This window comes from Streptomyces sp. NRRL B-24085 (assembly GCF_001282115.1).
In the GTDB taxonomy this organism is placed as follows: Bacteria; Actinomycetota; Actinomycetes; order Streptomycetales; family Streptomycetaceae; genus Streptomyces.
The window spans coordinates 1-57671 of sequence record NZ_LJBR01000015.1; the positions used below are offsets into that span (position 1 = coordinate 1).

Consider the following 57671-nt stretch of genomic DNA (forward strand, 5'->3'; position numbering starts at 1 on the left):
GTCCATGCCTCACGCCCACCCAACGACGGTGCCCACCCAGGAGAAACGTGACCTTCGGGCCCCTGAAGGGGCGCGGGGAACCGCGCGGCAAGCCCCCACGCACCCGCGGCCGCCCGACGGCAGGCCCGCCCTCCCCGTACCGCGCATCGCACACGGAGACGTGAGCGCGAGGCAAGCTCTGGGCAGAACAGAGGGGAGAACGACGTGAGGGGGTGCCGCGGCCGGGACGCCGTGCGCCCTTTTCCACCTCGTTCCACGAGCCGTGGGAGGCCGACCGGTGTCCAGCGCAGCCGAGCAGGAGGCGGTGACGGAAGCCGCCGAGGAGCGCCCCGCCGCGCTGGTGAACGGGGCGCCCCGGGGGATGCCGGCCGTGCCGGTGCGGCCCGGCGCGCCGACGCCGCTGGGCGCTCGGTTCCGGGTCGGCCCGGACGGGGTCGCGGGGACCAACTTCGCGCTGTGGGCGGGCGGTGCCGAGGCCGTCGAGCTGTGTCTGTTCGACGCGGACGGCAGGGAGACCCGGGCCCGGCTCACCGAGCTCACGCACGAGATCTGGCACGGCTTCGTGCCCGGGGTGATGCCCGGCCAGCGCTACGGCTTCCGGGTGCACGGCCGCTGGGACCCGTGGACCGGCGGCCGCTGGAACCCGGCGAAGCTGCTCCTCGACCCGTACGCCCGCGCGGTGGACGGCGACTTCAGCCTGCCGCCCGAGGTGTACGGCCATGTCCGCGACTGGCCCCAGCAGCAGGTCGCGGACACCGTGCGCGACGACCGCGACTCGGCGCCCCACGTCCCCAAGGGCGTGGTCGTCCATGACGACGACGACTGGGCGGAGGACCGGCGCCCGAAGACGCCGTGGGCGGACTCGGTCATCTACGAGGTGCACGTACGGGGGTTCACGGCGCTGCACCCCGGCATCCCCGAGCACCTGCGCGGGACGTACGCCGGTCTCGCCCACCCCGCCGCGGTCGAGCACCTCGTCAAGCTGGGCGTCACCGCCGTCGAGCTGCTCCCCGTCCACCAGTTCGCCCACGAGGACCACCTGCTGCGCCGCGGCCTGAAGAACTACTGGGGCTACAACTCCATCGGCTACTTCGCGCCGCACGCGGCCTACGCGGCCTCCGGGACGACGGGTCAGCAGGTCGGCGAGTTCAAGCGGATGGTGCGCGCGCTGCACGCCGCGGGGATCGAGGTGATCCTCGACGTGGTCTACAACCACACCGCGGAGGCGGGAGAGCTGGGGCCCACCCTGTCCCTCAAGGGCATCGACAACCGCGGGTACTACCGCTTGCAGTCCGACGCCCGGCGGTACGCGGACTACACGGGCTGCGGCAACACCCTGCACGTGGTGCAGCCGCACGTCCTGCGGCTCATCACCGACTCCCTGCGCTACTGGGTGACGGAGATGGGCGTGGACGGCTTCCGCTTCGACCTGGCGGCCGCGCTGGCCCGTTCCATGCACGACGTCGACATGCTGTCCCCGTTCCTCGCGGTCATCGCGCAGGACCCGGTGCTGCGGCGCGTGAAGCTGATCGCCGAGCCGTGGGACGTGGGCTCCGGGGGCTACCAGGTGGGCGCCTTCCCGCCCCTGTGGACGGAGTGGAACGACCGCTACCGCAACGCCGTGCGCGACTTCTGGCGGGGCGCGCTGCCGGACGTACGGGACCTCGGCTACCGCCTGTCCGGCTCCAGCGACCTGTACGCGTGGGGCGGCCGGCGGCCGTACGCCTCGGTCAACTTCATCACCGCGCACGACGGCTTCACCCTGCGCGACCTGGTGTCGTACGAGAGGAAGCACAACGAGGCGAACGGCGAGGGCAACCGGGACGGCACGGACGACAACCGGGCCTGGAACTGCGGGGTGGAGGGCGAGACGGACGACGAGCGCGTACGGGCGCTCAGGCGGCGGCAACTGCGGAACCTGCTGACCACGCTGCTGCTGTCGACGGGCGTGCCGATGCTGGTCGCGGGGGACGAACTGGGCCGCACCCAGCGCGGCAACAACAACGCATACTGCCAGGACAACGAGATGAGCTGGCTGGACTGGGGGCTGCTGGAGGACCCCGGCTGGAAGGGGCTGTTCGACCTGACCGCCCGGCTCATCGCGCTGCGCCACCGCCACCCGGTGCTGCGCCGGCGCGCCTTCTTCTCCGGCCGCGCGCACTCCGCGGACGGCCTGCGCGACCTGGCCTGGTTCACGTCCCGCGGCACGGAGATGACGGAACGGGACTGGTACGCGCCGGCCGCCACGCTCGGCATGTATCTGTCGGGGCGGGACATCCCCGGCCGCGACGAACGCGGGGCGCCGATCGTCGACGACAGCTTCCTCGCCGTCCTGCACGCCGGTGACCGCCCGGCGGACTTCCTGCTGCCGGGACCGCCGTGGGCGGAGCGCTACGAGGTGGTCGTCGACACGTCCGGGGAGGAACAGGCCGGGGCGCCGGGGGTGGTCCACCGGGCGGGGGTCCCGATCACGGTGCCGGCGCGGTCGGTGCTGCTGCTGCGGGTGGCCGGCTGAGTCCTGCCGCGCTCAGCCGAGGATGCCGCGCCGGTACGCGGTCGCGACCGCCGCCGCGCGGTCCTTGACGCCCAGCTTGGCGTACAGGTGGGTGAGATGGGTCTTCACGGTCGCCTCGCTGATGAAGAGCTCGCGGGCGATCTCGCGGTTGGAGGTGCCCCTGGCGACCAGGGCGAGCACCTCGCGCTCACGGGCCGAGAGGGGTTCGTTGCCGGGGGCGCCGGGGGCGCGGACCGCGGAGACCAGGCGGGAGGCGACGGCCGGGGAGAGGACCGTACGGCCCTGCGCCGCGGCCCGCACGGCCGTGAACAGCTCGTCGCGCGGGGCGTCCTTGAGGAGGTAGCCGGTCGCTCCGGCCTCGATGGCCGGCAGGGTGTCGGAGTCGGTGTCGTACGTCGTCAGGACGAGGACCTTCGCGCGGGTGCGGGCGCGGGTCAGCGCGCGGATGGCGTCCACCCCGCCCCCGCCCGGCATCCGCAGGTCCATCAGGATCACGTCGGGGTCGAGCGCGGCGGCCCGTTCGACGGCCTCGACGCCGTCGGCCGCCTCGCCGAGGACGGCGAACCCGGGCGCGGACTCGAACATGCCGCGCAGACCGTCCCGTACGACGGGATGGTCGTCGACGATCAGCAGCGTGATGTCAGCGGTCATGGCGGACCAACGGTACGCGAGCCGACAGCGCGGTGCCGTGGCCCGGTTCGGACTCGACGGTGAGGGAGCCCGCGACGCGTTCGGCACGGGCCCGCATGCCGTCGAGGCCGAAGCCGCCGGTACGGGTGCGGGCGGGGACGGCGAGGGGGTCGAAGCCGACGCCGTCGTCGCGGATGTCGAGGATGACCTCGTCGCCGAGGAAGGTCAGGGTGACGCCGAGACGGCCGGCCCGGGCGTGCCGGGAGGCGTTGGAGAGGGCCTCCTGGGCGATGCGCAGGAGGGTGGCCGCGATCTCCTCGTGGAGCTGCTGCGCGGTGCCGGTGGCGGTGAACTCGGCGCGTACACCGGTGCGTTCGCCCCAGTCGGTGACCGTCTGCTTCAGGGCCTCGGGCAGGCCCGCGTCGGCCAGCGCGACCGGGGCCAGGTTGTGCACCGAACGGCGTGCCTCGCCCAGGCTGTGCCGGGCCAGGTCCATGGCCCGGTGGACGTGCTCGCGGGCCTGGTTCTCGTCGGGCGTGTTGGCGACGACCTGGAGCTGGGCGATGATCCCGGTCAGGCCCTGGGCGAGGGTGTCGTGGATCTCGGCGGCGAGCCGCCGGCGCTCGTCCGCGACGCCCGCTTCCCTTGCCTGGACCAGGAGTTGGGCGTGCAGGGCGGCGTTCTCGTCGAGCGCCTGCTGGAGGGCCTCGATGGTCGAGGCGCGGTCGCGTGAACGCTGCTCCTCCTGCTCGGTGATGTGGGCGACGACCGACTGGAGGCCGAAGTTGGCGGCCAGGAGCGCGGCGAAGCCGAGCCACTGGGCGGTGCTCTGGGGCATCAGTCCGCCGGCCTGCGCACCCGCGACGGTGACCGCGCTGGCGAACAGTCCGAGCCGCCGCCACCGGCCCGGGATCAGTTCGTCGGCGTCCATGTAGCCGCTCGCGGCGTAGAACGCGAAGAACGGGTTGAGCCAGGTCAGGACGAAGGCGATCGCCCAGCGCACGGAGTAGTAGGCGGTCCCGGCCCGGGAGGGGCTGCGGCCGCGGTGGGGGCGCCGGTGCCGGGTGCCGTGCCACCACGACTGGAGCAGGACCGCGGCGCCGACCAGGGCCGCGACGAGATACCAGTCGACGGGTCCGTCCATGATGCCCGCGGAGACGACCGCGAGGACGAGTCCGGTGCCGAGCAGTCCGTAGGGCCCCCAGATGTGCAGCCGCTCCCAGTACCTGTCGATCCTGGCGTCCGACGCGTTCATCTCCCCAGTCTGCACGGCGATTTCCTCACTCCCAGCGGAACCAGCGCGACGCCGCGGCGGTGAGCAGCAGCGTCCAGACGACGAGGACGCCCAGGTGGGTCCAGCCCGGCCAGTCGCCGGCCGCGGCCCGGTTGAGTGCCTCGGCGGCGGCGCCGAACGGCGTGCACCCGACGATCCGGGCCAGCACGTGCGGCATGGTCTGCACCGGCGCCCACACGCCCGCGCAGAACATCGCCGGGAAGAACACGGCGGACCCGATCGCGCCGGCGATCTTCGTGGTCCGGGACAGCGCCGAGACCACGGCACCCAGCGCGAGGGCGGCCGACACGGCGAGGAGCAGGGCGAGCAGGTATCCGAGGGGCTGTTCGGGCAGTCGTACGGCGAAGGCGAGGCGGCCGACGAGGAGGGCGAGCAGCGCGGACGCGAGGGCGGCACCGCCGTACACGGCCATCTGCGCGGTGAGCAGGGCGGCCGGGCGGACCGGGGTGGTGGCCATGCGGCGCAGGATGCCGCGTTCGCGGTAGCCGGTGAGGGTCTGCGGCATGGACTGGAGGCCGCCGACGGTCAGGCCGAGCAGCACGGCCACCGGGACGTAGACGTCGACGGTCCGCAGGCCCCCGAGGTCGGGGTCGTGGTTCCGGAAGGACGGGATCGAGCCGAGGATGACCAGGAGCAGGGTGGGGAACAGCAGGATCCAGAAGAGGGCGCCGGGTTCGCGGCGGAAGAGCCGGACCTCGGTCCGCAGTATCGCGGTGTTCATGCCGTGGCCTCCTGGCTGTCGGTCCGGGTGAGGTCCAGGAACGCGTCGTCGAGGGTGGCGTCGACGACGCGGAGCTGGTGGGCGGTGACGTGCCGGCGGGCGAGCAGGGTGATGACGGCGTTCACCGTCTCGTCGGTGCCGGAGAGGGTGAGACGGCCCTCCCGGTCCTCGATGGCGGCGAGCGCGGGCAGGGCGTTCAGCTCGTGCGCGTCGAGCGGGGCGGACGGGGTGAAGCTGATGACGGTGGCACCCGCCGAGCGCCGGATGAGCCCGGCCGGGGTGTCCAGGGCGGCGACCCGGCCCGCGTCGATGACGGCGATCCGGTCGCAGAGCCGCTGCGCCTCCTCCATGAAGTGGGTGACGAGCAGGACGGTCACCCCGCCCGCGCGGACGTCCTCGATGAGCTCCCAGGTGTCGCGGCGGGCCCGCGGGTCGAGGCCGGTTGTCAGCTCGTCCAGGACGACGATCCGCGGGTTGCCGACGAGGGCGAGCGCGATGAACAGGCGCTGCTTCTGGCCGCCGGACAGCCTGCCGAAGCGGGTGGTGAGCTGCTGGGTGAGCCCCAGGCGCTCGGCGAGCGGCCGCCAGTCGAGGGGCCGCTCGTAGAACGTCGAGTACAGCTCCAGCGCCTCGCGGACGGTGAGCTTGGCCTGGAGTTCGCTCTCCTGGAGCTGGGCGCCGAGGACCCGGGCCACGCGCGCGTGGTCGGCGACGGGGTCGAGGCCGGTGACCCGGACGCAGCCCGCGTCGGGGGCCCTGAGGCCCTCGACGCACTCGACGGTGGTGGTCTTCCCGGCGCCGTTCGGGCCGAGGATGCCGAAGATCTCGCCCTCCTCGACGGCGAAGGACACCCCGTCGACGACGGTCCGGCCGCCGTAGGACTTGCGCAGTTCGCTGACTTCGATGACGGACATGGCTTCAGCGTCCCGGGCCGGGCCCCGCCGCCGCATCGCCCGTCGCGCTCGACCCGGCATCGGCCGATCGGTTGATGCGGGGGTACGACCCCCTCGGCGCTTCCCGTACGGCCCCTCGAACACGCAGGTCGTAGGTCCGGCGACCGACGCGGGTCCGGCCAAAACTAGGTGGGCGTTGTCAGTGCCGGTCCGTAGGCTCGCTGCTGATGCCCACGACACGTGCAACCACCAAGGACCGATCGGCCGTGCGGACGCTGCTGCGTCTGTGGCCGTACGTGCGACCCGCCCGCGCGCGGCTGTTCACCGCCGCGTTCGTGGCGGTCCTCGCCTCCTGCACGGGTCTGGTGATCCCGCTCGTGCTGAAGTGGATGGTGGACGGACCGGTCGCCGACGGGGACACGGCGGGCGTGTGGCTCGGGGCGCTGTACCTGCTGCTGCTCGGGTTCACCGAGGCCCTGCTGTTCGGGCTGCGGCGGTGGCTGGTGGCGCGGCCGCTCTCCCATGTGGAGGCGGAGATGCGGGCGGGCCTGTACCGGCACCTCCAGCGGCTCCCGGTGGCCTTCCACGACCGCTGGGCGTCCGGCCAACTGCTGTCCCGGGCCACCACGGACCTCATGCTGCTGCGCATGTTCCTCGCCTTCCCGCTGACCTTCCTGCTGGTCAACGGCGTGACGATTCTCGTCGGTGTGATCATCATGCTGCTCCAGGACTGGACGCTCGGCCTGGTCATCCTGGGTCCCGCGATCCCCGTCGTCGTCACCTGCGTGATCTTCGAGAAGCGGTACGCCCACGTGGCCCGGCTCGCCCAGGACCAGGTCGGCGACCTCACGACGGTCGTCGAGGAGAGCGTCCTCGGCATCCGCATCATCAAGGGCTTCGGCCGGCACCGCTCGCAGGCCAGGGCGTTCCGTGAACTCTCGGGCACCCTGCGCGGCACGGAACTGCACAAGGCCCGCCTCCTGGCCACGATCTGGGCCGTCATCGTGACGCTGCCGGAGGTGGCCATCGGAGCTGCGCTGGTGCTGGGCTGTGTGCAGGTGGCCGACGGGGAGTTGTCGGCGGGGACGCTGGTGGCGTTCCTCTCCACCGCCCTGGCGCTGAGGTGGCCGGTGGACTCGATCGGCTTCCTGCTGGCGATGAGCCAGGAGGCGGCGACGGCGACGGAGCGCTATTTCGAGGCGATGGACGAGGTACCGGAACAGGAGACCCGTGCGAGCGGCGCGGCAGCCTCCCGGCGGTCCGCGGACGGCCTGCGGTTCCACGACGTCCGGTTCCGCTACCCCGACGCCCCCGAGGACTCCCCGCCCGTCCTCGACCTGATCAACCTCCACATCCGCCCGGGCGAGTCCATGGCCCTGGTCGGCGCGACGGGCAGCGGCAAGACCACCCTCACCGCCCTCGTCCCCCGCCTCCACGAGCTCACCTCCGGCCGCATCACCCTGGACGGCGAGGACATCACCGCCATGTCCCGGGAGGAACTGCGCGCCAAGGTGGCCATGGCCTTCGAGGACCCCACCCTCTTCTCCACCAGCGTCGGCGACAACGTCCTGATGGGGGCGGACGAACGGGAACTGGACCGCGCCCTGTCCGTGGCCCAGGCGGACTTCGTGCACGCCCTCCCCCAGGGCACCGAGACCCAGGTCGGCGAGCAGGGCCTCAGCCTCTCCGGCGGCCAGCGCCAGCGCCTCGCCCTCGCCCGGGCCGTCGTCGGCAAGCCCCGGTTCCTCGTCCTGGACGACCCGCTGTCCGCCCTGGACGTCCACACCGAGGCCGCGGTGGAGGCCGCGCTGCGGGACGTGCTCGCCGACACCACCGCCCTGATCGTCGCGCACCGCCCCTCCACCGTGCAGCTCGCCGACCGGGTCGCCCTGCTGTCGAACGGCCGCATCACGGCGGTCGGCACCCACCACGAACTCCTGCGCACCAACGCGGAGTACGCCCACCTGATGTCCGGGGCCGGGGATGCCGGAGAAGGGTCCGTGGATTCCGAAGAGAGGTCCGGAGGACGGTCCGGGGATTCCCGGGAAACGGAGGACGCCCGATGACGGCCCCCACGACGTCCGCGCCCCCCGCGGACGAGGAACCCGGCCTGCCGGCGGCGAAGGACTCCGACGTCGCCTTCGACCAGGACCGGCTCCCCGCTCCCCCGAACTCCACGGCCCTGCTGCTGCGTTCCCTGCTCGCCCCGATGAAGGGCAGGGTCGCCGTCACGACCCTCCTGCTGCTGCTCCAGCAGGCGGCCGTACAGGCGGGCCCGCTGCTCGTGGCGTACGCGATCGACCGGGCCGTGCCCGCCTTCCGCGACCACGACAACGGCCCGCTGATCGCGGTCGGCGCCGGCTATCTGCTGTGCGCGCTGGCCTCCGGCGGGCTCCAGTACGCCTTCATCCGGGCCTCCGCGCGCGTCAACCAGGACGTGCTGCTCGACCTGCGCGGCCGGATCTTCCGCCACGCGCAGGCGCTGAGCATCGACTTCCACGAGCGCTACACCTCGGGCCGGCTGATCTCCCGTTCCACGACGGACGTGGAGTCGCTGCGCGAACTGCTCGACGAGGGCCTCCAGGAGCTCGTCACCGTCATCCTGTCATTCCTCTACATCTCCGCCCTGCTGCTCTGGCTGGACCTCGGGCTCGGCGCCGTCGCGGTGGCCTCCTTCGTGCCGCTGTACCTGCTCGTGCGGGTCTACCGGCGGCGCGCGGGCCGGGTGTACCGGAAGCGGTCGACCGCGATCGCCGCGGTGATCGTGAAGTTCGTGGAGACGATGAACGGCATCCGGCCGGTGCGCGCGTTCCGCCGCGAGGCCGCCAACGACGCCGACTTCGCCGTGCTGAACAAGCGGCACGAGCGGGTCAACGGCGACGCGCTCCTGGAGATGGCCCGCTATGTCGTCGGGTCCCGGCTGGTCGCCAACGCGGCCGTCGCGGGGATCGTGCTGTGGGGCGCCTACCGGGTGGCGCAGGACTCGCTGGAGCTGGGCGTGCTGGCCGCCGCGGTGCTGTACCTGCGGCGGCTGTACGACCCGATCGACCGGCTCGGGATGTTCCTGAACTCCTACCAGTCGGCGGCGGCCTCCCTGGAGAAGATCGCGGGCCTGCTCGCCCAGACCCCGACCGTGCCGGAGCCGTCGGCTCCCCGGCAGCTCCCGGTGCTCGAGTCCCCGGACCGTCCCGGCCGCGAGGTCGTCTTCGAGGGCGTGTCGTTCGGCTACCGCACCGGCGGCGAGGTGCTCCCCCGTTTCGACCTCGTCCTGCCCGCCGGGCAGACGGTCGCGGTGGTCGGCTCGACCGGCGCCGGCAAGTCGACCCTGGCCAAGCTGCTGGCCCGTTTCTACGACCCCTCCGCCGGCCGGGTCCTGCTCGACGGTGTCGACCTGCGCGACCTCGCGATGCCCGAACTGCGGCGCGGGGTGGTCATGGTGACGCAGGAGGCGTTCCTGTTCTCGGGCACGGTCGCCGAGAACATCGCGATCGGCCGCCCGGACGCCGGCCGCGAGGAGATCGAGCGGGCCGCGAAGGCGATCGGGGCGCACGACTTCATCAGCGCGCTGCCCGACGGCTACGACACGGACGTACGCAAGCGGGGCGGCCGCATCTCGGCGGGTCAGCGTCAACTCGTGGCGTTCGCACGGGCGTTGCTCGCCGATCCGTCGGTGCTGATCCTGGACGAGGCGACCAGTTCGCTCGACGTCCCGGGTGAGCGGGCCGTGCAGCGGGCGATGGACACGGTCCTCAAGGGCCGTACGGCGGTGGTGATCGCGCACCGGCTGTCGACCGTGGAGATCGCCGACCGGGTCCTGGTCATGGAGCACGGCAGGATCGTCGAGGACGGCACACCGGCCGAACTGACCGCGGGCACGGGCCGGTTCGCGGATCTGCACCGGGCCTGGCGGGACAGTCTGGCGTGAGCGGACCCATCGGTGATCGGGGGCACAGGTGATCGACGCGTACGAGGACCCCGGCACGCCCGACGTCCGGGGCGGCTGGCGTTATCTGTGGTGGCTGGTGCGCTGCCAGCCGGGGCGGTCCGCGGCCGGGGCGCTGCTGGGCAGTACCTGGATGGTGCTGCTGGCGGCGACGCCGTACCTGATGGCGAAGGCGATCGACGAGGGTCTGGAGCCGGGCGACTGGCCGGCGCTGGCGGGCTGGAGCTGCGCGCTGTTCGCGGTCGGTTCGTTCAACGCCTGGCTGAGCATCATGCGGCACCGCACGATGACCCGGGTGCGGATGGACGCCAACTTCCGCACGGTCAAGGTGGTCGTCGGGCAGGCGGTCCGGCTCGGCGCCGCGCTCTCGCGCCGGACCGGGGCCGGTGAGGTCGTCACGATCGGCGTGGGCGACGTGCAGACGATCGCCGGCGCCCTGACCGTGGTCGGCCCGGGGGTGGGCGCCTGCGTCGCCTATCTGACGGTCGCCGCCGTGCTGGTCTCGGTCTCCCCGGTCCTCGCGGCCGTGGTCCTGCTCGGCATCCCGGCCATCGTCGTCCTCGTGGGCCCGTTCCTGTCCCGCCTCCAGGGCGCCGAGACGGAGTACCGCGACCGGCAGGGCGTCCTCACCGCCCGTATCGCCGACCTGGCGGGCGGCCTGCGCGTCCTCAACGGCCTCGGCGGCAAGTCCCTGGTCGCCGACGCCTTCCAGCGGGACTCCCAGCGCCTGCGGTCCCAGGGCTACCGGGTCGGCGCGGTCACGAGCTGGGTGCAGGCCCTCGGCGTCGGCCTGCCCACCCTGTTCCTCGCCGTGGTCACCTGGCTCGCGGCCCGGCTGGCCGCCCGGGGGGACATCACCGTGGGCGAGCTGGTGGCGGTGTACGGCTATGTCGCGGTCCTGGTCGGCCCGGTGGCGTTCTGGGTGGAGTGCGGGTACCAGCTGAGCCGGGGCGTGGTCGCGGCCCGGCGGGTCGTACGGTTCCTGCGCCTGGAGCCGCTGGAGGACCGGGGCACCCGGGACGCCCCGGCGGAACCCTCGGTCCTGCACGACCCGGAGTCGGGGGTGAGCATCCTGCCGGGCCAGCTGACGGCACTGGCCGCGGCACACCCCACGGACACGGCCGCGGTCCTGGACCGTCTGGCCCGCTACACCCCGTCGCGGGCGACCTGGGCCGGGGTCCCCGTGGACGAGATCAGGCTGCCCCAGGTCAGGGAGCACATCCTGCTGGCGGACCACGAGGCGGACCTGTTCGCGGGAAGCCTGCGCGAGGTGGTGGCGCCCCACAAGGGGAACTGCGCGGCCGGTCACAGCGCACTCGCGGCCGCCCTGCACGCGGCCGTGGCGGACGACATCGTGCAGGGCCTCCCCGACGGTCTCGACTCACCCGTCGACGCCCAGGCCCGCAACCTCTCCGGCGGCCAGCGCCAGCGCGTCCGGCTGGTCAGGGCCCTCCTCGCCGACCCGGAGGTCCTCCTGGCCGTGGAACCCACCTCCGCCCTGGACGCCCACACGGAAGCCCTCGTGGCCGAACGCCTCAAGCGCGCCCGTGACGGCCGCACCACAGCCGTCACCACCACCTCCCCTCTCGTCCTGGACCAGGCCGACACGGTCCTCTACCTGGTCGACGGCAAGCTCGCCGCGACCGGCACCCACCAGCAACTCCTCGGCACGGAACCGGGATACCGCGCCCTGGTCGCGCGAGACGTGGAGGTCGTGAAGTGAGCAGGGGTCACCTCCCCGTCGCCGATCAGGTCACCGTACGGCGGGCCGCCGGCCGGCTGGTCCGCAAGGACGCCCGCGCCTTCACCGCCGTCCTCGCCCTGAACTCCGCCGCCGCCCTCACCGGCCTCGCCGGGCCCTGGCTGCTGGGCCGGATCATCGACGAGGTACGTGCCGGCGCGGGCGTGTCCGCGGTGGACCGGCTCGCCGCCGTCCTCGTGGTGTGCGCGACCGGCCAGCTCCTCCTGGCCCGCTGGGCCCGCTATGTCGGCCACCGCTTCGGCGAGCGCACCCTGGCCCGCGTCCGCGAGGAGTTCGTGGACCGCACGCTCGCCCTGCCCGCCTCGGTCGTGGAACGCGCCGGCACCGGTGACCTCACCGCCCGGGGTACCGCCGACGTGGCCACCGTCGGCACCACGCTCCGCGACGCGGGCCCCGAACTGCTCATCAACTCCGTGCAGTTCCTGTTCCTGCTCGCCGCGGTGTTCGTGCTGGACCCGCTGCTCGGCGCGGTCGGCGTGTTCGGCCTGCTGCCCATCTGGTTCGTGCTGCGCTGGTACCTGCGCCGGGCGCGGGACGGTTACCTGGCCGAGGGCGAGGCCACCTCCGACGTCGCCGAGATCCTCGCGGCCACCGCGTCCGGGGCCCGCACGGTCGAGGCGCTGCGGCTTCAGGAGCGGCGCGTGCGGGCGAGCCGGGAGGCCCTCGACACGGCCCGCCGCACCCGTCTGTACACGCTCCACCTGCGCAGTGTGTTCTTCCCGGTGGTGGAGGTGGCGTACATCCTGCCGGTGGCCGGCGTGCTGCTGGTCGGCGGCGCCCTGCACGCGCGGGGCGTGCTGAGCCTGGGTTCGGTCGTGGCGGCCGCCCTGTATCTCCAGCAGTTGGTCACCCCGCTCGACCAGATCCTCGTGCGGGTCGAGCAACTCCAGTCCAGCGGGGCCTCGTTCGCCCGGGTGGAGGGCCTCGCCGCGGCCCCGCGGGCCGACTCCACGGACTCGCCCACCCCGGCCGGCGACCGTATCGACGTCACCGGTGTGCGCTACTCCTACGGCCGCGGCGGGGAGGTCCTGCACGGCGTCGACCTGACCGTGCGCCCCGGCGAACGGCTCGCGGTGGTCGGTCCGTCGGGCGCGGGGAAGACCACGCTCAGCAGACTGCTCGCCGGTGTCGACGCGCCCACGTCGGGCTCGGTGACCGTCGGGGGCGTACCCGTGGTCGGCCTGGGTCCCGAGCAGCTGCGCCGCCAGGTCGTCCTGGTCACCCAGGAGCACCATGTCTTCCTGGGCACGGTCCGCGACAACCTCCTCATCGCCGAACCCGGCGCCGGGGACAAGGAGTTGTGGGCCGCCCTGGCCGCTGTCGGGGCCGACGGGTGGGTGCGGGAGCTGCCCGAGGGGCTCGACACCCCGCTCGGCGAGGACGGTTGCCGTACGGACGGCTCGCAGGCGCAGCAGCTCGCCCTGGCCCGGGTGGTGCTGGCGGATCCGCACACGCTGATCCTCGACGAGGCGACCGCGCTGCTCGATCCCACGACCGCCCGGCACACCGAGCGCGCCCTGGGCGCCGTACTCGAAGGACGCACGGTCATCGCGATCGCGCACCGGCTGCACACCGCGCACGACGCCGACCGGGTGGCGGTGATGGAGAACGGCCTGCTCACCGAACTCGGCACGCACGAGGAGCTGGTGGCGGCGGGCGGGGCGTACGCGGCGCTGTGGGGGTCGTGGCACGGGGACCGGCCGCCGGTGCCCGGGCAAGGTGGCTCGTCCGCATAGCGAACATGAACTCCCGGACAACGAACGATTTCCGGCCAAGTTTCTGACGCGCTCCTGACAGTACGGGCTTTCCGGTGCCACTCTTCCCACGGCCGCCGCACAGCAACCTCACAGATCCCTCGCTGTGTTCCGATCCGCGGCCACCTGCACCTCGTTCCGCGTACCGCCCGGACGGTCGACCCACCGTCCGGTCTCCCCTGGCCGCGTGATCCGCGGCCGCGCAGAAGGAGTCAGTGTTGAGAGACCGTTCCTCCCACAGACGCACCCCCCACACCCTGCCCCGCAAGGCCGCCGCCGTGGCCCTTGTCGGCGTCTCGGCCCTGATCGCCGCGGCCGTCCAGTCGGGCGCCGCCACCGCAGCCCCGGAGAAGGCACCGTCGGCCGCGAGCAAGGTGATCCCGGGCGCCGAGTCCCTCAAGCTCAGCCCCGCCCAGCGCGCCGAGCTGATACGCCAGGCGAACGCCACGAAGGCGGACACCGCCAAGGACCTCGGCCTCGGCAGCAAGGAGCAGCTGGTCGTCCGTGACGTCGTCAAGGACGGCGACGGCACGCTGCACACCCGCTACGAGCGCACCTACGACGGCCTGCCCGTCCTCGGCGGCGACCTCGTCGTGGAGACCACGAAGTCGGGGGCGACCGAGGGGGTCGTCAAGGCGACGAACAAGACCATCAAGGTCGCCTCCGTGACCCCGAAGGTGACCGCCGCCAAGGCCACCGCGCAGGCGCTGAAGGCCGCGCAGGCCGCCGGCGCCGAGAAGGCCGACACCAACCGCGCCCCGCGCAAGGTGATCTGGGCCGGCAACGGCACCCCGACCCTGGCGTACGAGACGGTCGTCGGCGGTCTCCAGGAGGACGGCACGCCGAACGAGCTGCACGTGATCACGGACGCGGCGACCGGGGCGAAGCTCTACGAGTACCAGGCCATCGAGACCGGCACCGGCAACACCATGTACAGCGGAACGGTCACCCTCGGCACCACCCAGTCCGGGTCGACGTACAACCTGACCGACGGGGCGCGCGGCGGCCACAAGACGTACAACCTCAACCGCGGCACCTCCGGCACGGGCACCCTCTTCTCGGGCCCCGACGACGTGTGGGGCAACGGCAGCGCCTCCAACGCGGAGACGGCCGGCGCGGACGCGCACTACGGTGCCGCGCTCACCTGGGACTACTACAAGAACGTGCAGGGGCGTTCGGGCATCCGCGGTGACGGGGTCGGGGCGTACTCCCGGGTCCACTACGGCAACAACTACGTCAACGCGTTCTGGTCGGACAGCTGCTTCTGCATGACGTACGGCGACGGCTCGGGCAACACCCACCCGCTGACGTCGATCGACGTGGCCGGTCACGAGATGACCCACGGCGTCACGTCGAACACCGCGGGGCTCAACTACTCGGGCGAGTCCGGCGGTCTGAACGAGGCGACCTCCGACATCTTCGGCACGGCCGTCGAGTTCTACGCCAACAACTCCTCCGACGTCGGTGACTACCTCATCGGCGAGGAGATCGACATCAACGGCGACGGCACCCCGCTGCGCTACATGGACAAGCCCAGCAAGGACGGCGCGTCCAAGGACAGTTGGTACTCGGGGATCGGTTCGGTGGACGTCCACTACTCGTCCGGCCCGGCGAACCACTTCTTCTACCTCCTGTCGGAGGGCAGCGGCACCAAGACCATCAACGGTGTCACCTACAACTCCTCGACGTCGGACGGCCTTCCGGTCACCGGCATCGGCCGGGACAAGGCGGAGAAGATCTGGTTCCGCGCACTGACCACGAAGTTCACGTCGACGACGAACTACGCGGCGGCCCGCACCGGCACCCTCGCGGCGGCCGGTGAGCTGTACGGCACCACGAGCGCCGAGTACACGGCCGTGGCGAACGCCTGGGCGGGCGTGGCGGTCGGCTCGCGTCCCGGCGGCGGCGGTGGCGGCACCTCGTTCGAGTCGACCACCGACGTATCGATTCCGGACAACGGGGCGGCGGTCAACTCGCCGATCACCGTGTCGGGGCGTACGGGCAACGCGCCCTCGAACCTCGCGGTGTCGGTCGACATCGTGCACACCTACATCGGTGACCTCCGGGTGCAGCTGATCGCCCCCGACGGCACGGCGTACACGCTGAAGGCGTACGGGACCGGCGGCAGCACCGACAACCTCAACACCACGTACACGGTGAACGCCTCCTCCGAGGTCGCCAACGGGACCTGGCAGTTGCGGGTCCAGGACAACGCGGCCCAGGACACCGGTTACATCAACAGCTGGAAGCTGACCTTCCCGTAGGTCGCTCCGGCCCGGACAGGGCGCCGTCCCGGTGGTTCGACTCCCCGGGGCGGCGCCCTCTTTTTGCCATCCCATGACTGACGGGTTGTTGGGGCTTTGCCCAGCTCAAGTCGCTTTACATTGCTGCAATGTTCACCTGTTGGTCGACTTTCGGCCAACATCACATCGGGGTCATGACATGTACGCGCCTTGATGCCACGCTTCCTCACAACCGCCGCACAACTTCACTGCCACCCCGGAAGGCACCCCACGCCCTCCGGGCTCCCCCACGAAGGAGCTTGTGTGACCCCCCTCTACGCGCGTCACAAGCGCACCACCCTGGCCATCGCCACCGCCGTCGCGGCCGGGGCCCTGCTCACCACCGGTCTGACCACCGGAAGTGCCGCCGCCGTGACCCCGGCCGAAGGCACCGGCACGGCAACCCTCGCGGGTGCCCCGGTCCAGCTCTCCGCGGCCGCGCGCACGTCCCTCATCAAGGAGCAGCAGGCCGACGCCGGGACCACGGCCCGGGAGATAGGCCTCGGCGCCAAGGAGAAGCTGGTCGTCAAGGACGTCGTCAGAGACGCCGACGGCACGGTCCACACCCGTTACGAGCGCACCTACGAGGGCCTGCCCGTCCTCGGCGGCGACCTGGTCGTCCACGAGTCGAAGTCCGGTACGACCGAGGGCGTCTCCAAGGCGACGGCCAAGACCATCAAGGTCGCCTCCCTGACCCCGAAGGTCACCGTCGCCAAGGCGGAGACCCAGGCGCTGAGCGCTGCCAAGGCCGCGGGTTCCGACAAGACCGCCGCCGACGGCGCCCGCAAGGTCGTCTGGGCCGCCTCCGGCAGCCCTGTCCTCGCCTACGAGACGATCGTCGGCGGCTTCCAGGACGACGGCACGCCGAGCCGGCTCCACGTCATCACCGACGCGGCCACCGGCAAGAAGCTCTACGAGTACCAGGACATCGAGAACGCGACCGGCACCGGCAAGAGCCTGTACTCGGGCACGGTCAGCCTGGAGACGACCCTGTCGGGCTCGACGTACCAGCTGACCGACGGCACCCGCGGCGGCCACAAGACGTACAACAAGGCGCACGGCACCAGCTCCTCCGCGGGCACCCTGTTCACGGACGCCGACAACGTCTGGGGCACCGGCGCGGCCTCCAGCTCCACCACCGACCAGACGGCGGCCGTCGACGCCGCCTACGGCGCGGCGGAGACCTGGGACTTCTACAAGTCCACCTTCGGCCGCAGCGGCATCAAGAACAACGGTGTCGCGGCCTACTCCCGGGTCCACTACGGCAACCAGTACGTCAACGCGTTCTGGGACGACAGCTGCTTCTGCATGACGTACGGCGACGGCGAGGGCAACGTCAACCCGCTGACCTCGCTGGACGTGGCCGGCCACGAGATGAGCCACGGCGTCACCTCGAACACGGCGGGCCTGAACTACTCCGGCGAGTCCGGCGGCCTCAACGAGGCGACCTCGGACATCTTCGGCACGGGCGTGGAGTTCTACGCCGCCAACTCCAACGACGTCGGTGACTACCTCATCGGCGAGGAGATCGACATCAACGGCGACGGCACCCCGCTGCGCTACATGGACAAGCCCAGCAAGGACGGCGGCTCGGCCGACTACTGGTCCTCCTCCGTCGGCAGCAAGGACGTCCACTACTCGTCCGGCGTCGCGAACCACTTCTTCTACCTCCTCGCGGAGGGCAGCGGCGCCAAGACGATCAACGGCGTGTCCTACAACTCGCCCACGTCCAACGGCTCCACGGTCACCGGCATCGGCCGCGCCAAGGCGCTGCAGATCTGGTACAAGGCGCTGACGACGTACTTCACGTCGACGACCAACTACAAGGCGGCCCGCACGGGCACGCTCTCGGCGGCGTCGGCCCTGTACGGCTCCACCAGCACCGAGTACAAGGCGGTGGCGGCGGCCTGGTCCGCGGTCAACGTGAGCTAGTCACGAGTGGCTGAACGGGCGGTACCCGGGACGAAGGCATTCCCGGGTACCGCCCTACTCTTGGGTCCCATGTCCTTCACGTACGACGACGTCGGCGCCACCCGGCGGAGCGGCTTCTGCCCGCCCGGCTTCCACCCCCTGCACGTCCGCACGCGCATAGGCGAGGGCCACGACGTCTTCCGGAAGGCCTCCGAGGCGGTCCTGACCTGGGAGATGCACCGCGCCCTGGGCGTCGGCATAGACGCCACCGCGGACCGCGCGGCCCCCGACGTGGACGTCACGGTCACCCTGGCCGGCGTCATCAAGGCTCCGTGCCGAGTCGTCTGGACGGTCGAGGAACACCGCCGCGCGGGCTGGGCCTACGGCACCCTGACCGGCCACCCCGAATGCGGCGAGGAGTCCTTCGTCGTCGACCGCACGGGCGACGGCACGGTATGGCTGACGGTCTCCGCCTTCAGCAAGGGCGCGAAGTGGTACTCCCGGGCGGGGGGTGCGGCGACCCGGGGACTCCAGCACGCCTACGCACGGCGGTGCGGGTCCGTCCTGCGCAGGCTGTGCGGCGGAGAGGACGCGGGCTGAGCGCAGCGGCCCGGCCCGCGCCCCGCACCGCTCACCGCATCAGCACCCCCGCCCCCTCCACCACGTCCTCCGACGGCACCGTCACCATTCCCAGTTCCGTGGCCGAGGCCAGGAGGCGGTGGGAGGGGAGGATGCGGACCGTGTAGCCGAAGGGGCCCGTGCGGTCCAGGGACAGGGGGCCCTCGTACACCCAGCGGCCCTCCTGGTCCGGGCCGCCCACCGGCTTCAGCGGGACCGTCGCCGCGTCCGCGATGCGGTCCTCCTCGTCCACGCGGCCGGAGACCGCCTGGACCTCCACGTCGTCGGGGCCGAGGTCGCCGAGGCCGACACGGACCCGCAGGCCCAGTGTGGTGCCGAGTTCGGCCGTGGTCGTCGCGGCCGTGGTCTCCACGTGGTCGACCGTCACGCCCTGCCACTGCGCCCGCACCCTGGCCTTCCACTCCGCCAGCTCGCGCGCCGCGTCCGGGCCCATCGCGCGGTGGGCGTGCGCCGCGGGGGCGTAGAGGCGTTCCACGTACTCCCGGACCATGCGGCCGGCCAGGACCTTCGGGCCCAGCAGGGTGAGCGTCTGGCGGACCATCTCGATCCAGCGGTCGGGCAGGCCGCCCTGGCCCCGCTCGTAGAAGCGCGGGGTCACCCGCTGTTCCAGGAGGTCGTAGAGGGCGTCGGCCTCTATGTCGTCGCGGCGGTCGGGGTCGGTGCCCACGCCGTCGGCGCTCGGGATCGCCCAGCCGAAGTCGGGCTGGAACCACTCGTCCCACCAGCCGTCGAGGACGGAGAGGTTCAGGCAGCCGTTCAGCGCCGCCTTCATCCCCGAGGTACCGCACGCCTCCAGGGGGCGCAGCGGGTTGTTGAGCCAGATGTCGCAGCCCGGGTACAGCTTCTGCGCCATCGCCATGCCGTAGTCGGGCAGGAAGACGATCCGGTGGCGGACCCGCGGGTCGTCGGCGAACCGCACCAGCTCCTGGACCAGCCGCTTGCCGCCGTCGTCCGCCGGGTGCGCCTTGCCCGCGACCACGATCTGGATCGGCCGTTCGGGGTGCAGCAGCAGGTCCATCAGCCGGTCGCGGTCGCGGAGCATGAGGGTGAGCCGCTTGTACGACGGGACGCGGCGGGCGAATCCGATGGTGAGGACGTCGGGGTCCAGCACCCCGTCGATCCAGCCCAACTCCGCGGTACCGGCACCCCGTTGCCGCCAGGAGGCGCGCAGCCGGTCCCGCACCTCCAGCACCAGCTGCTCGCGCAGTGAGCGGCGCAGATCCCAGATGTCCTGGTCGGGGATGTCCCCCACGGCGTCCCAGCGGTCCGAGCCGCCGACGGTCAGCGCGTCCTCGGTGCGCTGGGCGCCGATCTGCCGGGCCCCGAGCCGGAACACCTCGGGCGCCACCCAGGTCGGCGCGTGCACCCCGTTGGTCACGGAGGTGATCGGCACCTCCTCCGGATCGAATCCCGGCCAGAGTCCGGAGAACATCTCCCGGCTGACCTGTCCGTGCAACAGGGAGACCCCGTTGGCGCGTTGGGCCAGCCGCAGGCCCATCACCGCCATGTTGAAGAGGTTGGGTTCGCCGCCCGGGTAGGTCTCCATGCCGAGGGCGAGGATGCGGCCCACGTCCATGCGCGGGAGCTCGGCGTCGGGGCCGAAGTGCCGGGCGACCAGTTCCCGGTCGAAGCGGTCGATGCCGGCCGGGACGGGGGTGTGCGTGGTGAACACGGTTCCCGCCCGGACCGCCTCCAGACCGGCGTCGAAGTCCAGCCCCTGGTCGCAGAGTTCGGCGATGCGCTCCAGACCGAGGAACCCGGCGTGCCCCTCGTTGGTGTGGAAGACCTCGGGTTCGGCGTGGCCGGTCAGCCGGCAGTACGTCCGTACCGCGCGCACGCCCCCTATGCCGAGGAGCATCTCCTGCAACAGCCGGTGTTCGCTGCCGCCGCCGTACAACCGGTCGGTCACCCCGCGTTCGCCGAGGTCGTTCTCCTCGACGTCTGAGTCCAGCATCAGCAGGGGCACGCGGCCGACCTGGGCGAGCCAGATCCGGGCGTGCAACTGCCGGCCGCCGGGCAGGGCCAGCGACACCTGGGCCGGGGTGCCGTCGGCCTCCCGCAGCAGCGCCACCGGCAGCTCGTTGGGGTCCAGGACCGGGTAGTGCTCCTGCTGCCAGCCGTCCCGGGACAGCGACTGGCGGAAGTAGCCGTGGCGGTACAGCAGACCCACGCCGATCAGCGGTACGCCCAGGTCACTGGCGGCCTTCAGATGGTCGCCCGCCAGGATTCCCAGACCGCCGGAGTACTGCGGCAGCGCGGCCGTGATGCCGAACTCGGGCGAGAAGTAGGCGACGGCGGCGGGGAGTTCACCGGTGTGGGCCTGGTACCAGCGCTGACCGGTGACGTAGTCGTGGAGGTCGTCGGCGACGGCGGTGAGCCGGCGCAGGAAGCGGTGGTCCTCGGCGAGCTCGGCGAGCCGGGCGGGGCGCACGCTGCCGAGCAGCCGTACGGGATCACCGCCCGACGCGGCCCAGTGCTCGGGATCGACGGACTGGAACAGATCGCGGGTCTCCGCGTGCCAGGACCAGCGCAGATTGCGCGCGAGGTCGCTCAGGGGCCGCAGGGCATCGGGGAGTACGGGTCGGACGGTGAATCGACGGATCGCCTTCACATTCCACCTCGGCGAGCAAGCGGAGTGGGACGCACGGCGGTGTGCGTCCCGTCTTCAGCCTCGACGGTAACCGTGCGGAGGGCTCGTCACCACGGCGCACTTGTCGGCAGAAGGCCGTGTCGCCGCCAAGCCGTTCCGCATCGAACAGTCCGGAAATCGCCGCAACCGCACCACGTCCCCCATAGCCGATATGGCCGATTACACCCCCTCAGGCGTCCTTGTGGTACTTCACCCCGCACGAAAGGCTTTCCCAGGGCGTACCCGCCGACGCCGGGTTCATCCGGCGGACCACGGCTGCCGTACGCCGTGTTGAGGAGGGGAACTCAAGTCATGGCACGGACGCGAGACCGGCGTCTGCGCCGGGTGGGGAGCCTGACCGCGGTGAGCTGTGCCGTCGCGCTTTCGGCCATCTCCCTGCCCGCGCACGCCGTACCGGAGGGGCGGATACTCGGCGCCGGAGTGGCCGGTTCCGTCAGCGGGAGTTACCTGGTGACGCTCCAGGGGGGAACGGAGGCCCGGTCGGCGGCCGGAAAGGACCTAGCCGAGAAGTACGGGGCGAGAATCAGCCATACCTACGGCACGGTACTCAACGGCTACGCGATCCGGGCCGACGAGAGACAGGCCCGGCGGCTCGCCGCGGACGCCCGGGTCGCCTCGGTCGTCCAGGACACCCGGGTGACCCTGGAGGGCACCCGCAGGAACCCGCCGTCCTGGGGCCTCGACCGTGTCGACCAGCCGAGGCGGCCGCTGGACAGGTCCTACACCTGGCCGCGGTCCGCGGGCGCCGGGACGACGGTGTACGTGATCGACACCGGCATCCGGATCTCGCACCGGGACTTCGGGGGGCGGGCGCACTACGGCTGGGACTTCGTCGGCGGCGACCGGTCGGCCGGCGACGGCAACGGCCACGGCACCCACGTGGCGGCCACCGTCGCGGGCACCGGGTACGGCGTCGCCAAGAAGGCCGAGGTGGTGGCCGTACGCGTCCTCGACAACGCCGGATCGGGTACGACCGCGCAGGTCATCGCCGGTGTCGAGTGGGTGACGAAGCACGCGCGGAAACCGGCGGTCGCCAACCTCAGCCTGGGCGGCGCCCACAGCGCCCCGCTGGACGCCGCCGTACGCACCTCCATCGCGTCCGGGGTGACCTACACGGTCGCCGCGGGCAACGACCGACTGCCCGCCGGTCTCTACTCGCCCGCGGGCGTACCCCAGGCGATCACGGTCGGGGCGACCGACACCGCCGACCGGCGGGCGGGCTTCTCCAACTACGGCTCGGCCCTCGACCTGTTCGCCCCGGGAGTCTCGATCACCTCGGCGGGCATCACCGGCGACACCGCCAGGGCGACGTATTCGGGCACGTCGATGGCGGCACCGCACGCGGCGGGGGCGGCCGCACTGTACCTGGCCGACCACCCGAGGGCTACTCCGGCACAGGTCGGCAAAGTCCTGGTGAAACTGGCGGCCACCGGGAAGGTGTCCGGTCGGGGACCCGGTTCGCCGGACAAGCTGCTCCAGGTGCCCGGCTCCTAGGGGAAGCGTCCGCAAACCGGTCCCGTTCGGCCAGAACAGGACCGGTTTTGTGTAAAGACATACGCGTGAGTAGTTAGCAAAGTGCCGGATTGCCCACCCGAATAGGGTGGGAAGGCTCCTGCGGTACACAGCACGGACAGCTTCACCGGTACGCCACGCAGGAGCCCCTCCCCACAGCCATCCGCCCACCCGAAGTTGACGCGGACAGGAGCGGTCATGCCCGCCACGCACCACTCGTCAGCACCCCTGACGACCAGCACCGACGCATCCACCACGCGCCCCGCCGACCCCGGACCACCGCCTCAGGAGCGACCCTCCGCGCAGGCGGGACCGGCTACGGCCGTCGGGCGCATACCCGTCCTCGACGTCCGCCCGGTCGTCCAGCGCGGACGCCGGCCCGCCAAGGCGGTCACCGGCGAGACGTTCGAGATCTCGGCCACCGTGTTCCGTGAGGGGCATGACGCGGTCGCCGCCAATGTCGTACTGAAGGATCCGGAAGGCCGCGCCGGACCCTGGACCCCGATGCGGGAACTGGCCCCGGGCACCGACCGCTGGGGTGCCACCGTCACCGCGGGCGCACCCGGGCTGTGGAGCTTCACCGTCGAGGCCTGGGGCGATCCCGTCACCACCTGGCGGCACCACGCCCAGATCAAGATCCCGGCCGGCATGGACACCGAGCTGGTCCTGGAGGAGGGCGCCCGCCTCTACGAACGGGCCGCGGCCGGTGTCCCCGACGACGGGCGCAACGGCGTGATCCTGGCGGCCGTCCGCGCCCTCCGCGACGAGAGCCGGCCGGCCGCCGCCCGCCTCGCCGCCGCGCTGACGCCCGAGGTGGACGCGGTGCTGGAGCGCTATCCGCTGCGGGAGTTGATCACGGCGTCGGAGTCGTTGCCGCTGCTGGTGGAGCGGGAGCGGGCGTTGTTCGGGTCGTGGTACGAGTTCTTCCCGCGGTCGGAGGGCACCCCGGAGCGGCCGCACGGCACGTTCCGTACGGCGGCGCGCCGGTTGCCGGCGATCGCGGCGATGGGCTTCGACGTGGTGTACCTGCCGCCGATCCATCCGATCGGGACGACGTTTCGCAAGGGCCGCAACAACACGCTCTCCGCCGGGCCCGAGGACGTGGGGGTGCCGTGGGCGATCGGCTCGCCGGAGGGCGGGCACGACGCCGTCCACCCGGATCTGGGCACGATCGAGGACTTCGACTGGTTCGTGCAGCAGGCGGCCGAGCAGGGTCTGGAGATCGCGCTGGACTTCGCGTTGCAGTGCTCGCCGGACCATCCGTGGGTGCACAAGCATCCGGAGTGGTTCCACCACCGCCCGGACGGGACGATCGCGTATGCGGAGAACCCGCCGAAGAAGTACCAGGACATCTATCCGATCGCCTTCGACGCGGATCTGGAGGGGCTGATCGCGGAGACCTGCAGGGTGCTGCGGCACTGGATGGGTCACGGGGTGCGGATCTTCAGGGTGGACAACCCGCACACCAAGCCGGTGGTGTTCTGGGAGCGGGTGATCGCCGACATCAACGCCACCGACCCGGATGTGATCTTCCTTGCGGAGGCGTTCACGCGGCCGGCGATGATGCACACCCTGGCGCAGATCGGTTTCCAGCAGTCGTACACCTACTTCACCTGGCGCAACACCAAGGAGGAGCTGACCGAGTACCTGACGGAGCTCTCGGGTGAGGCGGCCTCCTACATGCGGCCGAACTTCTTCGCCAACACCCCCGACATCCTGCACGCCTTCCTCCAGCACGGCGGCCGGAACGCGTTCGCGCTGCGCGCGGTGCTGGCCGCGACGCTCTCGCCGACCTGGGGCATCTACTCCGGCTACGAACTCGCCGAGAACACCCCGCTGCGCGAGGGCAGCGAGGAGTACCTCGACTCGGAGAAGTACCAGCTCAAGACCCGCGACTGGGACACCCCCGACTCCCTCGCCCCCCTGATCACCCAGCTCAACACCACCAGGCGGGAGAACCCGGCCCTACGGCAGCTGCGCGACCTGCACTTCCACCACGCCGACAAGGACGAGGTGATCGTGTACTCGAAGCGGAGCGGCTCGAACACGGTTCTGGTGGTCGTGAACCTCGACCCGCACCACACCCAGGAGGCGACGGTCTCGTTGGACATGCCGCAACTCGGCCTGGACTGGCACGAGTCGGTGCCGGTGCGCGACGAGCTCACCGGCGAGACCTATCACTGGGGCAGGGCGAACTACGTGCGTCTACAGCCGGGCGGGGCACATGTCCTCGTGGTCGGCCGGGGGTCCGGGGGTCATCCCCCGGGTGAGCACAGCACCGTCCTGCGACCGTCCACCCCGCAGATCGGAGGGTCACCCACAACATGATCGTCAACGAGCCCGTCCACGACACCTTCGAGGACACCCCCGCCAAGGACCGGGACCCGGACTGGTTCAAGCGGGCCGTCTTCTACGAGGTCCTGGTCCGCTCCTTCCAGGACAGCAACGGCGACGGCATCGGCGACCTCAAGGGCCTGACCGCCAAACTGGACTACCTCCAGTGGCTGGGCATCGACTGCCTGTGGCTGCCGCCCTTCTTCAAGTCACCGCTCAGAGACGGCGGGTACGACGTCTCGGACTACACCGCCGTGCTGCCGGAGTTCGGTGACCTCGCCGACTTCGTGGAGTTCGTCGACGCCGCCCACCAGCGCGGCATGCGCGTGATCATCGACTTCGTCATGAACCACACCAGCGACCAGCACCCGTGGTTCCAGGAGTCCCGCAAGGACCCCGACGGCCCCTACGGCGACTACTACGTGTGGGCGGACGACGACAAGCAGTTCCAGGACGCGCGGATCATCTTCGTCGACACCGAGGCCTCCAACTGGACCTTCGACCCGGTCCGCAAGCAGTACTTCTGGCACCGCTTCTTCTCCCACCAGCCGGACCTCAACTACGAGAACCCGGCCGTCCAGGAGGAGATGATCTCCGCCCTGCGGTTCTGGCTGGACCTGGGCATCGACGGCTTCCGGCTGGACGCGGTGCCGTACCTGTACCAGGAGGAGGGCACCAACTGCGAAAACCTTCCGGCAACCCATGAGTTCCTCAAGCGGGTCCGCAAGGAGATCGACGCGTCCTACCCGGACACGGTGATCCTGGCGGAGGCGAACCAGTGGCCGGAGGACGTCGTCGACTACTTCGGCGACTACGAGTCCGGCGGCGACGAGTGCCACATGGCCTTCCACTTCCCGGTCATGCCCCGCATCTTCATGGCGGTGCGCCGCGAGTCCCGCTACCCCGTCTCGGAGATCCTGGCCAAGACCCCGGCCATCCCGCAGAACTGCCAGTGGGGCATCTTCCTGCGCAACCACGACGAGCTGACCCTCGAAATGGTCACCGACGAGGAACGCGACTACATGTGGGCCGAGTACGCGAAGGACCCGCGTATGCGCGCCAACATCGGCATCCGCCGCCGGCTCGCCCCGCTCCTCGACAACGACCGCAACCAGATCGAGCTGTTCACGGCTCTCCTGCTGTCCCTGCCCGGCTCGCCGATCCTCTACTACGGCGACGAGATCGGCATGGGCGACAACATCTGGCTCGGCGACCGCGACGCCGTCCGCACCCCGATGCAGTGGACACCGGACCGTAACGCGGGATTTTCCTCCTGTGACCCCGGGCGGCTCTATCTGCCGACCATCATGGACCCGGTCCACGGCTACCAGGTCACCAACGTCGAGGCGTCGATGGCGTCGCCCTCGTCGTTGCTGCACTGGACCCGCCGGATGATCGAGATCCGCAAGCAGAACCCCGCGTTCGGTCTCGGCTCCTACACCGAGCTGCCGTCCTCGAACCCGGCGGTGCTGGCCTTCCTGCGGGAGTACGAGGACGACCTGGTCCTGTGCGTCCACAACTTCTCCCGGTTCGCGCAGCCCACGGAACTGGACCTGAGCGCCTTCAACGGACGGCACCCGGTCGAGCTGTTCGGCGGGGTGCGCTTCCCGGCCATCGGTGATCTGCCGTACCTGCTGACCCTCGGCGGGCACGGTTTCTACTGGTTCCGGCTCCGCAAGGACGCCGCGTAGCCGACGAGGACCCCGGGCGGGGCGTTTCCACCGGCCCGCCCGGGGCACGCATCAGTAGCACCCCGACCAGCCAGCCCGGGGAAAGGACGCCACCATGTCGGAAGCCGTGACCCGTACCGCCACGACAAGTACAGGCATCCTCGCCTCCCTCGATCCACTCCTGCGCGAGTGGCTGCCACGGCAGCGCTGGTTCGCGGGCAAGGGACGCCCGGTCACCGGTTTCTCCCTGGTGGCGGTCACCGAGCTGCTGCCGCCCACCGCCAAGCTCGGCCTGTACCACCTGCTGGTCCGGGCCCACCAGCCGCTCGCCGTGGGCGCCCCGCCGCACCCCGGCGACTGCTACCAGCTCCTCATAGGCGTGCGCGAGGCGCTGCCGCCCCGGCTGGCGCCCGCGCTGATCGGCCATGTCGAGGAGGGCCCGCTCACCGGCCGTACCGCGTACGACGCCCTCCACGACCCGCTGCCCGCCGAACTGCTCCTGGAGGCGATCCGCTCCGGGAGCCGGATCGGCGGGCTGCGTTTCGAGCGGGACCCGCACCAGGAGATACGGGAGGGCCTGGTGGCCCGGGTGATGACCGCCGAGCAGTCGAACTCGTCGATCGTCTACGGAGATACGTTCATCCTGAAACTCCTGCGCCGGGTCGTGCCCGGCGTCAACCCCGACCTGGAGCTGCCGCTGGCGCTGGCACGCGAGGGCTGCCCCCGGGTGCCCGCGCCGACGGGGTGGCTGCGGGCGGAGCTGGCGGGCGAGCCGTACACCCTCGGCGTGCTCCAGCCCTTCGTGCAGGGCGCCTCGGACGGCTGGGAGCTGGCCCTGCGGGAACTCGCCAAGGGCGAGGACTTCAGTGCCGAGGCGCACGCGCTCGGGCGGGCCACCGCCGAGGTGCACACCGCGCTCGCGCGGGCCCTGCCGACCGTGACGCTGGGCCACCAGCAGATGCAACCGCTGGTCGACGGCATGATCGAACGGCTGGAGGCGGCCGTCCAGGCGGTGCCCGCACTCCGCCCGCACGCGCCCGGGCTGCGTTCCGCGTTCACCGCGCTGGGCGATCTCGCCGCCGAGGGCGGCACCTGGACCGCCCAGCGCATCCACGGCGACCTCCACCTCGGACAGTGCCTGCGCTCGGCCGCCGGGCACTGGTCGCTGATCGACTTCGAGGGCGAGCCGTCCAAACCGCTCGCCGAACGCCGGCTGCCGCAGCCCACGGCCCGGGACGTCGCCGGGATGCTGCGCTCCTTCGACTACGCGGCACACTCCACCGACCTGCCGGTACCGGGCTGGGCCGATGCCTGCCGGGCCGCGTACTGCTCCGGATACGCCGAGGTCAGCGGTGTGGACCCGCGGACCGATCCGGTGCTGCTGCGCGCGTACGAGACCGACAAGGCGATCTACGAGGTCGTCTACGAGGCCCGGCACCGGCCGGACTGGCTCCAGGTGCCGATGGCCGCGGTCGCGCGGTACGCCACGACCGACCTGATCTGACCGACCCGACTCCCGCCGAGGAGGCTCCACCTCGTGACTCCGCCCACCCCCAGCGGTTCGGACCCGAAGAAGACTGCGCAGAAGAAGGCCGCGGAGAAGACAGTGACGAAGAAGGCGTCGGCGAAGAAGGCGGAGCCGGTGGCCAGGAAGGCACCCGCGAAGAAGGCGGGCACCGGGAAGACCGGTGTCGGCGCCGCGGCGGCGGAAACGGCCCGGGCCGTGAAAGCCGGCGCCGAGAAGGTCGGCGCCGAGGCGGCCGACGCCGTCAAGGCCGTGGCCAAGAGGAGCGGCGGCGGGAAGGCCGCGGCGAAGAAGACGGGTGCCGGAAAGGCCGTGGCCAAGAAGGCGCTGGTCAGGGAGGCCGCCGTCGACACGTCTGTCGTGAAGAAGGCGGCCGCGAAGAAGGCCGCGGCGAAGAAGGCCCCCGCGAAGAAGACAGCGGCCCAGAGGACAGCCGTGAAGAAGACCGCTGCGAAGAAGTCCGCGGTGGCGGAGGTGGCCGCCGAGAAGACGGCACCGCCGACGGTGGCCGCCGGGAACCTCGTGGAGCCGGCCGCGGTGGCGGAGACGGCCGCCCCCGCCGCGGTCCAGCCGCCGGAGACACCCGTCTCGCCCGCCCTGGACGCCGGTGACCGGGAGCGGCTGCTCTCCGCCACGCACCACGACCCGCACGGCGTGCTCGGCGCGCACCCGGTGCCCGGCGGGGTGGCCTTCCGGGTGTTCCGTCCGTACGCTCTGGCCGTCACGGTCGTGGCCGAGGAGGTACGGGCCGAACTGCACGACGACGGCGACGGCTTCTTCTCCGGTCTGCTGCCGCTGCGGGAGGTCCCCTCCTACCGGCTGCTCATCACGTACGCGGAGACGGTCCAGGACACCGAGGACGCGTACGCCTTCCTGCCCGCGCTCGGCGACCTCGACCTGCATCTGATCGGCGAGGGCCGGCACGAGCAGCTGTGGACGGCGCTGGGCGCGCAGCCCATGACCCACCAGGGGGTGGCGGGGACCCGCTTCACGGTGTGGGCGCCGAACGCGCGCGGGGTACGGGTGGCCGGCACCTTCAACTTCTGGGACCCCTCGGCGTTCGCGATGCGCTCGCTCGGTGGCACCGGGGTGTGGGAGCTGTTCGTGCCCGGTGTCGGCGAGGGTGAGCTGTACAAGTTCGAGATCACCCGCGCCGACGGCTCCAAGACCCTGCGCGCGGACCCGCTGGCCCGCCGCACGGAGGTCCCGCCGAACACCTCCTCGATCATCCACGCCTCGCACCACGAGTGGCAGGACCAGGAGTGGCTGGCGAACCGGGCGGCCGGAGCCCCGGCCCACGAGGCCCCCTTCTCGGTCTACGAGATCCATCTGCCGTCCTGGCGACCGGGCCTGACGTACCGTCAACTCGCGGAGCAGCTCCCCGCGTACGTCAAGGACCTGGGCTTCACCCACGTCGAGCTGATGCCGGTGGCCGAGCACCCCTTCGGCGGCTCCTGGGGCTACCAGGTCACCGGGTTCTACGCACCCACGGCACGCCTCGGCACCCCCGACGACTTCAAGTACCTCGTCGACGCCCTCCACCAGGCCGGCATCGGTGTCCTGATGGACTGGGTGCCGGCGCACTTCCCGCGCGACGACTGGGCGCTCGCCGAGTTCGACGGCCGGCCCCTGTACGAGCACGAGGACCCGCTGCGCTCGGCCCACCCCGACTGGGGGACGCTGGAGTTCGACTACGGGCGCCGGGAGGTGCGCAACTTCCTGGTGGCGAACGCCATCTACTGGTGCGAGGAGTTCCACATCGACGGGCTGCGCGTCGACGCGGTCGCCTCGATGCTCTACCTCGACTACTCGCGCGAGCCGGGCCAGTGGGTCCCGAACGTGCACGGCGGCCGGGAGAACCTGGACGCGGTGGACTTCCTCCAGGAGATGAACGCGACGGTGTACCGGCGGGTCCCGGGCGTGGTGACGATCGCGGAGGAGTCGACGGCGTGGGACGGCGTGACGCGCGCGACGCACCACATGGGCCCCGGGGGCTTCGGCGGTCTCGGCTTCGGCCTGAAGTGGAACATGGGCTGGATGCACGACTCGCTGGACTACATGGCCCACGAGCCGGTGCACCGCAAGTACCACCACCACGAGATGACGTTCTCGATGGTGTACGCGTACAGCGAGAACTACGTCCTGCCGATCTCCCACGACGAGGTCGTCCACGGCAAACGCTCACTGGTGTCGAAGATGCCGGGCGACTGGTGGCAGCAGCGCGCCAACCTCCGCGCCTACCTGGCCTTCATGTGGGCGCACCCCGGCAAGCAACTCCTGTTCATGGGGCAGGAGTTCGCCCAGGGCGCGGAGTGGTCCGAGGCGCACGGCCCGGACTGGTGGCTGCTGGATCCGGCGTACGGCGCGGAGGGGGACCACCGCGGCGTCCGTGACCTGGTCCGCGACCTGAACAGCGTGTACCGCCACACCCCGGCCCTCTGGCAGCGCGACACGGACCCCTCGGGCTTCCAGTGGATCGTCGGCGACGCCGCCGAGGACAACGTCTTCGCCTTCCTGCGCTACGACGCCGACGGATCCCCCCTGCTGTCGGTCTCCAACCTCGCCCCCGTGGTCCGCCCCGGTTACCGCCTGGGCGCCCCGGACGACGTCCCGGCCTGGCTGGAGACCCTGAACACGGACGGCGCCCGGTACGGCGGCGGTGACGTCACCAACCCGGACGTGATCAAACCGGACCCCCAGGGCTGGCACGGCCGCCCGGCCAGCATCCAGCTCACCTTGCCACCCCTGGCCACGGTGTGGCTGCGGCCGGCCTGACCGAGGACACCGGAGCGGACCCGCGGGGGTCCGCTCCGGCACGTCGGGCGCCATCGTGAGAACCGAAGTGACACCTGCCGCTCAGGTGGTGGCCAGCGCCTTCGGCAGGCGGCCCGTGTGCAGTACCCCCAGGCGCTGGGTCGCCCGGGTCAGGGCCACGTACAGGTCGCTCGTGCCGTACAGGGCCGGCTCGACCACGAGGACCGAGTCGAACTCGAGTCCCTTCGACTGGCGGGGGTCCAGGAGGACGACGGTCCGCGTCAGGTCCGGTTCCGCGCCCGCCGTGACGCCGTCGAGCCGGGCCGCGAGCCTGCGGTGCAGATGGCGCGGGGCGATGACCGCGAGCCGACCCTCGGCGGGGGTCAGCTCCTCCACCGCCTCCGCGACCGCGCCGGGCAGGTCGTCGGTGGCGCGCACCCAGGGCCGTACACCGGTGGAACGGACCGAACTCGGGGGTTCGAAGCCGGGGTCCTCGGCGCGTACGACGGCCGCCGCGAGCTCCATGATCTCGGCCGGGGTGCGGTAGTTGACGCCGAGCCTCGCGTGTTCCCAGCGGTCCTGGACGTACGGCTGAAGGATCTGCTGCCACGAGCCCACGCCCGCCGCCTCCGCGGTCTGCGCCGGGTCGCCGACCAGGGTCATCGAGCGGGTCGGGCTGCGCCGCATGAGCAACCGCCAGGCCATCGGTGACAGTTCCTGCGCCTCGTCGACGATGATGTGCCCGAACGCCCAGGTGCGGTCGGCCGCCGCGCGCTCGGCGGCGCTGCGGTGGTCGTCCTCCTCCTGCCGCTCGGCGAACCGCTCGGCGTCGATGATGTCGTGCGCGGACAGGACCTCGGAGTCCTCCTCGTCCTTGTCGTCGAACTCGTAGGTGCGCGAGGCGTACGACACGTCGAGCACGCCCTGCGCGTAGGCGACCTGGGTCTCGCGCTCGCGCTCGGCCCGGGCCCGCGCCGACCGCTCGTCCACACCGAGGAGTTCGGCCGCCTCGTCGAGCAGGGGCACGTCCGCCACGGTCCAGCCGCGGGTCACCGGGCGGCGGATGGCGGCCGCGTCCTCGTCGGGGAGGTAGCCGACCGGGTCGGCGAGGAAGTCGGCGACCAGCCGCTGCGGGGTCAGGCGCGGCCACAGCTGGTCGATGGCGGCCCAGACCTCGGGGTTCTCGGCGAGTTCGTCGCGGATCTGGGTGATGTCGCTCGGGTCCAGCAGGTTCGTGCCGTCGAACGGGTCCGTGCCGATGCGTTCGGCGACCATGTCGGTGAGCGTGTTCAGGATGTGCCCCTCGAAGTGCTCACGGGCGACGTTGTGCGGCAGCCGGGCGGCGCGCGTCTTCTCGCGGGCGACCTTGACCAGGCCGTCGTCGAGCATGAGGACCTCGCGGTCGTGCTCGATCGCGATCACCGGGTCGGGCAGCGCCTGCCAGTCGCGTACGACGTCGGCGAGGACGTCCGCCATGGCGGCGCGCCCCTTCACCGCGGCCGCGGCCCGGCTGTCGGTCGCCGTCGCCCGCACCCCGGGGAAGAGCTCCCCGACCGTCGCGAGGAGCACTCCGGTCTCGCCCAGCGAGGGCAGCACCTCGCCGATGTAGCCGAGGAAGGCGGGGTTGGGGCCGACGATCAGCACGGCCCGCTTGGCCAGCAGCTCCCGGTGCTCGTACAGGAGGTACGCGGCCCGGTGCAGGGCGACGGCCGTCTTGCCGGTGCCGGGTCCGCCCTCGACCACCAGCACCCCGCGGTGCGGTGCGCGGATGATCTCGTCCTGCTCGGCCTGGATGGTCTGCACGATGTCGCTCATGCGGCCGGTGCGCGCGGAGTTGAGCGCGGCGAGCAGGACCGCGTCGCCCGTCGGGTCCTCGTGGCCGGTGCGTTCCTGGTCGCCCAGGTCGAGGATCTCGTCGTGCAGGTCGGTCACCCGGCGGCCCTCGGTGCCGATGTGCCGGCGGCGGCGCAGGCCCATCGGGGTGTGGCCGGTGGCCAGGTAGAAGGGGCGGGCGACGTCCGCCCGCCAGTCGATGAGGATCGGGGTGCGGTCGGCGTCGTCGGTGCGCAGTCCGATCCGGCCGATGTGGTGGGTGGTGCCCGAGGTGAGGTCGATCCGGCCGAAGCAGAGGGAGCCGTCCACCGCGTTCAGCGCGGCCAGCAGCCCCGAGCGCTCGGCGACCAGGATGTCCCGCTCCAGCCGGGCCTGCATGGGGGTGTTGCCCTGGGCGAGCGCGTCCGTGACGGAGGCCTCGGTGTGGCCGCGCAGGGCGTCCACGTGTGCGTACAGCCCGTCGATGAATTCCTGTTCCTGCCGCAATTCATCGTCCGGAAAACCGGTGTTTGACAATTCCACTCCCGCCCGGATATACTGTGCTCACTGAGCTTCTTTGCGACTTCATTCCGGTGAAGTCGCGAATCATTGAATATACGCAAAGAAATCCCCCGGGCGCAATCGCCCGGGGGATTTCTCGTATTCCGTCAGCTCACAGGACGTCCGCCAGCTCCTCCAGCAGCCGCCGCTTGGGCCGCGCCCCCACCATCGACCGGACGGGCTCCCCGCCCCGGAACACCATGAAGGTGGGCATCGACAGCACCTTGTAGGCGTTCGTGGTCAGCGGATTGGTGTCGACGTCCAGCTGCACCACCTTCAGCCGCTCCCCCTCCTCCGCGGCGAGAGCCGTGAGCACCGGCCCCATCTGCCGGCACGGCGGGCACCAGTCGGCGGTGAACTCCACCAGCACCGGCAGCTCCGCTCCGAGCACCTCCGTCCCGAAGTCCGCGTCCGTCACCTCGGCCACACCCGCTGCCCTGATCACCTGTGGTCCCCTCCCAGTTCGCACACCGGCTCCGGACCGCCCGGAACCTCGGCGTCGGCGGCCAGTTCGGCACGCGCCCGCTCGGCCCGCTCCAGCTGCTGCCCGACCTGGGCGCGCACGGTCTGCAACTCACCGATCAGCGCGTCCAGTTCGCCGAGCTTGCGCCGGTAGACCGCGAGCGAGGCGGGACACGAGTCGCCCTCGGGGTGGCCGGCCCGCAGACACTCCACGAAGGGCCGCGTCTCCTCCAGGTCGAACCCGAAGTCCTGGAGCGTCCGGATCTGCCGGAGCAGCTTCAGGTCGTCCTCGTCGTAGGTCCGGTATCCGTTGTGTCCGCGCCGCGCGGGCAGCAGACCCCGCGCCTCGTAGTAGCGCAGCGTCCGCGTCGTGGTCCCGGCCCGTGCGGCCAGCTCGCCGATTCGCATGCCACGAACGTAATCCTTGACGCCGACGTCAAGGCAAGAGCGGTTTGCGCTGCATGGGAGAGGTCAGCACGATCGACGTCGTGGTGCGGCCGAGGGCGGAGACCTCCTCGAGGACCTCCTCCAAGTGCACGGTGTCGCGGACGGCGACCTTGAGGATCCAGCAGTCCTCACCGACCACGTGGTGCACTTCGGTGATCTCGGGGCGCTCCATCAGCTCCAGGGTCCGCGGATGGCGCAGGGTGTAGCCGCCGTGCGGGCTGACCCGGATGAACGCCTGGATGCCGTAGCCGAGCCGGGCCGGGACCACGTGGGCGCCGTAGCCGCCGATCACGCCCGCCGCCTCCAGCCGCCGCACCCGCTCGGTGACCGCCGCCGGGCTCAGCCGCACCCGGCGGCCCAGCTCGCTGAGCTTGATCCGGCCGTCGGTCTGGAGGAGCTCCAGGATCTGCCGGTCGAGCGCGTCGAAGGCGACCGAGGTTTCGTCGGCGGCAGGACGCAGACGCCGTGGTTCCTTCGGCACTGCCGCCTGAACTCCCATGGTTGCCCCTTCAGTATCCGGATGTGCGCCAGGAGAATTATGGTCATGGAAACGCCACGAGAGGTACTGGTCATCGGCGGCAGCCGGTATGTCGGCAAGCGCCTGGTCGCCCGTCTGCTGGCCGCCGGCGACCGGGTCACGGTCCTCAACCGGGGTTCGTCCGCACCCCCTCCCGGGGCGGCTCACCTGGTCGCCGACCGCGACGACGAGAGCGCGTTGCGCGCCGCGCTGGACGCACGTTCGTTCGACGTCGTCGTCGACATGGTCTGCTACACCCCGCGCCAGGCGGCGATCGCCCGCCGGGTCCTCGCCGGACGGACCCGGCGCTATGTGATGACCTCGACGGTGGAGGTCTACGAGTACGAGGACTCGATCGCCCTCGTCCGGGAGGACGCCGTCGACCCGACGACCGTGTCCGTCGATCTCCGTCTCCCCTGGGACGACCCCGCATTCCTCGATTCCCATTACGGCGAGGGAAAGCGGCAGGCGGAATCCGTTTTCTCGACGGACCCCGCCTTTCCCTTCACGACGGTCCGCGTGGCGCACGTGCTGGGCGGCGCCGACGACTTCACCGGAAGGCTCGCCCATTACGCCGGCCGCATCCGCACCGGCGAGCCCGTCGCCGTCCCGGTCGACAACCAGCCCGCCACCTTCGTCCACGTCGACGAGATCGCCGGCTTCCTCGCCTGGACGGTGGGCCAGGACTTCACCGGGCCGGTGAACGCGGCCTCCCACGGGCTGCTGGGCACCGAGGAGCTGTGCCGGGCGGTCGCCGCGCACTTCCCCGAGGGGAAGACCCTCCTCCGGCTGGTCGAGGTCGGCGAGGTCTCGCCGTTCTCCTTCACCCGCGCCTACGGCATGGACAACACCCGCGCCACCCGGCTCGGGTTCACCTTCGACGACGTACGGCGGTGGCTGCCGCGGGCCGTGGCCGAGACACTCGGAACCGGGCAGGCACTCGTGAACGGCCGGTAGGGCGGCGGAAGAGGGCGCGGGCGGGGCACCCGCGCCCGCCCCCGTCACCACCCCGTCACCGGGAAGCCGTGACCCCCGTCCACGGCTCCCCGGTGCGCTCGGCCCACTGCCGGGCCGCTTCGGGGCGGCCGGTGAGCAGCAGGAGCAGGGAGGCGATCGGACCGCGGATCTCCTCGCCGGCCCCGCGTGTCCACTCGATGTCGGTGGCCACGAGCCGCGCCTTCGGCAGGGGCCAGGGGCGCGGCGGGAAACGCATGGTCCACACCCGCTCGGCGGCGTCCCGGGCCGCGACCGCCGGGACCGCGCGCTCCCGCCCGAGGGCGAGGGCGATGTCCTGGCCGTGGACGAGCAGGTCGAGCAGGGGTTCGTGCGGTGAGGTGGTCGGCGCGAGGCGGCGGGAGCCGACGATCGAGCGCAGGTCGGCGACGATCGCGGCCACCGGCTGCTCCGCCTCGCGGACCGCCGAGTCATGGATCATCCGGTTCCAGTTCCCCCGGGCGCGGACCATCTCGCGGACGACCCGGCCGCGGGAGAAGCGCGCCGCGATCGTCAGGTGCGCGGCGACGTCCCGCACCCGCCAGTCCCCGCACCGGGTGCGCGTCTCCCACTCCTCCGGGCTCAGGCCCTCCAGCAGGTCGGCCAGGCTCGCCCGCTCCCGGTCGACGAACTGCCAGAGCTCGTCGGTGTCCAGCACTGCACCCACGGGAATCACCCACTCAAGTGGTAAGCTTCTCTGACCAAAGTAGTCAGAGACTCTGACCAATGTCAAGCAGTGCGAGGGAGCGTCGACGATGGTGGCGGAGAGCGAGCTCAACACGGGTGTGCTCCTGTTCCTCCCGTACCGGGCCCTGGAGAATCGAATCTTCGCCGCGCTCGCGGAAGCCGGCTTCGACGACTTCACACCCGCCCAGGCCCGGGTCATGCAGCGGATCGGCCCCGACGGGACCCGGCTGACGGAACTGGCCGAGCAGGCCCAGATCACCAAGCAGACCGCCGGCTTCCTGGTCGACCAGCTCGAGAAAGCCGGCTATGTCACCCGCGTCCCGGACCCCACCGACAAGCGGGCCCGGCTGGTGCGGGGCGCGGCGAAGGCGCGGGCGGCGAAGGAGGTCGCCGACGGAGTGGTCGCGGAGGTGGAGAAGGAGTGGGAGGAACACCTGGGCAGGCGCCGCATGCAGCAGCTCCGCGAGGCACTGACCCTGCTGCGGGAGATCACCGATCCATGGGCCTAGGGTGTGGCTCCGTGCGGACACCGACGGAGAGGGCAACGATGACGACCCCGGCCTGGTGGGAAAAGCTGACGGGCGTCAGTGAGGTCCTGGCGGAGGCCGACCGTGCCGAGATCCGGAGCTGGCGGGGCCCCGCGGCGCAGGACGGCGACGAGGTCCCGCCCCTGACGGTCCGGCTGGCCGCACTCGGACGCGTCTTCGCCGAGCGCTCGGCCGACCTCACCCCGGAGCAGACCCGCGCGCTGTTCCGGCGCCTGGAAGAAGTTCAGGCGGCCGACGGCGAGCGGTACGGCAGCGCCGTCGCCACCGGATTCTTCGAGGCGCTGCTGAACGCCTGGGACAAGGGCTTCGACCTCCGCTCCGTCTGGCCGGCCCTCGGCCCGCACTCACGTGCCTACTGCCGGGCCTGGAACGGCTTCACCGGCGTCCCGACGCCTGACTGGATGCGCTGAACTCCCGCACCCCGCCCGCCTCCTCGACCTCCAGCAGCGATGCGCTGTGCCGTTCCGCCTCGAAGGCCCGGTGGCCGCCGCGCAGGCCGAACAGGCGCTTGGCCAGGAGGATGTAGAGGACGGCGAGGATGTTGAGGAGCAGGGTGGCGATCTTCAGTCCACTGACGCGCTCGGTGAGCTCGTAGACCTCCAGCGGGAGGAACGCGGCGGTCGCGACCACCGTCAGGTACTCCGCCCAGCGCCTGGCGTACCAGAGGCCGACCGCCTCGACGAGCTCGACGACGGCGTACGCCAGCAGCAGCACGGCCACGAGGACGAGGGTGCCGTGCCGGTACCCGAACGTCCTGCGGACGGTGTCGACGACCGGCGAGTGGTCGAGGTCGTAGTGGAAGTGCCGGAACACCGGACGGAAGACGTCCAGGTACTCGTCGAAGAGCCGGCGCACCGCGTCCCGGCTGTTGCTGAACTTCCACACCGCCAGCGCGGCCAGTACGACGAACACCCCGCGCACCGCCCGCTCGACCGCGAGGAAGCGCAGCACGAACAGGTCCCTGAGCACCTTGCCGCGCGGCACCAGGGGCGCGTGCTCCGCGGGTCCCGAGCCGTGCGGCTCGCCGAGGACGAAGTCGCCGCAGCGCAGACAGCGCCAGGCCGCGCCGAGGGCGGTCCCGGCGTACAGCCGCTCCCGCAGGCGGGGTTCGTCGGGCGCGTAGGTCACATGGCCGCGGCGGGCGCACGTCCGCCGGTCCCAGTCGATCTTCATCCCCCGCGCCTCCGCAACCAAGAGCGTGCCGTCCGGGGACGGCACGCTAGTGGGGCGGGGTAAGAGTCCGGTGAGTCAGCGGGTGCCCGCCAGCTCCTTCTCCCGCTCGGCCCGGGGTGCGGTCTCCGCGGGCTTCCGGCCCGGCAGCAGCACCGCCACCAGTACCGTCCCGGCGCCCAGCACGATCGCTCCGACCAGGCTGGTGTGCGCCACCGCGTCGGAGAAGGACGAGCCGACCGCGTCCGCCATCTGCCGGGCGCCGGAGGCGAGTTGGTCGGCCTGCGCCTTGAGCTGGGCCGCCTGCTGGGGGTCGGTGGCCTGCGCGGCCCGCTCGGCGGCCCTGCGGGCCTGCTCGCCGATGCCCTGCGCGACCGTGTACCCGGCGCCGACCGAGTCCTGGGCACCGGCCAGGGCGGACGCGGGGAGCCTGCTGCCCGCGGTGGCGTCGGAGAGGTGGTCCGAGTAGGAGGTGGCCAGCAGGGAGCCGAGGATCGCGATGCCGAGGGAGCCGCCGAGTTCGATCGAGGTGTCGTTCACCGCGCCGCCGACGCCCAGTTCGGACTCGGGGAAGGCGCCCATGATCGCGTCCGTGGCGGGCGAGAGGGCGAGGCCGATCGCCAGGCCCAGCACGATCAGGGGCGCGACGAAGTCGCCGTAGGACGAACCGGCGTCGATCCGGGTGAGCAGGGCGAGGGCCGTGGTGCCGCCGACCATGCCGGCGGTGACCGTCCACTTCATGCCGACCCGCGGGGTGAGGAACCCGGTCAGGGCGGAGCCCGCGAAGACCGCGCCGGCGAGCGGCAGCATGCGCAGGCCGGTCTCCAGGGCGCTGTAGCCGAGGACGAACTGGAGGTGCTGGGTGAGGTAGTAGAAGGCGCCGAAGACGGCCAGGAAGAACAGGGCGACGGCGAGGTTGGAGCCCGCGAAGCCGCGGTCGGCGAAGCGGCGCACGTCGACGACGGGGCGCGGGTGGCGCAGCTCCCAGGCGACGAAGAGCGCGAGGCCGGCCCCCGCGACCACCGCGGCGGCGATCGCCTTGGCGTGCCAGCCGAAGTGCGGCCCCTCGATGATCATGTAGACCAGCGCGCCGATCCAGACGACCGACAGCAGTCCGCCGACGTAGTCGATGCGGCCGTGCTCGGCGGCCCTGGAGGGCGGGACGAGGGCGAGCGCGGCCACGATGGCGACGGCCGCGACCGGGACGTTGATCAGGAACGTCGAGGTCCAGGCGTGCTGCTCCAGGAGCGCGCCCGCGACCAGCGGACCGGCCGCGATCGCCACACCGGAGGTGGCGGTCCACACGGTGATCGCCTTGGCCCGCTCCCCGCGCGGGAAGGTCGCGGCGAGCAGGGACAGCGTGGCCGGCATGATCATCGCGGCACCGGTGCCCATCACCGCGCGGGCCGCGATGACCGTCGTGGCGCTGCCGGCGAAGGAGCCGAAGACCGCGCCGCCGCCGAAGACGCCGAGCCCGAGCAGGAGCGCGCCGCGGCGGCTGTACTTGTCGCCGATCGCGCCGAGCAGCAGCATCAGGGCCGCGTACGGCACGGTGTAGCCGTCGATGACCCACTGGAGGTCGGCGCTCGACAGCCCGAGGTCCTCGGTCATGTCGGGGGCGGCGACCGTGAGGGCGGTGTTCGCCATCACGATGATCAGCAGGCTGAGGCAGAGGACGAGGAGTGCCCACCAGCGGCGGGCGTAGGGGCGCTCCATCTTCTCGACCGGTTCGGTCATGACGAGTCGCATGGCAGGGGTGGCCTTCCTCAGCGGACTTGCACAGTGATGTGCATTTGCTCAACACTGTGCAATGTACGCTCACTGCACAACGGTGTGCAAGTCCGGTGGGGAGGGGCACAATGACGGCCATGACCACGGGCCACTCCAGCCGCGCCGACGCCAACCGGCGCCGCATCCTCGACATCGCGCTCGCCGAACTGCTGCGCGACCCCGACGCGTCCATGGACCAGATCGCGCGCGCCGCGGGCGTCGTACGACGGACCGTGTACGGCCATTTCCCGAGCCGTGAGGCGCTGATCGGCACCCTCGTCGACGGGGCTGTGGAGGCGGTGGCGGCCGCGCACGCGGCGGGGCGCGAGGGGACCGAGGACCTGGCGCAGGCCGTGGCGGGCTCCGTGCTCGCGGTCTGGGAGGTCGCCGACCGCTATCGCATCCTGGTCGCGCTCGCCCAGCGCAGCGTCACCGTGCAGGGCATCCGCGAGCGGCTGGCGCCCGTGCGCGCGGCCTGCGCCGAACTGCTCCAGCGCGGCCTGGACGAGGGCGTCTTCGTCTCCCCGCTGCCCGCGCCCGCGCTGGCGTACGTCCACGAGCAGATGATGTTCGCGGTCATGGAGGCGGTGAACGACGGGCTGCTGGACGCGGAAGAGGCGGGCCGCTCCACCGCGGTCACCGTTCTGACCGCGGCGGGCGTACCCGCCTCTCTGGCCACCGCGCTGGTGGCGAAGCTGAGCGGCTGAATCCCGCTCGGGAAGGGGGCCCGGGCGGCCGAGCCACGGGGGGAGTACTCGGCCGCCCGGGGTGGGGAGCCGGGCCCGGGTTCAGGTCGGGCCCGGCTCAGCTCTGCGTGGCCCAGTGGCCACCGGCTCCCGGCGTCCGGCGTCAGCGCCGGCTCCGGCGTCCACGTCGGCTCCGGCGTCCGGCCGGTCAGGCCTTGGCCAGCTCCTTCTCGCCGCCCTGCTCGGGGATGTCCGCCGCCGGGACTTCGTCGTCGTGGTCGAGGAGCGTCTTCTCGTCGAAGGGCAGGTGACCGGCGAGCACCTGGTCGACGCGCTCGCGGTCGATCTCCTTGGTCCAGGTGCCGATCAGGACGGTGGCGACGGCGTTGCCCGCGAAGTTGGTCAGGGCGCGCGCCTCGCTCATGAAGCGGTCGATGCCGACGATCAGGCCGATGCCGTCCACCAGGGCGGGCTTGTGCGACTGGAGGCCACCGGCCAGGGTCGCGAGACCGGCACCCGTGACACCGGCGGCGCCCTTCGAGGCGACGAACAGGAAGAGCAGCAGCGGGATCTGCTCGCCGATCGACATCGGGGTGCCCATGGCGTCGGCGATGAACAGCGAGGCCATGGTCATGTAGATCATGGTGCCGTCGAGGTTGAAGGAGTAGCCGGTCGGGATGGTGATGCCGACCACCGGCTTGCTGACACCCAGGTGCTCCATCTTCGCGATGACCCGCGGCAGCGCGGACTCGGAGGAGGAGGTCGACAGGATCAGCAGGAACTCACGGCCGAGGTACTTGAAGAGCGTCAGGATGTTGAGGCCCGCGACCAGCCGCAGCAGCGTGCCGAGCACGATGAAGACGAACAGGACGCAGGTGGTGTAGAAGCCGACCATCAGGAGCGCGAGGTCCTTCAGGGCGTCGACGCCCGCCGAGCCCACGACGGCGGCCATCGCACCGAAGGCGCCGACCGGGGCGGCCCACATCACCATGGCGAGGACCCGGAAGACGAGCCGCTGGATGTGCTCGACACCGCGCAGGACCGGCTGTCCGACCGGACCCATCGCCTGGAGCGCGAACCCGACGAGCAGCGCGATCAGCAGGGTCTGGAGCACCTCGCCCTCGGTGAAGGCGGAGACGAACGTGGTCGGGATGATGCCGAGCAGGAACTCGGTGGTGTCCTTGGCCTCCGCGTCGACCTGCGCGTGGCCGACGTCCTTGACCGCGTCGGTCACGGCGAGACCGGTGCCCGGGTCCAGGATGTTGCCGACGACCAGGCCGATGCCGAGCGCGACCAGCGACATGATCGTGAAGTAGATCAGCGCGATGCCGCCGACGGCGCCGACCTTGGCGGCCTTCCGTACCGATCCGATACCGAGCACGATCGTGCAGAAGATGATCGGCGAGATCATCATCTTGATCAGGTTCACGAACCCGGTGCCGATCGGCTTCAGCTCGACCGCGAAGTCGGGTGCGACCAGGCCGACGGTGATACCGAGGGCGACCGCGACGATCACCGCGATGTACAGGTAGTGCGTGCGGTCCTTTTTGACTGCGGGTGCCGTATCGGGGGTACTGGCGGCCACGGCTGCCCTCCTTGACGTCTTCGTCGGCATGACCGGCGTGCGGCTCACGTCCGGGCTTTTGAAGGAATGCCGTGACTATCTCCCGCCCTGTGAGGGCGGTCACCCTTCCGTTCATTGAGTTCACCGACAGGCCTCCCGGAGCGCCGGGCCACCGGCCCCGTCGCGAGGGCAGCGGTCAAAATCGGCCATGGGGCACACTGACGGCATGCGCATCGCCGTACCGAGACCCCGCAGCCTGGCGGCCCAGCTCTTCGCCATGCAGGCCGTGCTGATCGCCGTGCTCGTGGCGGGGTACGCGCTGTTCACCTACGTCAGCGACCGGGGGCAGGCCGAGGACGCGGCGCGCAGTCAGGCCAGGGCGGTGGCGCGGGCGGTCGCGGACTCGCCGTCCGTGCGGGAGGCGATAGGCACGCCGAGACCGACGGCCGAACTCCAGCCGTACGCGCTCAGGGTCATGGCCGACACCGAGGTCGACTTCGTCACCATCATGAGTCCGCAGGGCATCCGCTGGACCCACCCCGACGAGAACCAGATCGGCAAGCACTTCCTCGGCAACACCGAGCGCGCGCTGAAGGGCGAGACCTTCACGGAGACCTACACCGGCACCCTGGGCGCCTCGGTCCGGGCGGTCACCCCCGTCAAGGACGACAAGGGACACGTCATCGGCCTGGTCAGCGCCGGCATCCAGGTCGAGAAGATCAGCGAACGGGTGCAGGGCCAGCTCACCGCCCTGCTCGCGGTCGCGGGCGGCGCGCTCGCGCTCGGCGCCATCGGCACGTACGTCGTCAACGCCCGCCTGCGCCGCCACACGCACGGCATGAACGCGACCGAGCTCAGCCGGATGCACGACTACCACCAGGCAACCCTGCACGCGGTTCGCGAGGGGCTGCTGATGCTGGACGGGCAGTACCGTGTCGCGCTGATCAACGACGGCGGACGGGAGCTGCTCGGGGTGTCCTCGCAGGACGGTGTGGTCGGGCGGTCGGTGGCGGACCTCGGGCTGCCGGCGCCGCTGACCGGTGCGCTGCTCTCCTCGGAGCCGCGGGTCGACGAGGTCCACCTGACGTCCACGCGGGTGCTGGTCGTCAACACCTCCCCGGTCTCCGGCGGAGAGCAGCGCGGCACGGTGGTCACCCTGCGCGACGTGACCGAACTCCAGTCCCTGATGGGCGAGTTGGACTCCGAGCGGGGCTTCACCCAGGCGCTGCGCTCCCAGGCCCACGAGGCGGCGAACCGGCTGCACACGGTCGTCTCCCTGATCGAACTGGGCCGCGCGGAACAGGCGGTGGACTTCGCGACCGCCGAACTGGAACTGGCGCAGGCCCTGACCGACCAGGTCGTGGCGGCGGTCGGCGAGCCCGTCCTGGCCGCCCTCCTGCTGGGCAAGACCGCACAGGCGAACGAGCGGGGCGTGGAGCTGGTCGTCTCGGAGGACAGCCGCCTGGACGACGGACTGCTGCCGGAGAGCCTCCCGGCCCGGGACCTGGTCACCATCCTCGGCAACCTCATCGACAACGCGGTGGACGCGGCCCAGGGCAGCGTCCGGGCACGGGTGACGGTGACGGCGTACACGGCGGGCCCGGAGGGCGGGGCGGGCGCCGACGGCTCGGCGGGCACGGCCGGCCGCGGGCTGGTGCTGAGGGTCTCGGACACCGGCGCGGGCGTTGATCCGGCCCACGTCGAGACGGTGTTCCAGCGGGGCTTCTCGACGAAGCCGGCGGGCCCGGGCGGCCGCGGGCTGGGCCTGGCGCTCGTACGGCAGACGGTCAACCGCTGCAAGGGCACCCTGACCGTGACGGAGGCGGAGGGGGGCGGCGCCGAGTTCGAGGTACGGCTGCCGCTCGGAGGCGAGACCGGGACCGAGGCAGGGGCTCCGGCCCCGGAGGGCTCCACGGCCCCGGGCAACGGCACGGAACCCGACGGCTCCCCCGCCTCCAGTGACCGCCCGGCCCAGCACGGTGCCCCCGTTCCCGCCCCCGTCCCCGGAGGCGACGCATGACCGGTCAGCAGCCCATCCGTGTCCTGGTCGTCGAGGACGACCCGGTCGCCGCCGACGCGCACGTCCTGTACGTCAACCGCGTGCCCGGCTTCACGGCCGTCGGCAAGGCGCACACCGGCGCCGAGGCCCGTCGTCTCCTGGACCGTACGGCCGTCGACCTGCTCCTGCTCGACCTGCACCTGCCGGACGGGCACGGCCTCCAGCTCGCCCGTTCGCTGCGCGCGGCCGGGCATCAGGCGGACGTGATAGCGGTGACGTCGGCCCGGGACCTGACGATCGTCCGCGAGGGCGTCTCCCTCGGAGTCGTGCAGTACGTACTGAAGCCGTTCACCTTCGCCACCCTTCGGGACCGGCTGATCCGGTACGCGGAGTTCCACGCGGCGGCCGGTGAGGCGAGCGGTCAGGACGAGGTGGACCGCGCGCTGGCCACGCTGCGGGCCCCGGGTCCGGCCGCCCTGCCCAAGGGGCTCAGCGCGCCGACCCTGGAGCGGGTGACGGTGGCGCTGCGGGACTGCGCGGAGGGGCTCACGGCGACCGGTCTCGCCGAGGTGGTCGGCATCTCCCGGATCACGGCCCGCCGCTACCTGGAGCATCTGGTCGACGCGGGCCGGGCGGCACGCAGTCCGCAGTACGGGACGGTGGGGCGGCCGGAGTTGCAGTACCGGTGGGTCAGGGGGCAGTAGGGCAGGCACTCCGCCGTCCCGGACCGCCGCCCGGCAAGTCCCGGCCGCTGCAAGGTCATTGACGGGACTAGACCACTCCACTTACGTTCACACGGCAGCCGTCCCGGCCACAACGACGTGAGCCCGTAGGAGGTCATGCCCGTGCGCCCCACCGCCGTACTCCCCTCCCTGCTCGTCACCGCCCTCGCCGCGTCCGCCCTCACCGCCTGCGGCGGCGGTTCCGGGAGCGATCCGGACACCGTGAAGGTCTCGTTCAAACAGTCCACCGACAACTCGGTCCACGTGATGGACGACTACCTGGCGGACGTGAAGAAGCAGTTCGAGAAGGCCCACCCCGGCAAGAAGGTCGAGCTCGTCCCGATCAAGGCCCCGGACTCGGAGTACTACACCAAGCTCCAGCAGATGCTCCGCTCCGCGAAGACCGCCCCCGACCTCGTCTACGAGGACACCTTCCTCATCAACTCCGACATCACCAGCGGCTACTTGAAGCCGCTCGACGCCTACCTCGCCAAGTGGCCCGACTGGAACCGGTTCATCGACACCGCGAAGGCCGCCGCGAAGGCCGAGGACGGCAAGACGTACGGCGTCCCCGACGGCACGGACACCCGCGGGCTCTGGTTCGACAAGGGGATCTTCGCCAAGGCGGGCCTGCCCGCCGACTGGCAGCCGAAGACCTGGGACGAGGTCCTGGACGCCGCCCGCACCATCAAGCGCAGGGTCCCGGACGTCACCCCCCTCAACGTCTACACCGGCAAACCCGCGGGCGAGGCCGCCACCATGCAGGGCTTCGAGATGCTGCTCTACGGCACCGAGGACCGCCTGTACGACGAGTCCGCCAGGAAGTGGATCGCCGGCAGTCAGGGCTTCAAGGACGCCCTGTCCTTCGTCGAGACCGTCTACCGGGAGAAGCTCGGCCCGGACGTCTCCACCGCTCTCGACCCCAACATCCAGACCATCGTCCGCGGCGACCTGCTCCCCAAGGGCAAGCTGGGCATCAACCTGGACGGCTCCTGGCTCCCGCAGGACTGGCTGCCCGGCAGCGGCCACGAATGGCCCGAGTGGTCCAGCGAGCTGGGGCTCGCGTACATGCCGACCCAGCACGGGCAGGCCCCCGGCAAGGTGAGCATGTCCGGCGGCTGGACCTGGGCGGTCCCGGCCAAGGCGGGCAACCCCGACCTCGCCTTCGAGTTCGTGAAGACCATGCAGACGAAGGCCAACGCCCAGAAGTGGTACGTCGCCAACTCCGGTATCTCGGTGCGCGAGGACGTGGCCGAGGACCCGGCGTACGCCAAGGCCCAGCCCGGGATCAAGTTCTTCACCGACCTGGTCGCGAGCACCCACTACCGGCCCGCCTACCCGGCGTACCCGAAGGTCTCCACCGCGATCCAGGAGGCGATGGAGGGCGTGACGACCGGTGACGTCCCCGTCGAGGAGGCGGCCAAGGGCTACGACGTCGCGCTCAAGGAGGCCACGGACAACCAAGTGATCGAAAAGTGAACCCGCGCTCCCTCACCCGTGCCCTCCCCCTCACCCCCGCCCTCGTCCTGCTGCTCCTCTTCCTCGCCGGTCCGATCGCCTACTGCGCCTGGATCGCCTTCACCGACCTGCAGTTGACCGGCCAGGCCGAGTCGTCGTTCGTCGGCTTCGAGAACTTCCGTACGGCGTTCGGGGACGAGGAGTTCCTCAACGCCGTATGGCTGACGCTGGTGTTCACGGTCGTGTCGTCGCTGGTCGGGCAGAACACCCTGGGCCTGGCCCTCGCCTCGCTGATGCAGCGCGCCTCGAAGCCCGTGCGCACGCTCACGGGCGGCATCGTCATCACCGCGTGGGTGCTGCCCGAGGTCGTGGCGGGCTTCCTCCTCTACGCCTTCTTCCGCAAGGAGGGCACCCTGAACGCCGTGCTCGACCTGCTCCGTCTGCCGTCCCAGAACTGGCTGTTCACCCTGCCGATCCTGGCGGTGTCCTTCGCGAACGTGTGGCGGGGCACCGCCTTCTCCATGCTGGTCTACACGGCGGCCCTGAACGAGATCCCGAAGGAGATCACGGAGGCCGCCGAGGTCGACGGGGCGGGCGGCTGGCGCCGGATGTGGCACATCACCCTGCCGATGATCCGGCGCTCCATCGGCACGAACCTGATGCTCAACACCCTCCAGACCCTGTCGGTCTTCGGGCTGATCTGGGTGATGACCAGGGGCGGTCCGGGCGACAGGAGCCAGACCCTGCCCCTGTTCATGTACGAACAGGCCTTCCAGAACAGCATGATCGGCTACGGCACCGCGGTGGCCCTGCTGCTGCTCCTGGTGGGGTCCCTCTTCTCGGTGGTCTACATGCGCCTGCTGCGGACGGAGGTGTGACCATGGCCGGGGCGTCCCTCGCCGACCGTCGCCGCAACCGCCGACTGGCCGCCGACGCGGGCCTGTTGGTGGTCGCCGCCGCCTTCGTGCTGCCGCTCGCCTGGGTGGCGCTGTCGGCGCTGGACCCGCACGCCGACCTTCGGGTGAAGGTCCCGGACGGGCTCACGCTCGGGAACTTCGACGCGATCCTGACCTCGGAGATCACCTTCACCCCGCTGCTCAACAGCCTCGTCCTGTGCGGCGGGGCGACCCTGCTGACGGTGGTCTGCGCGGCCCTCGCGGCCTACCCCCTGTCCCGCTTCCGCTCCCGCCTCAACCGGCCGTTCCTGCTGTCGATCCTGTTCGCCACCAGCCTGCCCATCACGGCGATCATGGTCCCGGTCTACGCCCTCTTCGTGCAGGTCGACCTGATCGACACCCTCCAGGGCACGATCCTGTTCTTCGCCGCCTCCCAACTCCCGTTCGCCATCTGGCTGATGAAGAACTTCATGGACGGCGTGCCGAAGGAGCTGGAGGAGGCGGCCTGGACGGACGGCGCGGGCACCCTCCAGTCCCTGATCCGGATCGTGCTGCCCCTCATGGGACCCGGGGTCGCGGTCGTGACCGTCTTCTCCTTCGTCATGATGTGGGGCAACTTCTTCGTCCCGTTCATGCTGCTGCTCACCCCGGACCAGATGCCGGCGTCCGTCAGCATCAACGAGTTCTTCGGCAACCGCGGCATGGTGGCCTACGGCCAGCTCGCCGCGTTCTCGATTGTCTACTCGACACCGGTGATCCTGCTGTACGTACTGGTCGCCCGGCGGCTGGGAGGCGGGTTCGCCCTGGGCGGGGCGGTCAAGGGGTGACGAACCCCGAGCTCCTCACCCCGGCCCCGACCGCGAGAGGCGCCCGCGACCCGAGGCCGACAACTCCCGCCCCCACTCCGCCGGATACCCACACCAGCTTCACCTGCCGCTCGTCCACCGGCAGTCGTGGATTCTGCGGCTCGGGGTGGGAGAGGGAAACGTTCGGATTGCGCCGCGAGTTTTCCTCCCTCTCCCGCCCGAGCGCCGTGTCGGCCATGGCGTACTCACCTTCGAGGCCCGGCCGCATGGGCGAGACCTGCGGCGCTCCGGCGGGGCCGACGGTCACGAGGTGCCGGGCGCCCGGCGGCGACAGCCGCTCGCGCATATGCCTCTCTACCTTGCCGTTCAGCCCGTGCTCGAAGATCGCACCCCGCTCCGGACACCCGTCCGGGCACCCGGCGCCTTGCTCGCCACCGCGTCCGCCGGGACGACGGAGGATCTTCCACCAGCCCGAATGCGCGCTCGAAACCGTAGCTTCCTACAATCCGTGTTCCTGGCCGAACAGACCGTAGTCACCGGCCGTTCGCTTCCCTAACTTGTGGGCCGTGCGCCGACCCCCAGCCCTGCCGAACCAGCCCGGACCGCCCTTCGACAACCTCACCGCCCGCAGACTCCGTGTCGCCCTCGGCATGGGGCCCGAGCACGTGGCCTACGGGCTGCGCGTCTCGTACGGGCTGCCCTACGCCACCCCGGATCTCGTCATCGCCTGGGAACGCGGGACCGTCTGCCCGACCAGTCCGGAACTCACCGCCCTGGCGGGCGTGTTGTGGTGCTCCCCCGGTGAACTCATCGGCCGCCCCCGCACCCTGCGCGAACACCGCGTCGCACGCGGCATCGCCCCCGAGGACGTCGCCCGCGCGGTGGGACTCGAACTGCTCGCCTACCTGGGCATGGAGGAGCACGACGAGTGGCGCGGCACCGACCGCCAGTCCGCCGCCCTCGCCGATCTGCTGGAGCTGACCCTGCCGGACTTCGTCGCCGTCACGGGGCGCGAGAAGCGGCTCGCCGAATGCCTGCGCGGGGCGGTCAGCACCCGCTGGCAGGCGTACGTCCGTCAGATCGTGAGGATCGTCCCCCTGGACCGGCATCTGGTGGAGGAGGCCTTGATGGAACTGCACCGGCAGTACCAGGGGCAGATGGTGTCCACCCTGAGCTGGGGCGGGGGCGGCGAACGCTCCGGCGAGGCCGGCCAGGAGTTCCTGGACGGGATCGTGGAGCGGTTCTGGGACGCGGTCGAGGGACGGCCGTAGCAACCGCCGCCCCGGCCCGGTAAAACAGGCCTGGAAGCAGGTCCGGTAGCAGGCCTAGAAGACCGACTCCGCCTCGTCCATCCGGTCCTTGGGGACCGTCTTCAGCTCGGTGACCGCCTGGGCGAGCGGCACCATCACGATGTCGGTGCCCTTGAGCGCGGTCATCCTGCCGAACTCGCCCCGGTGCGCGGCCTCCACCGCGTGCCATCCGAAGCGGGTGGCGAGGACCCGGTCGTACGCGGTGGGTACGCCGCCACGCTGCACGTGCCCGAGGATGACCGGCTTGGCCTCCTTGCCGAGCCGGCGCTCCAGCTCGTACGCCAGGGCCGTGCCGATGCCCTGGAAGCGCTCGTGGCCGAACTGGTCGATCTCGCCCTTGCCGTAGTCCATGCTGCCCTCGGCGGGGTGGGCGCCCTCGGCGACGCAGACCACGGCGAACTTCTTGCCGCGGGCGAAGCGCTCCTCGACCATCTTGACCAGGTCGGCCGGGTCGAAGGGGCGCTCGGGCAGGCAGATGCCGTGGGCGCCGGCGGCCATGCCGGACTCCAGGGCGATCCAGCCCGCGTGCCGGCCCATGACCTCGACGACCATCACGCGCTGGTGGGACTCGGCGGTGGTCTTGAGGCGGTCCATGGCCTCGGTGGCCACGCCGACCGCGGTGTCGAAGCCGAAGGTGCGGTCGGTGGAAGAGATGTCGTTGTCGATCGTCTTGGGGACGCCGACGACCGGGAGGCCCGCGTCGGACAGCATCCGCGCGGCCGTGAGGGTGCCCTCGCCGCCGATCGGGATCAGCGCGTCGATGCCGAACTCGTGGATCATGTCCGAGGCGTTCTCGCACGCCTCGCGCAGCCGGTCGCGCTCCAGTCGGGAGGAGCCGAGGATGGTGCCGCCGCGGGCCAGGATGCCGCTGACGCTGTCCAGGTCGAGGGCGCGGTAGCGGCCGTCGAGCAGGCCGGAGTAGCCGTCCTCGAAGCCGATGACCTCGTCGCCGTAGTTGTCGACCGCGCGGTGCACGACCGACCGGATCACGGCGTTCAGGCCGGGGCAGTCGCCGCCTGCGGTGAGAACTCCGATGCGCATCGTGCTGTGTCTCCTGCTCGCTGTTGATACCGGTGAGCCAGGTCCGATTCTTTCACGTCCCGCGCAGCCCCGTCGCATCCGGTGCTGACGGGCGCCTTATCCATCGATCGGGGTATTGTCAAGAGGGTTTCCGCTCACCTAGGTGGGCGATTTTCATGACAGCGACTTTTCCGAAGGCGACGGAACGGAGACCACGCGTGACCCGCAGCGTGTACGTGACCGGGATCGACCGCGGCGACGGCCGCCAGGTCGTCGAGCTGGGGGTCATGGAGCTGCTGACCCGGCAGGTCGACCGGGTGGGGGTGTTCCGGCCGCTGGTGCACCACAGTCCCGACCGGCTCTTCGAGCTGCTGCGCGCCCGCTACCGGCTCTCCCAGGACCCGGCCACCGTCTACGGCCTCGACTACCACGAGGCGTCCGCGCTCCAGGCCGAGCGCGGCACCGACGAGCTGGTCTCCACCCTCGTGGACCGCTTCCACCTGGTGGCCCGCGACTTCGACGTCGTCCTGGTCCTCGGCACCGACTTCGCCGACACCCAGCTCCCCGACGAGCTCGCGCTCAACGCCCGGCTCGCCAACGAGTTCGGCGCCTCCGTGATCCCGGTCGTGGGCGGACGGGGGCAGCAGGCGGAGTCGGTGCTCGCGGAGACCCGCAACGCCTACCGGGCCTACGACAGCCTGGGCTGCGACGTCCTCGCCATGGTCACCAACCGGGTGGCCCGGGAGGACCGCGAGGAGATCGCCGAGCGGCTGCGCGGCCGGATGCCGGTGCCCTGCTACGTCGTACCGGACGAGCCCGCCCTGGCCGCGCCCACGGTCGCCCAGATCGGCCAGGCGCTCGGCGCCAAGGTCGTCCTCGGCGACGACTCCGGGCTCGCCCGGGACGCGCTGGACTTCGTGTTCGGCGGCGCGATGCTGCCGAACTTCCTGAACGCCCTGACCCCGGGCTGCCTGGTGGTCACCCCGGGCGACCGTGCGGACCTGGTGGTCGGCTCGCTCGCCGCGCACAGCGCCGGCACCCCGCCGATAGCCGGGGTGCTGCTCACCCTGAACGAGGTGCCGAGCGACGAGATCCTCACCCTCGCCGCCCGCCTCGCCCCCGGCACCCCGGTGCTCTCGGTGCCCGGCAACAGCTTCCCCACCGCCGCCGAACTCTTCGCCCTGGAGGGCAAGCTGAACGCGGCCACCCCGCGCAAGGCGGAGACCGCGCTCGGTCTCTTCGAGCGGTACGCGGACACCGCCGAGCTCGCCCGCCGGGTCTCCGCACCGAGCAGCGACCGGCTCACGCCGATGATGTTCGAGCACCAGCTCCTGGAGACGGCCCGCTCCGACAAGCGCCGGGTCGTGCTCCCCGAGGGCACCGAGCCGCGCGTGCTGCACGCGGCCGAGGTCCTGCTGCGCCGGGGCGTGTGCGACCTCACCCTGCTCGGCCCGGTCGACCAGATCCGCAAGAAGGCCGCCGACCTCGGCATCGACCTCGGCGACTGCCGGCTGATCGACCCGGCCACCTCGGAACTGCGTGACGCGTTCGCCGAGAAGTACGCGGCCCTGCGGGCCCACCGCGGCGTCACGGTCGAGCTGGCCTACGACGTGGTCTCCGACGTGAACTACTTCGGCACGCTGATGGTCCAGGAGGGCCTCGCCGACGGCATGGTGTCCGGGTCGGTGCACTCCACGGCGGCGACGATCCGCCCGGCCTTCGAGATCATCAAGACGAAGCCGGACGCCGACATCGTCTCGTCGGTCTTCTTCATGTGCCTCGCCGACAAGGTGCTGGTGTACGGCGACTGTGCCGTGAACCCCGACCCGAACGCCGTGCAGCTCGCCGACATCGCCATCCAGTCCGCCGCGACCGCCGAGCAGTTCGGCGTGGAGCCGCGGATCGCGATGCTCTCGTACTCCACCGGCACGTCCGGCTCGGGTGCCGACGTCGACAAGGTGCGCGAGGCCACCGAGCTGGTACGGCAGCGGCGGCCCGACCTCAGGATCGAGGGTCCGATCCAGTACGACGCGGCCGTCGAGCCGACCGTCGCGGAGACCAAACTGCCGGAGTCGGACGTGGCCGGACAGGCGACGGTGCTGATCTTCCCGGACCTCAACACGGGCAACAACACCTACAAGGCCGTGCAGCGCTCGGCCGGCGCGATCGCCGTCGGCCCGGTGCTCCAGGGCCTGCGCAAGCCCGTCAACGACCTGTCCCGGGGCGCCCTCGTCTCGGACATCGTCAACACCGTCGCCATCACGGCGATCCAGGCCCAGACCCCGGCCACCGGCCCCGCTTCGACCGCTTCAACGACTTCTACCGCCTCGACCGCATCGACCGCATCGACAGAGAAGGCTTCCGCCCAGTGAGCGCCACCCGCGTCCTCGTCCTCAACTCCGGCTCCTCGTCGGTGAAGTACCAGTTGCTCGACATGCGGGACAGCAGCCGGCTGGCGGCGGGGCTCGTCGAGCGCATCGGTGAGCAGTCGTCGCGGCTGAAGCACACGCCGCTCGCGACCGGCGGGGACAGCCGTGAGCGGACCGGCGCGATCGCCGACCACGACGCCGCCCTGAAGGCCGTGGCGGAGGAGCTGTCGCAGGACGGGCTGGGCCTGGACTCCCCCGAGCTGGCCGCCATCGGGCACCGGGTCGTGCACGGCGGCAAGGCCTTCACCGAGCCGACGGTGATCGACGAGGCCGTGCTCGCCGAGATCGAGCGGCTGATCCCGGTCGCCCCGCTGCACAACCCGGCCAACCTCACCGGCATCCGCACCGCGCGGGCGCTGCGCCCTGACCTGCCCCAGGTCGCCGTCTTCGACACCGCGTTCCACACCACCATGCCGGAGTCGGCCGCGCGCTACGCGATCGACGTGGAGACCGCCGACGCGCACCGCGTCCGCCGCTACGGCTTCCACGGCACCTCGCACGCGTACGTGTCCCGGGCGACGGCCGAACTGCTGGGGAAGTCGCCGCAAGAGGTGAACGTGATCGTGCTGCACCTCGGCAACGGCGCGTCCGCGTCCGCCGTGCGGGGCGGACGGTGCGTGGACACCTCGATGGGGCTGACGCCTTTGGAGGGGCTCGTGATGGGTACGCGCTCCGGAGACACCGATCCGGCCGTCATCTTCCATTTGGCGCGCGTTGGCGGAATGTCCATCGACGAAATCGACACTCTTCTCAACAAGAAGAGCGGACTGGTGGGCCTCTGCGGTGACAACGACATGCGGGAGATTCGGCGCCGGATCGACGAGGGGGACGAGCGGGCCGAGCTCGCCTTCGACATCTACATTCACCGTCTGAAGAAGTACATCGGCGCCTATTACGCCGTTCTCGGTACGGTGGACGCGATCGCGTTCACCGCCGGGGTCGGCGAGAACGCGGCGCCGGTGCGGGAGGCCGCCGTGGCGGGCCTGGAGACCCTGGGCCTGGCGGTGGACCGCGAGCTCAACGCCGTACGGAGCGACGAACCGCGGCTGATCTCGCCCGCCGACGCACGGGTGAAGGTGGCCGTGGTGCCGACCGACGAGGAACTGGAAATCGCGACGCAGACCTACGCGCTGGTCGGGCGGGATTGATTTCGGTTCCATGCCTGGCGACCGAGCGGTAACCCAGTTGAGCGACGTTCCGCCCATTTGTATCTTCCGCCAGACGGAATATTCCGCAGCGAAACAAACCGATAGGATCGCCCCATGCGCCGTTCGAAAATCGTCTGTACTCTCGGCCCCGCGGTCGACTCCCACGAGCAACTGGTCTCGCTGATCGAAGCCGGCATGAACGTGGCCCGTTTCAACTTCAGCCACGGCTCGCACGCCGAGCACCAGGGGCGGTACGACCGTGTCCGTGCCGCCGCCAAGGAGACCGGCCGGGCCATCGGTGTCCTCGCCGACCTCCAGGGCCCGAAGATCCGCCTCGAGACCTTCGCCGAGGGTCCGGTCGAGCTGGAGCGCGGTGACGAGTTCGTCATCACCGTCGAGGACGTCCCCGGTGACAAGACCATCTGCGGGACGACCTACAAGGGCCTGCCCGGTGACGTCTCCCGCGGCGACCAGATCCTCATCAACGACGGCAACGTCGAGCTGAAGGTCCTGGACGTCGACGGTCCCCGGGTCAAGACGATCGTCATCGAGGGCGGTGTCGTCTCCGACCACAAGGGCATCAACCTGCCCGGCGCCGCCGTGAACGTCCCGGCGCTGTCCGAGAAGGACGTCGAGGACCTCCGTTTCGCGCTGCGCATGGGCTGCGACATGGTCGCGCTGTCCTTCGTCCGGGACGCCAAGGACGTGGCCGACGTCCACCGTGTGATGGACGAGGAGGGCCGCCGGGTCCCCGTCATCGCCAAGGTGGAGAAGCCGCAGGCGGTGGACAACATGGAGGACGTCGTGATGGCGTTCGACGCCGTCATGGTGGCCCGTGGCGACCTGGCCGTCGAGTACCCGCTCGAGAAGGTCCCGATGGTGCAGAAGCGCCTCATCGAGCTGTGCCGCCGCAACGCCAAGCCGGTGATCGTGGCGACCCAGATGATGGAGTCGATGATCACCAACTCCCGTCCCACCCGCGCCGAGGCCTCCGACGTGGCCAACGCGATCCTGGACGGCGCGGACGCGGTCATGCTGTCGGCGGAGTCCTCGGTCGGCGCGTACCCGATCGAGACCGTGAAGACGATGTCGAAGATCGTCACCGCGGCCGAGGAGGAGCTGCTCTCCAAGGGCCTGCAGCCCCTCGTCCCTGGCAAGAAGCCCCGCACGCAGGGCGGTTCGGTGGCCCGCGCGGCCTGCGAGATCGCCGACTTCCTGGGCGGCCGCGGCCTGGTGGCCTTCACCCAGTCCGGCGACACCGCCCGCCGTCTGTCGCGCTACCGCGCCCAGCAGCCGATCATCGCCTTCACGACGGACGAGAACACCCGCAACCAGCTGGCTCTCAGCTGGGGCGTGGAGTCCCACGTGGTCCCCTTCGTGAACACCACGGACGAGATGGTCGACATGGTCGACCAGGAGATCGCCAAGATCAACCGCTTCAACCCGGGCGAGATCGTCATCATCACGGCCGGCTCGCCCCCCGGCGTCCCGGGCACGACGAACATGCTCCGGGTGCACCACATCGGCGGCGCGCAGTAGGCCTTTCTTGTACGACACCGAGGGCGCTCCCCTGTGAAGGGGAGCGCCCTCGGTGCCGTCGCAGCCGGGGGGGGGTCACGGCAGTCGTTCAGCCACCTGCACCCACTCCTCGACCTCGCTCCAGCGGGGATGATCCGCAAGGAGGCCGGCCAGCGGCCTCACCGTGGCGAGCAACCGCCGGATCATCCGAAGCGCCAGGATCTGCTCACGGTTGGCGAGAATCTCCTCGGGTTCGAGCTCCCGCCACCACGAGGCCAGCCGGACGGCCTCCTCCACGCTCACGGGCATGGCTGCGAGCGCGCGTTCCAGCACGGTCTCGGGGTCGAGCAACGCGACACCCTCGCGCGGCCCCATGTGGTCCAGGAGCCAGGACCGCAGCCACAGGTCTCGCAGCAGCCACTCGTTGCGCTGTTCCCCGACGGACCGCTCGGCGGCCGCCAGCAGCGCCGCCCACGCGACCCCGATCTCGCGCCACTGCTCGTCGGTCAGCCAGGTCGGCCCGCTCGGACTGATCTGAAGCCGGGCGGCGAACTGCTGGGCCGCGGCCATCCACTGGCTCACGTCCCCGTCGACCACGGCGACGCCCGGCGCCGACCAGCGGCGCACATGGCCGTCGAGATCGAGCCGGAACAGGTCATCGAAGACTCCGGTCACGGGAACACAACCCCAGCCGCCTCGAACAGCTCCCTACCGAGCTGCTCGGCTCCGCCGCCCGGAGCCCAGAACGGGTCGCCCTGTTTGAAGAAGTGACCGCTTCGGGCGTTGATCTCCACCCCAAAGTACTGACCACCGCCCCGAACCACGGAGGCCTCGCCCGCAGCCCGCACTGCGGCCCCACCGCTGAGCACGGGGTGGGAGAGCTCGGCACCCTGCACGATCTTCGGCATGATCACCAGCTCTCCGTCCTGTAGCACGGCCCACTTGATCAGTTCGCCGTCCATGTCGAGGTACTTGTCCCAGTTCGCGGATCCCGGCTTGGCGGGCCGGATACCGAGCCGTTCGGCAAGGGCGAGTTCCTCTGCGAGCGTGGCAGCCCCGTTGTTCGGCCAGATCCGACAGGCATTGTGCACCAGCACCCGGGAGGCACCCACGAAATAGGTGTGGTCTCCCTCAACCTCGAAGTTGAACACCTGGACCGGTGCGCGCTTCACCGAGACCGACTCGACCCGCGCTCCCTTGCCATCCAGGGTGGTCAGCCAGTCGCCGGGACGCAGTGCTCGGGCGCCCGTCCAACCCTTACCCCGCACCCAGAAGGGGTGCTCGGTCGTGGCCCGGAGGGTCTCCATGCCGATGTCGACGGAGACAAGGGCGTCGGTGGTGCGCTGCATGACCCCGGCGACCGTGCGCAGTCGGCGCTCGCCCGTCTCCGGGTCCTGCGCCCAGACCCGGTCGCCCGCCCGGATCTCCTCGATCGGCTTGGTGCCGTGTTCGGTGGCGACCTCGGTGCCAGCCGGGAAACACATCGACTGCAAGGCCTGCCGACCGATGCTCTCCAGTCTGGCCGCGGCGGACGCCGACATCCCCGAGCCGCGGAGCCCCCAGATGGCACGGCCGATCCCGGTCCCGCCGCGCATCGCGGTGCGGACCGCGAAGGCCGCCTCCGCCGCCTTCACCAGCAGGCCCGGGATGATGATGCTGCCGAACAGCCAGGCGCAGCTGCTGAGCTTGCGCTTGTAGCAGCCGACGATGTCCGCCACGGCTCCGGTGGCGACAGCCTTCAGGACGGACTCGGTGAGCTTGATCCCGTCGATGTGGACGTTCTCCTCCTTGAACTTGACGTCCAAGGGAGAGCTCGTGAGGTAGTCGCGCTGGATCGACGAGCCGCAGTGGGCTCGGTCCACACCGGGCAGCGGGCAGGACTCGACGTAGAAGTCCATCTCGCCGTAGATGTGGAACTCGAGGTCGATCTCGCAGCCGATGTCGCCGCCGGAGTGGCTGCCCACGCAGTCGCTCAGCGGGTTGATGTCCACCCTGGAGTCGCCGCTGGGCTTCATCACGACGCCCTCGACGCCGGTGCCGCCGCCGTCGGCGGTGCGCTCCTGCTCCTTGCGGTCCTCGAAGTCGACCTGCTGGGTGCGGATGGCGGCCTCGGCGGCCTCCACGGCGAGGTTGCGGGCGTTGGCCGCGGCGGCCTCGGCCTCGGTCGCGTCCCGTTCCGCCTTGTCGGCGACGGACCGCGCGGCGGACGCGTCGGCCTCGGCCGCGTCGGCCGCGCTGCGGGCGCTCGCCGCGTCCCGCTCGGCGGCGTCGGCGGAGGCGTCCGCGTCGGTGGCGTGGCCGTCGGCCGCGGTGGCCGCGGTCTGCGCGGCGGCAGCGTCGGCCTCCGCCTGCTTGTCGT

43 protein-coding genes (1 of these 43 running past the window's edge) are annotated in these 57671 nt (G+C 71.3%); 26 read left to right on the forward strand and 17 right to left on the reverse strand.

The annotated features are described in order from the left end of the window. The first annotated feature begins 277 nt into the window (after positions 1–277). The gene (glgX, locus tag AOJ26_RS01835) at positions 278–2515 is read left to right on the forward strand and encodes a glycogen debranching protein GlgX (RefSeq protein WP_053846368.1); all 2238 of its coding nucleotides are present in this window, start codon (positions 278–280) and stop codon (positions 2513–2515) included. A gap of 12 nt (positions 2516–2527) precedes the next feature. Here glgX and AOJ26_RS01840 read toward each other — a convergent pair whose 3' ends face one another. The 4 genes from AOJ26_RS01840 to AOJ26_RS01855 are packed head-to-tail and all read right to left on the reverse strand — an operon-like array spanning position 2528 to position 6074. Then, a complete protein-coding gene (locus AOJ26_RS01840; protein ID WP_053846369.1) occupies positions 2528–3166 on the reverse strand; it encodes a response regulator in 639 nt (212 codons plus the stop codon). Beyond that, a complete protein-coding gene (locus AOJ26_RS01845) occupies positions 3156–4400 on the reverse strand; it encodes a sensor histidine kinase (RefSeq protein ID WP_053846370.1) in 1245 nt (414 codons plus the stop codon). Before AOJ26_RS01845 ends, AOJ26_RS01840 begins: the two co-directional genes overlap by 11 nt. Before the next feature lie 25 nt (positions 4401–4425). After that, positions 4426–5160: an ABC transporter permease gene (locus tag AOJ26_RS01850; protein ID WP_053846371.1), complete on the reverse strand. Its 735-nt coding sequence runs from the start codon at positions 5158–5160 to the stop codon at positions 4426–4428. Then, a complete protein-coding gene (locus AOJ26_RS01855) occupies positions 5157–6074 on the reverse strand; it encodes an ABC transporter ATP-binding protein (RefSeq protein WP_053846372.1) in 918 nt (305 codons plus the stop codon). Before AOJ26_RS01855 ends, AOJ26_RS01850 begins: the two co-directional genes overlap by 4 nt. Positions 6075–6280: 206 nt before the next feature. Between AOJ26_RS01855 and AOJ26_RS01860 the strand changes: the two genes are divergently transcribed. The 7 genes from AOJ26_RS01860 (at position 6281) to AOJ26_RS01890 (ending at position 18305) form a co-directional block, all read left to right on the forward strand. Beyond that, entirely contained in the window at positions 6281–8119 is a 1839-nt protein-coding gene (locus tag AOJ26_RS01860) for an ABC transporter ATP-binding protein (protein ID WP_053846373.1), read from the forward strand. Then, a complete protein-coding gene (locus AOJ26_RS01865) occupies positions 8116–9978 on the forward strand; it encodes an ABC transporter ATP-binding protein (RefSeq protein ID WP_053846374.1) in 1863 nt (620 codons plus the stop codon). The genes AOJ26_RS01860 and AOJ26_RS01865 overlap by 4 nt, the downstream gene beginning before the upstream one ends. Positions 9979–10006: 28 nt before the next feature. After that, positions 10007–11719 carry an ABC transporter transmembrane domain-containing protein gene (locus AOJ26_RS01870; RefSeq protein ID WP_053846375.1) on the forward strand — a complete coding sequence of 571 codons (1713 nt, stop codon included), beginning with the start codon at positions 10007–10009 and terminating at the stop codon, positions 11717–11719. Continuing rightward, entirely contained in the window at positions 11716–13494 is a 1779-nt protein-coding gene (locus tag AOJ26_RS01875) for an ABC transporter ATP-binding protein (protein ID WP_053846376.1), read from the forward strand. The genes AOJ26_RS01870 and AOJ26_RS01875 overlap by 4 nt, the downstream gene beginning before the upstream one ends. Positions 13495–13730: 236 nt before the next feature. After that, positions 13731–15776 carry a M4 family metallopeptidase gene (locus AOJ26_RS01880; protein ID WP_053846377.1) on the forward strand — a complete coding sequence of 682 codons (2046 nt, stop codon included), beginning with the start codon at positions 13731–13733 and terminating at the stop codon, positions 15774–15776. 282 nt (positions 15777–16058) lie between these two features. After that, positions 16059–17726, forward strand: coding sequence for a M4 family metallopeptidase (locus AOJ26_RS01885; RefSeq protein ID WP_053846378.1), 1668 nt, complete (start codon positions 16059–16061; stop codon positions 17724–17726). 69 nt (positions 17727–17795) lie between these two features. Further along, positions 17796–18305 carry a DUF1990 domain-containing protein gene (locus AOJ26_RS01890; protein WP_053846379.1) on the forward strand — a complete coding sequence of 170 codons (510 nt, stop codon included), beginning with the start codon at positions 17796–17798 and terminating at the stop codon, positions 18303–18305. 31 nt (positions 18306–18336) lie between these two features. Here AOJ26_RS01890 and AOJ26_RS01895 read toward each other — a convergent pair whose 3' ends face one another. Then, entirely contained in the window at positions 18337–20955 is a 2619-nt protein-coding gene (locus AOJ26_RS01895; RefSeq protein WP_053846380.1) for a glycosyltransferase family 1 protein, read from the reverse strand. Between the two features lie 330 nt (positions 20956–21285). Between AOJ26_RS01895 and AOJ26_RS01900 the strand changes: the two genes are divergently transcribed. The 5 genes from AOJ26_RS01900 (at position 21286) to glgB (ending at position 30810) form a co-directional block, all read left to right on the forward strand. Then, the gene (locus tag AOJ26_RS01900) at positions 21286–22488 is read left to right on the forward strand and encodes a S8 family peptidase (RefSeq protein WP_053846381.1); all 1203 of its coding nucleotides are present in this window, start codon (positions 21286–21288) and stop codon (positions 22486–22488) included. A 216-nt stretch (positions 22489–22704) separates the two neighbouring features. Beyond that, complete coding sequence (locus tag AOJ26_RS01905; RefSeq protein WP_053846382.1) at positions 22705–24834, forward strand: alpha-1,4-glucan--maltose-1-phosphate maltosyltransferase; 2130 nt, start codon at positions 22705–22707, stop codon at positions 24832–24834. Further along, positions 24831–26531 carry a maltose alpha-D-glucosyltransferase gene (gene treS / locus AOJ26_RS01910; RefSeq protein WP_053846383.1) on the forward strand — a complete coding sequence of 567 codons (1701 nt, stop codon included), beginning with the start codon at positions 24831–24833 and terminating at the stop codon, positions 26529–26531. Before AOJ26_RS01905 ends, treS begins: the two co-directional genes overlap by 4 nt. A 94-nt stretch (positions 26532–26625) precedes the next feature. Then, positions 26626–28014 (forward strand): maltokinase N-terminal cap-like domain-containing protein, encoded by a 1389-nt coding sequence (locus AOJ26_RS01915; protein WP_053846384.1) that lies wholly within the window; start codon positions 26626–26628, stop codon positions 28012–28014. Between the two features lie 33 nt (positions 28015–28047). Continuing rightward, positions 28048–30810, forward strand: coding sequence for a 1,4-alpha-glucan branching enzyme (glgB, locus tag AOJ26_RS01920; protein ID WP_078959699.1), 2763 nt, complete (start codon positions 28048–28050; stop codon positions 30808–30810). Between the two features lie 81 nt (positions 30811–30891). On the opposite strand, the gene AOJ26_RS01925 is transcribed toward glgB, so the two are convergent. From AOJ26_RS01925 to AOJ26_RS01940, 4 genes are all read right to left on the reverse strand, one after another. Then, on the reverse strand, positions 30892–33108 hold the full coding sequence (locus AOJ26_RS01925) for a HelD family protein (RefSeq protein ID WP_053846385.1): 2217 nt from the start codon (positions 33106–33108) through the stop codon (positions 30892–30894). Positions 33109–33274: 166 nt separating this feature from the next. Further along, positions 33275–33607 carry a thioredoxin family protein gene (locus AOJ26_RS01930; protein ID WP_306300054.1) on the reverse strand — a complete coding sequence of 111 codons (333 nt, stop codon included), beginning with the start codon at positions 33605–33607 and terminating at the stop codon, positions 33275–33277. Further along, positions 33604–34032 (reverse strand): MerR family transcriptional regulator, encoded by a 429-nt coding sequence (locus AOJ26_RS01935; RefSeq protein ID WP_053846386.1) that lies wholly within the window; start codon positions 34030–34032, stop codon positions 33604–33606. The genes AOJ26_RS01930 and AOJ26_RS01935 overlap by 4 nt, the downstream gene beginning before the upstream one ends. Positions 34033–34060: 28 nt before the next feature. After that, the gene (locus AOJ26_RS01940) at positions 34061–34570 is read right to left on the reverse strand and encodes an Lrp/AsnC family transcriptional regulator (RefSeq protein WP_179200225.1); all 510 of its coding nucleotides are present in this window, start codon (positions 34568–34570) and stop codon (positions 34061–34063) included. A 45-nt stretch (positions 34571–34615) separates the two neighbouring features. Here AOJ26_RS01940 and AOJ26_RS01945 point away from each other — a divergent pair, with 45 nt between their 5' ends. Further along, entirely contained in the window at positions 34616–35545 is a 930-nt protein-coding gene (locus tag AOJ26_RS01945) for an NAD-dependent epimerase/dehydratase family protein (protein WP_078959702.1), read from the forward strand. A gap of 55 nt (positions 35546–35600) precedes the next feature. Here the strand turns inward: AOJ26_RS01945 and AOJ26_RS01950 are convergent, their stop codons facing one another. Continuing rightward, positions 35601–36257 (reverse strand): maleylpyruvate isomerase family mycothiol-dependent enzyme, encoded by a 657-nt coding sequence (locus AOJ26_RS01950; protein WP_053846388.1) that lies wholly within the window; start codon positions 36255–36257, stop codon positions 35601–35603. Positions 36258–36336: 79 nt separating this feature from the next. Between AOJ26_RS01950 and AOJ26_RS01955 the strand changes: the two genes are divergently transcribed. Both AOJ26_RS01955 and AOJ26_RS01960 read left to right on the forward strand, forming a co-directional pair. Beyond that, on the forward strand, positions 36337–36777 hold the full coding sequence (locus AOJ26_RS01955) for a MarR family winged helix-turn-helix transcriptional regulator (RefSeq protein ID WP_053846389.1): 441 nt from the start codon (positions 36337–36339) through the stop codon (positions 36775–36777). A 38-nt stretch (positions 36778–36815) separates the two neighbouring features. Then, positions 36816–37226, forward strand: a complete 411-nt coding sequence (locus tag AOJ26_RS01960) for a hypothetical protein (protein WP_053846390.1) — start codon at positions 36816–36818, stop codon at positions 37224–37226. Here the strand turns inward: AOJ26_RS01960 and AOJ26_RS01965 are convergent. After that, positions 37192–37989, reverse strand: coding sequence for a DUF2127 domain-containing protein (locus AOJ26_RS01965; RefSeq protein WP_053846391.1), 798 nt, complete (start codon positions 37987–37989; stop codon positions 37192–37194). The two genes, AOJ26_RS01960 and AOJ26_RS01965, sit on opposite strands and share 35 nt — an antisense overlap. A gap of 75 nt (positions 37990–38064) precedes the next feature. After that, entirely contained in the window at positions 38065–39735 is a 1671-nt protein-coding gene (locus AOJ26_RS01970) for an MFS transporter (RefSeq protein WP_053846392.1), read from the reverse strand. A gap of 119 nt (positions 39736–39854) precedes the next feature. On the opposite strand from AOJ26_RS01970, the gene AOJ26_RS01975 reads away from it, so the two are divergent. Next, complete coding sequence (locus AOJ26_RS01975) at positions 39855–40463, forward strand: TetR/AcrR family transcriptional regulator (protein ID WP_053846415.1); 609 nt, start codon at positions 39855–39857, stop codon at positions 40461–40463. Between the two features lie 187 nt (positions 40464–40650). Here AOJ26_RS01975 and AOJ26_RS01980 read toward each other — a convergent pair whose 3' ends face one another. Continuing rightward, the gene (locus AOJ26_RS01980; protein WP_053846416.1) at positions 40651–42057 is read right to left on the reverse strand and encodes a cation:dicarboxylate symporter family transporter; all 1407 of its coding nucleotides are present in this window, start codon (positions 42055–42057) and stop codon (positions 40651–40653) included. A 175-nt stretch (positions 42058–42232) separates the two neighbouring features. Between AOJ26_RS01980 and AOJ26_RS01985 the strand changes: the two genes are divergently transcribed. The 5 genes from AOJ26_RS01985 (at position 42233) to AOJ26_RS02005 (ending at position 47908) form a co-directional block, all read left to right on the forward strand. Further along, positions 42233–44026, forward strand: coding sequence for a sensor histidine kinase (locus AOJ26_RS01985; RefSeq protein ID WP_053846393.1), 1794 nt, complete (start codon positions 42233–42235; stop codon positions 44024–44026). Continuing rightward, entirely contained in the window at positions 44023–44709 is a 687-nt protein-coding gene (locus tag AOJ26_RS01990; protein ID WP_053846394.1) for a response regulator, read from the forward strand. The genes AOJ26_RS01985 and AOJ26_RS01990 overlap by 4 nt, the downstream gene beginning before the upstream one ends. 135 nt (positions 44710–44844) lie before the next feature. Continuing rightward, positions 44845–46206 (forward strand): extracellular solute-binding protein, encoded by a 1362-nt coding sequence (locus AOJ26_RS01995; RefSeq protein ID WP_053846395.1) that lies wholly within the window; start codon positions 44845–44847, stop codon positions 46204–46206. Continuing rightward, positions 46203–47063, forward strand: a complete 861-nt coding sequence (locus AOJ26_RS02000; protein ID WP_053846396.1) for a carbohydrate ABC transporter permease — start codon at positions 46203–46205, stop codon at positions 47061–47063. Before AOJ26_RS01995 ends, AOJ26_RS02000 begins: the two co-directional genes overlap by 4 nt. A 2-nt stretch (positions 47064–47065) precedes the next feature. Continuing rightward, positions 47066–47908, forward strand: a complete 843-nt coding sequence (locus tag AOJ26_RS02005) for a carbohydrate ABC transporter permease (protein WP_053846397.1) — start codon at positions 47066–47068, stop codon at positions 47906–47908. Here AOJ26_RS02005 and AOJ26_RS02010 read toward each other — a convergent pair. Beyond that, positions 47898–48125 carry a hypothetical protein gene (locus AOJ26_RS02010; protein ID WP_159044192.1) on the reverse strand — a complete coding sequence of 76 codons (228 nt, stop codon included), beginning with the start codon at positions 48123–48125 and terminating at the stop codon, positions 47898–47900. The two genes, AOJ26_RS02005 and AOJ26_RS02010, sit on opposite strands and share 11 nt — an antisense overlap. Positions 48126–48453: 328 nt before the next feature. Between AOJ26_RS02010 and AOJ26_RS02015 the strand changes: the two genes are divergently transcribed. Next, positions 48454–49158 carry a helix-turn-helix domain-containing protein gene (locus tag AOJ26_RS02015; protein ID WP_086723868.1) on the forward strand — a complete coding sequence of 235 codons (705 nt, stop codon included), beginning with the start codon at positions 48454–48456 and terminating at the stop codon, positions 49156–49158. Positions 49159–49212: 54 nt separating this feature from the next. Here the strand turns inward: AOJ26_RS02015 and AOJ26_RS02020 are convergent, their stop codons facing one another. Continuing rightward, positions 49213–50238 carry an ATP-dependent 6-phosphofructokinase gene (locus AOJ26_RS02020; protein WP_053846400.1) on the reverse strand — a complete coding sequence of 342 codons (1026 nt, stop codon included), beginning with the start codon at positions 50236–50238 and terminating at the stop codon, positions 49213–49215. 197 nt (positions 50239–50435) lie between these two features. On the opposite strand from AOJ26_RS02020, the gene pta reads away from it, so the two are divergent. From pta to pyk, 3 genes are all read left to right on the forward strand, one after another. Continuing rightward, positions 50436–52589, forward strand: coding sequence for a phosphate acetyltransferase (pta, locus tag AOJ26_RS02025; protein ID WP_053846401.1), 2154 nt, complete (start codon positions 50436–50438; stop codon positions 52587–52589). Continuing rightward, positions 52586–53794 (forward strand): acetate kinase, encoded by a 1209-nt coding sequence (locus tag AOJ26_RS02030; RefSeq protein ID WP_053846402.1) that lies wholly within the window; start codon positions 52586–52588, stop codon positions 53792–53794. The genes pta and AOJ26_RS02030 overlap by 4 nt, the downstream gene beginning before the upstream one ends. 114 nt (positions 53795–53908) lie before the next feature. Further along, the gene (gene pyk, locus AOJ26_RS02035; RefSeq protein WP_053846403.1) at positions 53909–55333 is read left to right on the forward strand and encodes a pyruvate kinase; all 1425 of its coding nucleotides are present in this window, start codon (positions 53909–53911) and stop codon (positions 55331–55333) included. 75 nt (positions 55334–55408) lie between these two features. Here pyk and AOJ26_RS02040 read toward each other — a convergent pair whose 3' ends face one another. Together AOJ26_RS02040 and AOJ26_RS02045 are read right to left on the reverse strand one after the other, a co-directional pair. After that, complete coding sequence (locus AOJ26_RS02040) at positions 55409–55987, reverse strand: hypothetical protein (protein ID WP_053846404.1); 579 nt, start codon at positions 55985–55987, stop codon at positions 55409–55411. Then, positions 55984–57671 carry the final stretch of a polymorphic toxin-type HINT domain-containing protein gene (locus AOJ26_RS02045; protein ID WP_143663505.1) on the reverse strand. It continues 2707 nt past the right edge of the window, so only the last 1688 of its 4395 coding nucleotides appear in the window; the start codon falls outside the window, past its right edge; the stop codon is at positions 55984–55986. Before AOJ26_RS02045 ends, AOJ26_RS02040 begins: the two co-directional genes overlap by 4 nt.

Coding starts and splice junctions, on each gene's coding strand:
- AOJ26_RS01840 (WP_053846369.1), bottom strand. CDS start 3,166: ATGACCGCTGACATCACGCTGCTGATCGTCGACGACCATCCCGTCGTA.
- AOJ26_RS01845 (WP_053846370.1), bottom strand. CDS start 4,400: ATGAACGCGTCGGACGCCAGGATCGACAGGTACTGGGAGCGGCTGCAC.
- AOJ26_RS01850 (WP_053846371.1), bottom strand. CDS start 5,160: ATGAACACCGCGATACTGCGGACCGAGGTCCGGCTCTTCCGCCGCGAA.
- AOJ26_RS01855 (WP_053846372.1), bottom strand. CDS start 6,074: ATGTCCGTCATCGAAGTCAGCGAACTGCGCAAGTCCTACGGCGGCCGG.
- AOJ26_RS01860 (WP_053846373.1), top strand. CDS start 6,281: ATGCCCACGACACGTGCAACCACCAAGGACCGATCGGCCGTGCGGACG.
- AOJ26_RS01865 (WP_053846374.1), top strand. CDS start 8,116: ATGACGGCCCCCACGACGTCCGCGCCCCCCGCGGACGAGGAACCCGGC.
- AOJ26_RS01890 (WP_053846379.1), top strand. CDS start 17,796: ATGTCCTTCACGTACGACGACGTCGGCGCCACCCGGCGGAGCGGCTTC.
- AOJ26_RS01900 (WP_053846381.1), top strand. CDS start 21,286: ATGGCACGGACGCGAGACCGGCGTCTGCGCCGGGTGGGGAGCCTGACC.
- AOJ26_RS01905 (WP_053846382.1), top strand. CDS start 22,705: ATGCCCGCCACGCACCACTCGTCAGCACCCCTGACGACCAGCACCGAC.
- treS (WP_053846383.1), top strand. CDS start 24,831: ATGATCGTCAACGAGCCCGTCCACGACACCTTCGAGGACACCCCCGCC.
- AOJ26_RS01915 (WP_053846384.1), top strand. CDS start 26,626: ATGTCGGAAGCCGTGACCCGTACCGCCACGACAAGTACAGGCATCCTC.
- AOJ26_RS01935 (WP_053846386.1), bottom strand. CDS start 34,032: ATGCGAATCGGCGAGCTGGCCGCACGGGCCGGGACCACGACGCGGACG.
- AOJ26_RS01940 (WP_179200225.1), bottom strand. CDS start 34,570: ATGGGAGTTCAGGCGGCAGTGCCGAAGGAACCACGGCGTCTGCGTCCT.
- AOJ26_RS01945 (WP_078959702.1), top strand. CDS start 34,616: ATGGAAACGCCACGAGAGGTACTGGTCATCGGCGGCAGCCGGTATGTC.
- AOJ26_RS01955 (WP_053846389.1), top strand. CDS start 36,337: ATGGTGGCGGAGAGCGAGCTCAACACGGGTGTGCTCCTGTTCCTCCCG.
- AOJ26_RS01960 (WP_053846390.1), top strand. CDS start 36,816: ATGACGACCCCGGCCTGGTGGGAAAAGCTGACGGGCGTCAGTGAGGTC.
- AOJ26_RS01965 (WP_053846391.1), bottom strand. CDS start 37,989: ATGAAGATCGACTGGGACCGGCGGACGTGCGCCCGCCGCGGCCATGTG.
- AOJ26_RS01970 (WP_053846392.1), bottom strand. CDS start 39,735: ATGCGACTCGTCATGACCGAACCGGTCGAGAAGATGGAGCGCCCCTAC.
- AOJ26_RS01975 (WP_053846415.1), top strand. CDS start 39,855: ATGACCACGGGCCACTCCAGCCGCGCCGACGCCAACCGGCGCCGCATC.
- AOJ26_RS01980 (WP_053846416.1), bottom strand. CDS start 42,057: ATGCCGACGAAGACGTCAAGGAGGGCAGCCGTGGCCGCCAGTACCCCC.
- AOJ26_RS01985 (WP_053846393.1), top strand. CDS start 42,233: ATGCGCATCGCCGTACCGAGACCCCGCAGCCTGGCGGCCCAGCTCTTC.
- AOJ26_RS01990 (WP_053846394.1), top strand. CDS start 44,023: ATGACCGGTCAGCAGCCCATCCGTGTCCTGGTCGTCGAGGACGACCCG.
- AOJ26_RS01995 (WP_053846395.1), top strand. CDS start 44,845: ATGCCCGTGCGCCCCACCGCCGTACTCCCCTCCCTGCTCGTCACCGCC.
- AOJ26_RS02005 (WP_053846397.1), top strand. CDS start 47,066: ATGGCCGGGGCGTCCCTCGCCGACCGTCGCCGCAACCGCCGACTGGCC.
- AOJ26_RS02010 (WP_159044192.1), bottom strand. CDS start 48,125: ATGGCCGACACGGCGCTCGGGCGGGAGAGGGAGGAAAACTCGCGGCGC.
- AOJ26_RS02020 (WP_053846400.1), bottom strand. CDS start 50,238: ATGCGCATCGGAGTTCTCACCGCAGGCGGCGACTGCCCCGGCCTGAAC.
- pyk (WP_053846403.1), top strand. CDS start 53,909: ATGCGCCGTTCGAAAATCGTCTGTACTCTCGGCCCCGCGGTCGACTCC.